Below are 57,671 nucleotides of genomic sequence, written 5' to 3'. Positions count from 1 at the left end.
AAAGGTGCTGAACGAGTCGCTATCAATGCTCCAATGCAGGGGACTGCTGCAGATATTATCAAACTAGCGATGATTGCCATTCATAATGAAATTAAAAATAACCATGATATTCAAATGATTATGCAAGTTCATGATGAATTGGTATTTGAAGTTAAGGAAGATAAAGTAGAGGAGTATTCCGTATTAATTAAGTCTTTAATGGAAAATGCCGCACAGTTATTAGTTCCATTGATTGTTGAAGCAGGGATAGGCAATAATTGGGACGAAGCACATTAATCATTGGTGTTTGGGTGATTGAGGCGATTGTCTGAATTTTAATCTCTCAATCGCCTTTTTATAGACTTTATTTCTATTATTCAATATAATTCACCGCCTATCCCCCCTTAGCTCAGTCGGTTAGAGCAGGCGACTCATAATCGCTTGGTCACTGGTTCAAGTCCGGTAGGGGGGACCATTCTCAATTTTTCATGCCTATTTTCTCTTATATTTTCTGAAATAAAATCTTGTAAATGCTGCTTTTGAAGTAGAGCATTTTGCTTGCTCTTAGGTTTTTTATGCTTGCTTATTTTTGAAAGTAGGGAAATTTTCAAAAGAGGTAATCACAATAGAATTAATCGATTAATTGTTTGATTTTATTGTAAATATTGTTTGATGAATTGTCTTTAGGGTACTAAAAAGGGTACTAAAAAACAAAATCAACATAACCCAGTATGATTTAAAATGCACTATATAAAAATTTTTCTCTACGCTTAAACAACTTAATACAATCTAATTTCATAAAATCCCGCATTATTACCCAATAACCCTAATAATAATGCGGTTTCTCTAAAAAATAAATTATAAACAGTCTTTAATGAGATAGCCCGCAGATTTTCCCAATAGATACGGCTTGAATATATCTGTGCATCTAACTACTTCAACTTTTCCGCCAACTTCAAAATAGGTATCAACCCATAAGCCCTTACCACCTCGGATTGTGTAACCGTAAGACGGATCAAATACACTACCTTTCTTCTCCGTTGCTTTTTCCGATACATAAGCAAGAATAATAGTATTGCTCCAGATTTTTTCTAATTGCCCGTTCTTGTTTTTATCTTGAACTGCCTCGCCTATTTTTACCGTTTTCACGTCAATAAGCTCCGCAAAGATAGCGGGCGTTAGAACGCCTGTTCTAGTGTATTTAATACGCTCTAAAATGGTTTCATTTTCTTTTAATGCTTTCCATACATCAGAAGAAATAACACAAACATTAGGGCGCATACCGATAGAAGAAGAAATTGTATAAATGCCTTGCTCTATAGTTTCTAAAGGATTAGATTTTTTATGACTAATCTTTTTATTGCCTTCAAGACTTACAACATTTTCGCTTACGTAATTGTCTGAGTTTTGCGCCAATTCCGCAACCTTAACTTCACGCCCTAGCGCAATAATATCTTGCGTAACTGATAAGGCGTATTGTTTTAAAGGGTAACTAGCCTCGTTTTCTTCTCGGTAGTCAATTGCATACTCAATATCATGCTCTTCTAGCGATACATCTATAACCTTAACACTCATTGGATCTAATCTATTTGAATTTCCCCTTAACTCACGAATAGTAGAAGGTAAATAAAAAGACTCTCGCCCAAATTGTGGGATTTTTCTGCCTTCTTTGCCTATATTTACGATTGGCATTAAAGTTTCACAAACTAATTCATTGTTGTAATAACCTTGCGCCAATTTTGTTAATACAGGGTCTTGAATGCGTAAGCTGGCTAATCTGTCTGTTGTCGCTGTCATTTTGCTAATTCCTCTCTAGTGATAACATTAAATGCTTGCTCATAAGTTAAATTATAAGCTCTCATAAAGTTTTGAATTTTTCTATCTAGTTCATCTTTGCTAAGTTTTTCTTCTTCTCTCCATTTTGTATTTTTTCTTGGTGTTTCTAGGGTCGCTGTTTGCATTGAAAGATTAATGATGTTTAGCTTATCTAATAGGGCTTTTACCTTGTCCGCTAACTTTTCGCCCTCGTTTAAATAAACTACTCCGCCCTCATCGTAATCTGTTGCAAGGCTAAGCAATGCTAGCGCATCATCTTTCTGACTCGGGAATAACTTCCCCTGTCCCATCAATTCATCAATAAATAAGTTATTCTGAATTCTGATGTTTTCTTTTTTGCTTTCTGAAAGCGCTTTATTCAAACGTTGATTTTCTTGCTTGATTTTCTCTAGTTCTTCATTGTTATCCATTTTTAGCCCTCTCTAATTAAATCTAGCGCATCGCTATAAGAAATATCTAAAACTCTTTCAAAATAACAAGCCTTCTCATGTAGCTGTAACAAATTAATATCAACCTTATCAGATTGCTCACTAAGAAAAACAAAACTCTGCTCATCTCCGCTTAGTGTAGCGACATCAATGTGCGCAACACTTGCTAAAGGGTGCATCATGCCACCAACTGCGGGTTTTATGCCTTTTTCTAAAAAACCTACATGTTTTAGATATTTCCCCAACCCTCTTACAGGGTTTTGAGAATGCGGAGCAAAATAAACGCCTGAAGAAATACTTTCAATTTCCCCGTTTTGAATTTTTTCTACTAACTCGTTGCTAATTTCAACTTCTGCGAATAAGTGCCCCTTATTAAGATAAACAGTTAAAACTTTGCCATATTCTGGTTTATCGTCTTCAGGGTGCCCTATAACAAGATTGGCGGGTTGAAGGTCTTTTGAATAAAAGTCTCTAATTTCTTTTAGGTCTTGTTCTGTAAAAGAACATAATCCGCTATTAGCTCTAAAAGTGCCCGTGCGCAATATTTCAAAAATTGCCTTTTTCATTTTTGCCCTCTTTGTCTGTTAAATCTCAAACAATTAAAAAATAAAAAGCCCTCTTGTTGTGTCTGAAACATCACAAACAAATAAAAAAATAACAAATAAATAAAAAAAGAAAGTTTTGAAAAAATAATCCACTTATCCACTTAAAACGGCTAAAGCCTTATTCTATAAGGGTTTAAGGCGAGTGAGTTCACTCACTTCTTGCCACTTTTTTAAGTGGTTTCATCACTTTTTTGAATTTTAGGTAAAAAATAGGGCGATTGCTCGCCCTGTAAATTGGTTTTATTGGTTTAGCCTTCCCATTGTCTAATAGATAATTCTCTATCTTTCCAGAATGCGTTTGTTGTCGGATAACCGTAATACATCTTTAAGCTATAAGGTGTTTTTTCTCCTACCTCTCTAAAGGCATCTGATAGCGCATTTTTAAAACTCAATAAATTAAGCGGGTTTATACCGTGACAATCACAATAAAACAAATAAGCAGAATATAAAGCATCATTTTCTACAATATTTGCACGATTTAAAACATTACTGCGATTGCTGCCCAATCTTAGCGCCCCTTTTCGCTCTTCTCTTAGCTCAAAGTTAGCAACAAAATCAATTAAATGATTTGACTCGCGTTTTATATCCTTGCCTTTGTTTTCTTCCTTGTAATCATCTAGGATTTTTCTTGCGCTCTCAGGGTTAGGGAATAAAGCTAATAATTTATTCACTATCCCATAAACTTCTAATTTTACTTTATCAAAAAAATAAACGTCTTTTTTCTCTTTTGGTATCGCTCTATCAAATGGAATAATAACCCGCCTTCTTCCTATTCCCCCTTTTTTCTCTGAAAATCCTATAGGGTGATTAGTTACAAGCATGAAAACGATGTCGAGTTTTACTTCAAAATTATCAACATAAAGCAACTTGACTGTTACAGGATCCCTACCTGTTATCGCTTTCAACTCCTCCGCACTTCCCTTGTATGGTTTTTGGTCGGGTGATATAGCTAAACTTTTGCCGATAAGCATCGCCCTTTTTCTGTCTATTTCTAACTCTTGCAAACTGATATAAGCTGTATTTCCGCTACCATTTATAATAGATGCTATCTGACTAAATACCGACTTACCCGCACCGCCTACGCCTGTTGCCTCTAAGAATAGTCCCCATTCATGGCGATTAGTGAGCACCATATAAAGCCCCGCTAAAATAGCGTTACGCTTGCTATCATCCCCATTACTTACAAATTCTACCCAATCATCAAAATAAGGCGTATTCTTTCTTTTGGTTGAACATTTAAAGTGTTCTATTGTGCGCAAGTAGTGATTGACATCATGCGCTAAAAATTCCCCCGTTTTCTTATTCAAAACACCATTTTCGAACCCTATCAAGTCTTGGTTTGATAGCGGTAACTCCCCCGATACAATGCTAACTAGATCCGCCATGCTTTTTAGGCTCCTAGCGGTATATTTTCGATAATTGTGCTTATTAAAAAATGTCATGATTTTTTGCATAAGCTCATACTCTGGCAATACTTGCCAATAAGTGCCGTTATATTGATAGGTTTTGCCTGTCCCCTTATCTAACCTAATTGGTTGTTCTTCCCGTGATAAAAAGGCTTCTGCAATTTCTGGCTGTGTGGGTTTTTCTGTTTCAAAATCTAGGGTTGCTTTTTCTTTTGGTGCGATTTTTTCCGCAAAATCTACCGCACTTTCATCTTCCCTTAGTCGTTTAATATATGCACTAACATCTTCTACAACTTCGGCTAGATTATTAATAAAGTGTACAGAACTCGCTTGTGTATGTTTCGCCAAGTTAAGACAAATGCTTATCTTCTCTTGTTCGCTAATATCGCCAAATTGAGCAATTTTTATATAGCGTTGCTCAGGCTCTGCAATTTTTAGCTTATTGATTATTTTGAGTTGATATTCATCTAAAATAATAGGCGCTTGTTTATAAGGGTGTTGCAAAATATCGCATAAAAATAGCTATTCTGTGCCATTACCCTTACTCCATGCGTTCCACGCTCTATTACCCGCTAATATAATCAAGTCATCAAAAGGGGCGTTAGGTTGCTTATTTAAGTTCGGTGCATTTTTTAACTTCATTCTGCGCCCCCTTTGTTTGCTAAAGAATATAAGCAGTCGCCTATTTTGTCTTTTGCGTATAGGCTTAAATCTAACATCTCAAGATTGTTTCTTAATAAAATACCAATGCTAATTAATGTGCTTGGTGTAATGTGTTGATATTCTTCGTTTTCAATATCTTCATTAATTCCGTGCCAATAAAGCAATTCTGCAAAATCTCGCAAGGCGTTAAGCGTTGAAAGTGCGCTTTCATCATAAAGGCTATAGAGTTCATCTAACTGCTCTTTATCGTTGCTAAACTCTTCGCCTTGATTGTGTAAATGTTGAATAAAAGCACTGTGCAATTGATTAAACATATAAGCCCCCTGTTCTTGCATTGTCGTTAATGCGTGCGATAAGTAAGGCGTTAGATTTGAGGGTTAACAAGTTGCGTGCTTGTTGCTCTGAATTAGCACGTATAGAAAGTTTTAGGCGGTTTTTGCCTAATAATAGGAATTTATAAAGCATTTTTGCGGTGTCCTTTGTAATGTTTAAAAGGCTTTCCGCTAGGCTTGTCACGGTCTGGCGGTAAAGCGTAAAGGGGTGACAAACTACGTACAAAGGAACATAGCCAACCGCAAGCGGTTGCCCTTTACGCTCTACCATTGAGAATAGATCTATTGCTAGATTTATTTTAGGTGTGCGTAAATTACGAATAAAAAAACACGCTTGAGGCGTGCGATTATTCGCCTTTGTATTTTTCAGCTTGTCACGGCTGACACTTGTTTTTTTCAAGTGCGTGAAAATAGTAGAAAATTGACCGCACTTTGTAAAGTCTTTTTTATGAAATTTTGTTAAAATGATTTTATTCATTGTTTTCGCTTGTCCGCTTAAATAGTGAAAAGGGGTGTTTTCAGTGTTGGCGCATTGAAAAGCCCCGCCTATATGTTTGTTGGTGCTCATTGGTTTATGCTCATTAAATAGCGTTGAACCTCTTGCGCACTAAATAGGGTACTACTTCCAAACTTCGTTTTTTTAATTTTCCCCTCTCTCGCTAGTCGGTCTAATTTACTGCGTGAAACGCCATAAAGCGCTTGCATCTCTTTCACTGTGTAATGTTTATCTGTGTTTTGTTGTTCGTTCATGGTCGGTTTTCCTCGTTTATGGTGGGTTATCTTGAGCGCTCACAAATAGCCTATAAAATCTTTGAAAACACGTCAATATGTCGCTAACTTCTGAGAATTCTTAGTTCTAATGGTTCAAATTCTTAGTTTTAATGGTTCAAATTCTTAGTTTTAATGGTTTGATTATTGTTTCGGTTTTAAGGAGGGGAAAATAATTAAAAATCTCGTTTAAGGGGCGTTTAAATGCGTTTAAGTGCGTTTAAATTTTAAAAAGATCCTTGTGTTCAATCTCAAAAAATTTAAAGCGAATTAAAGCGATTTAAACGGCATTTAAACAAGGGCTAAAAAATCATTTTTTACCTTCATTTTTTTGAATAAATTGCAAAAAAAGCCCCTTCAATAACAACAAATTTTCACGAAAAAAATTTATTTAAAAAGTTTGTTCGCCTAAAAAGTAAGCAGTTATTAGTGAAGTTTAGGGTTTTTATCATTGCGCTCTTTTTGTAGTTTGCGTTGCTCTCGCAAAATCGCATAAATATGACTTTCACTCAGATTAAATTCTTTTGTTAATTCCGCGATATTATTTCCGGCAAAGCGTTGGTAAATTTCTATGTCTCTTAATGCTACTTTCAATTTTGATCCAGTAGGTAAATAAATAGAACGCCCCCCCTAAATGTTGTGCAAGTGCAAAAGCTAGGGCTTTCGCTTGCATTGCTTTATCTTTTATATTTCCTTGTTTCTCTAATTCAAATTTCAACACATCGGCAAGTTCCGCTAGGGCTGATGGCCATTTGTGATTTATTTCATTTTGTTGCACTTTTCCTAATTGCTCAATGTTATTAGTTGTCATTTCTTGCTTTCCTCTTTTGTGTGTAATGTTTCAAACAAGAATAGCAAAAGAATGCGCTTTTATTATTTGTGGAGTTTCAAACATAAAAACAAGCTATCTTTTTCACTTATTCACTTGTATTTCACTTATATACCACTTATATCTTTCTTTATTTTTCAATATGTTAAGTAAAATAAGTGGATGAGTGGATTAAAAATATAAAAACTCCCATAAAAAAATAAAGTAAGGAATTGTAAGCAAAAAAATAGGGCGATTGCTCGCCCTGTTTTTTTTGTGAGGTGGTGGAATGTGAAGAAATTTATTTTTCAGAACAATTTTTTATAAAATCTCCCCATAATTGCATGATGTTCTTGCGCTGTTCTAAGTAAGTTGAATGATTATAAGAAAGGCTAGTATTATCCCCCGTCTTGTGTGCTAGACAAGCCTCCGCATGTTCATGCGTAATGCTTTGCTCTGCTAAATAAGTGCGGGCTAGGCCCCTTAAGCCGTGAGCGGTCTGTTTATCTTTAAATCCCATTCTTTTTAGTGCTGTGTTTGCTGTGCTTGAGTCTGCGGGGCTGTGGTTATCCCCTCTTTTAGGGAAAACATATTTAAATCTCCCCGTTATTGGCATAAGCTCTTTTAATATATCAATTGCTTGACTTGATAAAGGGACTTGATGCTCTGCTCTTGCTTTCATTTTTTGAGCGGGAATAGTCCATATTCTGTTATCAAAATCAAATTCTTCCCATTCCGCTCTGCTTGCCTCTGAGGGTCTTACCATGGTTAGAAGTTGGAATTTTATTAAAGCCCTTGTTTGCGGTTCTATTCTAGCGTTCTCAATAGTTGCCATTAATAGCGGGGTTTCTTCGCTCTTGAGGTGTGGATTATTGCGCTTTTTTATACTTTTGATGTTTTTGCGCATATTCTGGCAAGGATTGAAAGGAATAGCGCCCCCGTTAACTGCAAAATTTAGAATTTCATTGATGTAACTTGCTAGACGTTGCGCCATGTCAAAATTGTTTCTTGATTCAACCCTTTTTAGTGGTTCAAGGGCTAGTGTTGGGGTTATATCACTCACAGGAAAAGCCCCTATAAATGGGAATATATGCAACTCTAAACTACGCCAATATTTATCTAGGGTTTTTAGTTCTATCTCTCCCTCTTTTTTCGCCTTCCATTGCTCCGCAATTGCTAGAAATGTATTGCTTTTAGCGAGTTCTAGCTCTCTTTTTTGTTGTTGCTTGTGTATTTGTAAATCTATACCACGAGCTAGCAAGGCTCTATATTCTTCTCTTTTGTTGCGTGCTTGTGCTAAAGATAAAGCGGGGTATTCCCCTAGCGTTAATTTTGTGCGCTTGCCTGTGGAGGGTTGATTATATCTAAAGCGCCATATCTTAGAATTGACTGGAGTGAGCTGTAAAAATAGCCCCCCGCCGTCATTTAGTTCATTTTTTCCATTCTTTGAATATTTAGCTTTTTCTATTTGTGTGTTGGTTAGTGGTTGAATGATTTTTGCCATTTTAGTACCCTTTAAAAGTCCTCTTTTGTTCAAAGGGTACTAAAAAAGGTACTAAAAACAACATCAACATAAAGCATCATAAAGCAACATAAAGCATCAGATAATAAAAAAAGCCTTGTTTGACAAGGCTTTTTGAACTTTTATGCACCGCTATAAACTACAGTGATTTATTAATCTGGTGGAGATAATCGGGATCGAACCGACGACCTCTTGAATGCCATTCAAGCGCTCTCCCAACTGAGCTATATCCCCATAAAAGAAATGTGGTGGTTATGATAAATTCCGCCACATGAGCTGTCAATATGAAATAGTAAATATTCTGTTGCTAGGTTAAATATTAAGCATTTTGTGCTTGAATAAATGTGATTGCATTATTTATTCTAGCAAGAGTGCGATCTTTGCCTACCAATTTGGCTGTAATATCCATTGATGGCGACTGACCTGAACCTGTTACAGCTAATCTGAATGGCATTCCGATTTTGCCCATGCCAATTTCAAGTTCTTGTGCAGTTTGGTTCATTGCATCGTGAATATTTTCAACCGTCCAGTCTGAAAGTGCGGTCAATTTTTCAGCCAATTTCGTTAATGGCTCAACAGCTTCTGGTTTAAAGTTTTTAGCAGCTGCTTTTTCATCATAGTTTTCAACATCTTGATAGAAATAACGGCTTGAAACGGCTAATTCTTTCAATGTTTTACAGCGCTCACTTAAAACTGGAATGATTTCCGTTAAATCAGGGCCATTGCTATAATCTATGCCTTGGTTATTCATGTGCCATGCTAAATGAGTTGCAACCTGTTCTACTGGCAGACTACGCATATAATGTTGGTTTAACCATTGCAGTTTTTCCGTGTTAAATGCACTGGCAGATTTGCTAACAGAATGAATATCAAAAAGCGCGATCATTTCTTCTTGGCTGAAAATTTCTTGATCGCCATGTCCCCAGCCTAGACGAACAAGGTAATTGATTAGCGCCTCAGGTAAATAACCTTCATCACGATATTGCATAACACTTACTGCACCATGACGTTTAGATAATTTTTGTCCATCATCGCCATTGATCATAGATACATGAGCATAGGTTGGAATTGGTGCACCTAAGGCTTTGAGAATATTGATTTGGCGAGGCGTGTTATTAATATGATCTTCTCCGCGTACCACATGCGTTATCCCCATATCCCAGTCATCGACAACCACACAGAAATTATAAGTTGGAGAACCATCAGTACGGCGGATGATTAAGTCATCTAATTCTGAATTACTAATTTCAATTCGACCACGAACGGCATCATCAAAAACAACCGTACCTTCCGTTGGGTTTTTGAAACGCACTACATGTGGTGCATCTGCTGGCTGGTCATGGTGATGTAAACAATGACGATCGTAACGAGGTTTTTGTTTATTTTGTTCTTGGCTATGGCGTAATTCTTCGAGGCGCTCTTTCGTACAATAGCAACGGTAAGCCAAGCCTTGTTCAATCATTTGATCGATAACTTGATTATAACGATCAAAGCGTTTTGTTTGAAAATAGGGACCATGTTCCCAAGCTAAATTAAGCCATTCCATGCCTTCTAAAATAGCTGCTGTTGCTTCAGGAGTTGAACGCTCCAAGTCAGTATCTTCAATACGCAATACAAATTCGCCTTGGTTATGTTTGGCATATAACCAAGAGTAAAGAGCGGTCCTTGCGCCGCCAACATGTAAATAACCGGTCGGGCTTGGTGCAAAACGAGTACGAACTTTGACATTCGGGTCTAAATTAAAAAGAGCTTCTAATTTCATCTAAATTGCCTTTATTTTATCAGTCACAAAATAGTGCTTATTCTACTATGAGTTAGTTGATTTCATAAGGAAAAATTAAAATTATGTTTATTTTTAAGACATTTAAATAAAAATTCATAAAAAATCATTGACTGTTATCCGATTATTCTTATAATGCAGCTCCACAACGCAAGGGCGATTAGCTCAGTTGGGAGAGCACCTCCCTTACAAGGAGGGGGTCACTGGTTCGAGACCGGTATCGCCCACCACTCTTATTTTGAAGAGTTCTTGTGTTGTAGTTCTGGCTCAAGTGGGCGATTAGCTCAGTTGGGAGAGCACCTCCCTTACAAGGAGGGGGTCACTGGTTCGAGACCGGTATCGCCCACCACTTCAGCCAAATATCCCATTTGACTTTAAGTTAAATCCGATAGCCGAGAGGCAATTCTATCGGGCGATTAGCTCAGTTGGGAGAGCACCTCCCTTACAAGGAGGGGGTCACTGGTTCGAGACCGGTATCGCCCACCAATTCAAATTTTTTTCGTCAATATTGATTTAATTTACTTCCTTTTCGTTTTCTCCAATTCTGCTTTTAGTTATTTTTCGTAGTATTTCCAAGTAATTATTTTTCATTTTGCGATCTTGATCGTAAAACAACCATATCCATAAATAATCTTTCCCTCTGTATCGTTAAACTTATTTTTATTTAACGAAGTAAGGGAATATATGCAGAAATTGAAACTATTTTCATGGAAAGCCACTAATTTTTTACAGCAAAAACAAGCTGGAATGCTGGTCATTGAAACGGAGCAAGCGGCTAAAAATTATCTATTACAGCAAGGTTTGACTAATGTATCTTTACAACGACAGTGGCAACTGAGTTCAAAGCCTAAGAGTGCGGAAATTTGTGGTTTATTAACGCAGTTGGCTATGTTGCTACAATCCTCCATTCCGTTAAAAGATAGCTTGCAAATTTTACTCAGAAATTGTGTCAATATTGCTTTAAATCAGTGGTTGAGGGATATTTTAAAAGAGCTAGAGAGCGGATTATCTTTTTCCCAATCCCTAAACAAATTAGGTTTATACTTTTCTTATCAAGAACGCCAGCTTGTTTCTGTTGGGGAAATGACGGGAGACTTAGCAACCGTTTGCCAACAAATTGCGGAACATCGCCAGCAATCCCTAACATTACAACGCAAAATTCAAAAAATTCTCCTTTATCCTATGATAGTGCTAGGAATTTCGCTTATTTTGACCGCACTTTTATTGATTTTTATCGTGCCACAATTTGCTGAAATGTATGGCGCTAATCAATCTAACCTGCCTGTTTTTACTCAATTATTATTAAATATATCCTCGTTTTTGCAGTCGTATTTTGGGCATATGGTACTTATGTTGATTTTATTTTTTCAGCTAATAAAGTTACGTTTGCGTACTTCATATAGTTTTCAGCGCAAAAAAGATTGGTTGTTATCTCATACGCCAGTGCTGAATCAAATTCTTCGACTCTCGAGATCAATAAATTTTTGTCGTAGTCTAGGGTTAATGCTTAACGCTGGTATCCCCTTACAAAATAGTTTGCTCTCTTTTCTACCCCAAAAAGCTATTAATATTCAGAAAAAAATAGAAGGTGATCTTAGTTTAATCAATGAAGTTCGTTTGATCTTGCGTGGAATTGAGCAAGGCTATCCTTTTTCGCAATCTGTGGGCAGCAATCTTTTCTCTATTCAAGCACAACAAATGTTACAAGTAGGTGAACGTAGTGGACAATTGGCTTTGATTTTGCAACAGATTGCAGCAAATCAGCAACAGCAATTGGATCATCAAATTGATTTACTTTCACAAATGCTAGAGCCTTTAATGATGGTAATTATTGGTGGGCTTATCGGCTTAATCATGCTGGGAATGTATTTACCTATCTTTAATATGGGAAGTTTAATTCAATGATTTATCTTGCTTATACTTTATTTGGCGGGCTTTGTGGCTTATGGATTTACTTTTATGCTAGTCAATTTACTTTTCGACTGAAACAACAAATTTATGTGACTTTTTGTGAGGTTTTTCCTGAAAATGCACCGCACTTTATGCCTAAATCTCTTTTGCAACAGAAAAAGTGCGGTCATTTTTCCCTGTATTTTTTAGTTGGAGGTCTTTGGGCTAATTTGTGTTTACTTTCTCAACACAATATTTATGTAGGCTTGTGGTTGGCTATTTGTGGTTATCTGATTTTTTGCCTAGCTTTAGTGGATTGGTTATATCAATTGATCTCGCCAACCTTGTGCCAACTCTTGTTTATTTTAGGTCTATTGGGAAGTTATCAAGAATTTAGTGTATTGTCTTTAGAGCAATCGTTGCTCAGTGGACTGTGTGGCTTTTTAACTTTTTATCTTCTTTATTTATGCGCAAAATTATTCTATCGCTATGAGGCGCTGGGGCGTGGTGATTATTGGTTAATGTTAGGATTGGGTAGTTTTGTTTCTTGGACAACATTACCTTTACTCGTTTCTATTGCTTGCATCAGCGGATTAGCTTATGCCTTTTGGCAGAAATCATGTAAAAAAACAACCTATATCCCCTTTGCTCCATTTTTATGTTTGTCAGCGACCATCATATACTTGCTTAATTCTTTGCGAGGGGATATTCTTCTTTGATTTTTGCAGGGGGAAAAGATGGCTTACATTGTGGGATTAACAGGTGGTATTGGTAGTGGCAAAAGCATGATCGCGGATCTGTTTGCTGAACTTGGTGTGCCTATTGTTGATGCGGATGTTGTTGCTCGAGACATTGTGGCAAAGGGTTCGCCTCTTTTAGAAGAAATTGTTTTGCATTTTGGGGAAAAAGTGCGGTTAGAAAATGGCGAGTTAAATCGGGCGGAATTACGCAAATTAGTTTTCCAAAATGAACAAGAAAAATTGTGGTTAAATAATTTATTGCATCCAGCCATTAGGGAAAAAATGTTACAGCAATTACATTCCGTTGATTATTCCTATGTGCTTTGGGTTGTTCCTCTGTTAATTGAAAATAATTTAATGGAATTATGTGATCGCGTGTTAGTTATTGATGTAGAGCCTGAGATCCAAATTTTACGAGCAAGTCAACGGGATAAGAATTCTGTTGAGTTAATCAAGCAAATTATGCAAGCCCAAGTCAGCCGTGAATTGCGTTTAAGTGTTGCAGATGATGTGATTGAAAATAATTTATCTCTTGTAGAAAATTTGGCTAATTTAAAACAAAAAGTCGCAGAATTACACCGCACTTATTTACATCTAGCACAGCTAAAAGATTGAAATAATAAAGAATTTAAGGAGATAAAATGACTAATGAAATATTTACGGTGGCTTGTCCAAACTGTCAGAAAGAAGTGATTTGGTCGGTAGAAAATCAATTTCGTCCTTTTTGTAGTAAACGCTGTCAATTAATTGATTTAGGCGAATGGGCAGCGGAAGAAAAGGCTATTCCGGGACAAGAAACAGGATTTTTGATTGATGATGAATTTAACCAAATATGAGGACTAATCAATGAATATTCAGCATACGCAAAATGAAACAGAAGGGGAGTTTTTTCTTTTAGATGAGGGGCAAAATAAAATTGCTAAGTTGAGTTATTATTTTGTCGATGCACAAACTATTAATGCTAATCATACTTATGTGGCGGACAGTTTGCGTGGGCAAGGGGTTGCAGATAAGTTATATCGGGCGTTAGTTGATTTGGTCAACCAACAACATTTGAAATTAATTCCAAGTTGTAGCTATATTGCGAAGAAATGGGAGAGAGAACAAGGCTAGATGTTGAGATTTTAATTTTATCTTGTTAGAATTTGTTCCGCTTTCATTTTGATGAAAGTGTAGTTCGGATGAAGGTAGCTGGAGAGTGGGGAATTGACCCCAAACCGACGAGGTAAAATCTTTCAGGTGCGATGGCGAGGACTGTTACTGGACGAACCCTTGGAGAGATCCAATGTGCAAGGCACAAAATGGACGCCGAAGGCGCAAAAGAGCGGTGGTTTTTTCACGGCTTTTCAAACGCTCAGGCAAAAGGACAGGGGCAAGAGATTCTTTTCGGATATAAACGCTTATCATATAAGCGTTTCTTCTTTTTTTATCCAAAAAACTTTTCGCCTCCTTGTAAACAGACTTTATTTTACGAGGAATTCTTATGTCATTAGAGACAATTTTATCATCTATCAATTCATTTGTTTGGGGACCGCCCTTACTTCTTCTTTTATCGGGTACCGGTCTTTATTTAACTTTACGTTTAGGATTTATCCAAATTCGTCACTTGCCGCGAGCATTATATTATTTATTTAATCGAGAGCGTGGCGTGGGTAAAAAAGGCGATGTATCCGCTTTTGCTGCTCTTTGTACGGCGTTAGCTGCAACTATTGGTACAGGTAATATCGTGGGTGTGGCAACTGCTGTACAGGCTGGTGGACCAGGTGCTATTTTTTGGATGTGGCTAGTGGCTTTGCTTGGCATGGCAACTAAATATGCCGAATGTTTATTAGCAGTAAAATACCGTGTTCGTGATAAACAAGGCTTTATGGCTGGTGGCCCAATGTATTATATTGAACAAGGTTTAGGCATTAAATGGCTAGCAAAATTTTTTGCTGTTTGTGGTGTATTAGTGGCATTTTTTGGTATCGGAACTTTCCCACAAATCAATGCGATTACTCATGCAATGCAAGACACATTTAATGTATCTATTGAAATTACAGCCACAATTATTACCGCACTTGTTGCATTAATTATTTTGGGTGGAGTTAAACGTATTTCCACAGTTTCATCGATTATTGTTCCATTCATGGCAGTGTTATATGTAGTGACTTCTATTGTGATTATTGTATTGAATTGGCAACAAGTACCTGCGGCAATTAGCTTGATTGTACATAGTGCATTTAACCCGCAAGCAGCGTTAGGTGGTGCATTAGGATATACGGTTTTAAAAGCCATTCAATCTGGAGTTGCAAGAGGAATTTTTTCTAATGAGTCAGGGTTAGGGAGTGCACCAATTGCCACTGCAGCAGCACAAACAAAAGAACCTGTACGTCAGGGATTAATTTCTATGACTGGCACATTTTTAGATACCATTATTGTATGTACTATGACAGGTATCGTATTGGTTTTGACTGGGGCATGGCAATCACAAGAGTTGGCTGGTGCTGCTTTAACTAATTATGCTTTTTCTGAGGGCTTAGGAACTGGATTGGGTGCTACTATTGTTACGGTAGGGCTATTATTCTTTGCGTTTACCACGATTTTGGGATGGTGCTATTATGGTGAGCGTTGTTTTGTCTATCTTACCGGTGTTAAAGCAATTAAAGTTTATCGTTCGGTTTTTATCCTTCTTGTTGCATCGGGCACATTTATTAAACTAGATATAATTTGGATTTTAGCCGATATTGTGAATGGTTTAATGGCATTTCCAAACTTAATTGCTTTAGTTGCTTTGCGTCATATTGTGATTAATGAAACTAAAGATTATTTTATGCGTATAAAACAAACTCATGCAGATCAAGATGATGTAGCTTAAATCTATTATTAAAAAATAAAGGTTGAGTATTGCGAATACCCAACCTTTTTTCTTTCAAAACTGTGAAATAATAACAAGCTAAAATAAAAATAAAAGTACTTTTTTCTAAATATGCTAGGTAGATCATAGTTTTTTATTTTTCTTCCTAAAATGTGAAAAAACACCTTGAAAACTCTTATCAAGAGGACTATTTTGTCATTAAGGATTTTTTTCTGAGTAGAAATACTCATCAATAAGTAAGAGAGGTAAATGCTATGACTCTAAACATCACAAGTAAACAAATGGAAATCACCCCAGCAATCCGTTCACACATCGAGGAAAGACTTGCTAAATTAGGAAAATGGCAAACTCAATTAATTAATCCGCATTTCATTTTAAATAAAGTGCCACAAGGTTTTGCTGTTGAGGCTGCAATTGGCACACCTTATGGCGATTTGTTCGCAAGTAGCGAATCAGACGATATGTATAAAGCTATTAATGAAGTTGAAGAGAAATTAGAAAGACAGCTAAATAAATTACAACACAAAGGAGAAGCCCGTCGTGCGAATGAAAGATTAAAAGATTCATTCTAGTAAATTGGAGCTTTCAAAAAATAGAGCGGAAATCAACCGCTCTATTTTTTTGTGAGAATGTAAATCTTCAGCTTATCAATTTAGTAGAGTTTATTTTGGTTTATAAAAGCAGATGTTTTCAACCTAGCTTTTTTGTTAGAATGTGCCGACAGTAAATTTTATAAAAGGAATGAAAATGAAAAAACATCATGTTGATATTTTAATCTCTGAGGAGGATGTTCGTTCTCGTATTCAAGAATTAGGCAGAGAAATCACACAATTCTATCAACATAAACACATAAATAAATTAGTGGTTGTAGGTTTATTACGTGGTTCATTCATGTTTATGGCTGATTTAGTAAGAGAGATTAAACTGCCTGTTGAAATTGAATTTATGACAACTTCTAGTTATGGAAGTGGAATGACAACTAACCATGATGTGCGTATAACTAAAGATTTAGATGGTGATATTAAGAATGAAGATGTTTTGATTATCGAGGATATTATTGATACTGGATATACTCTAGAAAAAGTGCGGGAGATTTTATTATTACGTTCGCCTAATTCTTTAGCAATTTGTACTTTATTAGATAAACCATCTCGCCGAGAAGTAGAAGTTTCAGTTGAATGGGTTGGTTTTACAATTCCTGACGAATTTGTTGTGGGTTACGGTATTGACTATGCACAGCGTTATCGTAATTTAGGTTATATTGGCAAAGTAGTTTTGGAAGAATGAGTAGAAATGAAAAACCTGCTAAATGTTAGCAGGTTTTTCATTATTGTTGTTTTGTATGGAGCTTAGCTAAACCCACATCACAGCTTTTAATTTGAATGTCTCGTTCCATCGCAAGAATTTGTTGTTTGCTTTGGTTTAGTTTGCTTTTTATTTTGCTTAATTGAATATGGGTCCCTAGTTGTTTTTCTGCTTCAGTAATTAGGTTTTCTGTTTCTTTGAATAATTCTTGACATTGCTCAGGTAATGTATTGGCTTGCGCATTAATTGTTATCATACCTGCAAAGATGCCAGTTAAAATAATCATTCCTGACTTGAGGTTTAGCATCATCTTCATTGGTTGCCTCTGGAGTTTTCTGTATTTTTGGAAATCTCCAAGAAGTTATCAAAAAATGATTGATGTGTCTAGTTATTGCTTAATATTTTGGTTCTTTTGTGATCTTTATTTTATTTTTAACAAATGAATGTTAAAAATTTGTTAAAATATATATCGGTTTGATATTTGTCAATATTTAAATAAGTGTTAAAGAAATGTTGTTTTTGATTTAAATCTAAAAATGTGATCTTTATAACACTTTTATTGTTTTTTCTTATAACATTTTATAGTAGAATTGGTACCGTTTTTGAGTTATCTGCGTAATATTTAATTATTGGCTGTGAAATTTATGTAAATTTTATGTTGTATTAATAATTATGAAGATAATTCATTAAATTTGCTTAAGGTTTCAACTTGAGTATTTTAGGGGTGGTTACATAGTAATCATTATGAAGAACTTGTAGCATTGCACAAGGAGTTGGAGATGTTAGACGTTGTTGAACTCTCTAGATTGCAGTTTGCGTTAACTGCGTTATATCACTTTTTGTTTGTGCCACTAACATTAGGTTTATCATTTATCCTTGTGATTATGGAAACTTTATATGTGGCTACTGGCAAAGAAGTGTACAAGGATATGACTAAGTTCTGGGGTAAATTATTTGGTATTAATTTTGCTTTAGGGGTAACAACTGGTATCATAATGGAATTCCAGTTCGGTACTAACTGGTCATATTATTCTCATTATGTTGGTGATATCTTTGGGGCACCTCTTGCTATCGAAGCATTACTTGCATTTTTCTTAGAATCAACATTTGTTGGTTTATTCTTCTTTGGCTGGAATCGTTTATCAAAAGCTAAACATTTATTAGCAACTTACTGTGTTGCTTTCGGTTCAAATTTCTCAGCTATGTGGATTTTAGTTGCGAATGGTTGGATGCAAAATCCAGTTGCATCTGAATTTAATTTTGAAACAATGCGAATGGAAATGACCAGTTTCATGGATCTTTGGTTAAATCCAGTCGCTCAAAGTAAATTCTTACATACTTTATCAGCTGGATATGTTGCAAGTGCATTTTTTGTATTAGCGATTAGTTCTTACTATATTCTAAAAGGTCGTGATATTGGATTTGCAAAACGTTCTTTCTCTATTGCGTCAGTTTTCGGTATTATTGCGACTGTTTCAGTATTAATCATGGGTGATGAATCAGGTTATGAAATTGGTCAAACACAACCTGTAAAACTAGCAGCAATGGAAGGTGAATGGCATACACAACCAGCACCAGCTGCTTGGAATATGATCGTGGTTCCTAATCAAGCTGAACAGAAAAATGATTTTGCTTTACAAATTCCATATGCGGCAGGGATTATCGTAACTCGCTCATTAGATAAACAGTTTGAAGGGTTAGTTGATCTTCAAGCACGTAATGAGCAACGAGTACGTAACGGTATGGTTGCTTATGGTTTATTACAAGAGTTAAAAGCTGAGAAGAAGGCTAATGGTCAAGTTTCTGAAGAAACTAAAGCAAAATTTAATGCAGTTAAAAATGATTTAGGATTTGGCTTATTACTTAAACGTTATACAGATGCGGTTGTTGATGCTAATGAAGCACAAATCAAACAAGCAGCGGCAGATACTATTCCAAATGTAGCACCAACTTTCTGGTCATTCCGTGTAATGATGGCTGCTGGCGGTCTAATTTTAGTTCTAATAATTGCAGCATTTGTACAAAATATGCGTAAGACTGTAGGTCGTAGTCCATTGTTACTGAAAGCATTATTATGGGGTATTCCACTTCCTTGGATCGCAATAGAAAGTGGTTGGTTCCTTGCTGAATATGGACGTCAACCATGGGCTATTTATGATGTTTTACCTGTAGGCGTTGCTGCATCTAACTTGGCTACAAGTGATCTTTGGTTATCTATTGGCCTAATTTGTGCACTCTATACAATCTTCCTCGTAGTAGAAATGTATTTAATGTTCAAATATGGTCGCTTAGGTCCAAGCTCATTGAAAACTGGTCGCTATTATTTTGAACAATCATCTAAATAAGCAGGAGCCTAACTATGATTGATTATGAATTTCTACGTTTTATTTGGTGGATCTTAGTCGGTGTATTGCTTATCGGTTTTGCAGTAACAGACGGATTTGATATGGGCGTTCTTAACTTATTACCTTTCGCTGGTAAAAAAGAAGTTGAGAAACGTATTATGATCAACTCAATTGCACCGCATTGGGATGGAAATCAGGTTTGGTTATTAACAGCTGGTGGTGCTATGTTTGCAGCATGGCCTACTGTTTATGCAACCTCTTTCTCTGGTTTTTATATTGCGATGATTTTAGTTTTAGCTGCTTTATTCTTCCGCCCAGTAGGGTTTGAATATCGCGCTAAAATTGATAATCCGACTTGGCGTAAAGTTTGGGATTGGGGATTATTTGCTGGCGGTTTTGTTCCATCATTAGTATTTGGTGTAGCATTTGGTAATTTATTACAAGGTGTTCCATTTGAATTTAATGACTTAATGCAAGTAAATTACACAGGCTCGTTCTTTGAATTGTTAAATCCATTTGCCATCCTTTGTGGTTTGATTAGCGTATCAATGTTAACAACACAAGGTGCAGCATGGTTACAAATGAAAACAACTGCTGAATTACGTGAGAGATCTCGTGTTATTACGCAGGTTGGTGCATTCGCAACATTAGTAACTTTTATTCTTGCTGGCGTTTGGTTGTATTTCAAAGAAGGATTTGTACTAACAAGTATCATTGATCATAATGCACCTTCAGATCCTATTGGTAAAACAGTTGCAGTTGAAGTGGGTGCTTGGTTTAAGAATTATTTTGATGCGCCAGTATTATTTATTTTGCCAGCATTAGCTGTTATTGGTGCGTTATTAAATATCTTAGCATCAAAAGCAAATCATTCAGGTTTTGCCTTCTTCTTCTCATCAATTACGATGGCAGGAATTATCTTAACTTGTGGCGTTGCAATGTTCCCATTTGTTATGCCTTCTATTTCTAACCCAAATATGAGTTTATTGATGTGGGATTCAACATCAAGTGAATTAACATTAACATTAATGCTTGGTTTTGCTTTAGTCTTTGTCGTTATTCTACTAGCTTATACAATTTGGGCTTATGTGAAGATGTTTGGTCGTTTAGACGCTAACTTTATTGAAGAAAACAAAAACTCATTATACTAAGGAGATAAGATTATGTTTTATGTGTTATGGGTAGTGGGTGTTTTGTTCGCTGTAATGTTAAGTGCAATTGTTACTATTGGTCTTGAAAAGACTGGTAAGCTTGACGAGTAAGTAAATGATTAACTCACTGTATCAAATTACTAATAAGGGCTCATTTAGAGCCCTTTCATTTGGCTTAGCGCTATTTTTAAGTTTATGTTTTTTCTTTAATATAGCTGAATTTTCAACATCTTTGAGAATAGCTTCACCCTATTTTATAATCTTATTAATGTGGTCAAATGCCATTTTATGGATTCATGGAATAGGTTTTGAAATGCGCTCAATCCTAGGTAAATTAATTTTCCTTCCTTTATTTGCCCAAATTCTCTCAGTATTTGTTTTGGTTAAGTATTTCTTATTTTAAAAATAAGAAGGAATAATCATAATCCCATGAATGAATGGGATTTATTTTTTCACAAAATATTTTTTATTTGAACCGCACTTTAGCTCTTGCGAATAAATCAGAGTGGCTCTAGAATAGCCAGATTTTCTTGCTTATGCTTTGAGTGAGTAAAGAAATAAGCATATATAAAGAATATTAATTTTATGGTGAGATTGTAATGTCAATATTTCAATTTCCAGTCCGTGTTTATTATGAGGATACTGATGCTGGTGGCGTTGTGTATCATGCTCGCTATCTTCATTTTTTCGAGCGAGCTAGAACGGAATATTTACGGACACTGGGCTTTTCGCAACAAAACTTATTAAGTGAGAACCAGATTGCTTTTGTTGTAAAGTCAATGCAAATTGAATATTGCGTGCCAGCAAAATTAGATGATTTATTAGTTGTGGAAACCTGTGTTGATACGGTTAAAGGCGCATCCATAGTGTTTTCACAAATCTTAAAACGTGATAAAGAAATTCTTTCAGAGGCAATTGTGAAAGTTGCATCTGTGGATCTTATAAAAATGAAACCTGTGCCTATACCTAAGGAAGTCAAAGCAGGTTTTAAAATAAACAAATAAATTTTTCGGAGTTATGTTATGACCGCTGAATTAAATTTTTTAGAATTATTTCTAAAGGCGAGTGTTGTTGTTCAAATTGTCATTGTAATCTTGATGTCTTTTTCGATTATATCTTGGGCAATTATTATTCAACGTAGCCGTATTTTAACTCGTGCATTGAAAGACCGCGCACTTTTTGAAGAACGCTTTTGGTCTGGAGAAGACTTAAATAAGCTATATGAAGGTCTTTCCAATCGTAGAGATGGTTTAACTGGTAGCGAGCAAATTTTTTATGTTGGATTTAAAGAGTTTAGCCGTTTAAAACAGGCTAATCCAGATGCACCAGAAGCTATTCTACAAGGTAGTTCTAGGGCGATGAACTTAGCAATGAATCGAGAGGTTGAGGATTTGGAAACAAGAGTTCCGTTTTTAGCTACAGTTGCATCTATCAGCCCATACATTGGTTTATTCGGGACTGTATGGGGAATTATGCATGCGTTTATGGCATTAAGTGGTGCGAAGCAGGCAACATTGCAAATGGTTGCCCCAGGTATTGCGGAGGCGCTCATTGCTACTGCAATTGGTTTATTTGCGGCAATTCCTGCAGTTATGGCCTATAATCGTTTGAGTTTACGAGTAAATAAATTAGAGCAAAATTATGGCAATTTCATTGATGAATTTACGACAATTTTGCATCGCCAAGTATTTGGTAAAAATCATTAATTTTTCAAAATTCTTCCGCACTTATTGATGAAAGTGCGGTTCTTTTTTCATAAATTTTAGGGGCTATGTATGTCTTATCGCCGTAAACGTCGAGATATTAAGTCAGAAATTAACATTATTCCTTTTTTGGATGTGTTATTGGTTCTGTTGCTTATTTTTATGGCAACAGCTCCAATTATTAGTCAAAGTGTTCAGGTTGAGCTCCCTGATGCAGTAGAAAGTCAAAATGTATCTAATGAAGATAAAACACCTGTTATTTTAGAAGTATCTGGTATTGGTCAGTATGCGCTTTCTGTTGCTGGCGAGCGCTCAGAAGGATTGACTGAAGAAATGGTGACTCAGATTTCAAAACAAGAATTTGATAAAGATAACAATACGTTATTTTTAGTCGGAGGCGCTAAAGATGTTCCTTATGAAGAAGTGATCAAAGCATTGAATTTACTTCATCTTGCAGGGATAAAGTCTGTTGGATTGATGACTAATCCACTTTAAAAAATAAGTAGGTAATGCAGTGCGTAATCATAGAAAAAACAAAGGCATTGATGCCATTTTTATATCAGTTATTCTGCATGCTATTTTATTTGCTCTACTGATGCTTGGCTCTCTCTATCATAATGTTGAAATTATGGGAGGGGGTGAAGGTGATGGAGAGGTTATCTCTGCAGTTATGGTTGATACTGGCTCAGCAGCAAGAGAATGGGGTCGTTTGCAAGAACAAAAAAAAGGAAGTTCTAATAAACCACAAATGCCTATTGAATCTGAAAAAGAAGATATTCAAAAAGAGAAAATAGAGACACCTGAAGAAAAAATAAAAGAGCAACAAGAACAAAAAAAACTTGCTGAGCAGAAGTTGAAAGAAGAAAAAGTTCGTCAAGAACTGTTAGAAAAGCAAGCTTTAGAAAAACAAAAACAGCTAGAAGAGGCAACTGCTAAGAAAGCAGCAGAGGCTGCGAAATTGAAAGCTGAAGCAGAGGCTAAGCGTTTACAAGCATTAGCTAAACAAGCTGAGGAAGAAAAAAAGGCAAAAGCAGCTGCGGAAGCAAAACAAAAAGCGGAAAAATTAGAGAAAGAGAAGGCTGAAAAGCTAGCTAAAGAAAAGGCTGAGAAACTGGCCAAAGAAAAAGAGGCTAAGGAGAAAGCAATTAAAGAAGCTAAAATACAAGCTGAAAAAGAAGCGAAAGCCAAAGCGGATATGGCGAAACGTAAGGCTGAGCAGGCTGCTTTAGATAGTTTTCTCAATGGTGGCGATATAGGCGGTGGTAGTGCCAAAGTTGGTGGAAATGCTACAGTAAAAGGTTCCGAGGGAATTGGTGCTGGCTTAGGAACAGGAGAAGGTGGTAATACAGGGGATCAGTACGCCGCTCAAATCAAAAAGGAAATTCAGCGACGTTTTCTCAAAGAACCTGGATTTGCTAATAAAGTTTGTGTTGTTGAGGTAGAATTAGCGAGGGATGGAACTATCACTAGTTTTAGAAAATTATCTGGTCCAGATGATATTTGTACCGCAGGATTATCAGCTGTATCTAGAACGAAAAAAGTACCAGCTGCGCCAAGTGATGATATTTATAGAAAATATAAAAAATTCCCATTGGAATTTAAATTAAAATAATTCAAGGAACTAAAAAGGTAAAATTAATATGAAAGTTTTTACATATTTGACTGCATTATTCACTCTATTTTTGAGTGTACTCACGCAAAGCGCTCAAGCGGAAAGCGAAGTTAGAATTGTCATTGATGAAGGGGTTGATAGTGCTCGCCCTATTGCGATAGTGCCATTTAAATGGAATGATAGTGGCTCTATGCCTGCTGATGTGGCGGATATCATTTCAGCGGATTTACGTAATAGTGGTAAATTTAATCCTATTGCGGTAAGTAAAATGCCACAACAGCCAACTACAGCAAGCGAGGTTAATTCTGAAGCATGGTCTTCTTTAGGCATTGATGCCATCGTTGTGGGACAAGTGACACCAAGTAGTAATGGATATAGCATTGCATATCAATTAGTTGACACCATTGGTGCGTCTGGAAATGCTGGGACAGTTTTAAGTCAAAATCAATATGCAGTACCTGCAAATGCTATTCGCTTGGGTGCTCATACTGTAAGTGATGAGGTTTTTGAAAAACTAACGGCAATACCAGGGGCTTTTAGAACTAAAATTGCTTATGTTGTACAAAAAAATGGTGGTTCAAAGCCATATCAAGTTCGTGTAGCAGACTATGATGGACATAATCAATTTATTGTTTATAGTAGCTCACAGCCATTGATGTCACCAGCTTGGTCACCAGACGGTAGTAAATTAGCCTATGTATCTTTTGAAAATCGTAAATCTCAACTCGTTGTACATGATTTACGTTCTGGCGCTCGCCGAGTGGCAGCTGCATTCCCTGGGCATAATGGTGCACCAGCGTTTTCTCCAGATGGCTCAAGATTAGCATTTGCTTCCTCTAAAGATGGTGTATTAAATATTTATGTTATGAATTTAGGAAGTGGGGCAGTTTCTCAGTTAACGAGTGGTGCCGGCAATAATACCGAACCATCTTGGTCACCAGATAGTCAATCTATCATTTTTACTTCTGATAGAGCAGGTGGACCACAAGTTTATCGAATGAGCGCATCAGGTGGTGGTGCATCATTAGTTTCTAGTGGTCGCGGTTACAGTGGAAAAATATCTGCTGACGGCAATACATTAGTGATGATTGCTGGCGATAATATTATTAAAAAGGATTTAACAACGGGAGCAACAGAAATGTTAAGTTCCACGTTTTTAGATGAAAGCCCAAGTATTTCGCCTAATGGAATTATGATTATTTATAGTTCTACACAAGGTTTAGGAAAGGTGCTACAATTGGTTTCTGCTGACGGCCGTTTTAAAGCGCGTCTACCAGGAAGTGACGGGCAAATTAAATTTCCAGCTTGGTCACCATATTTAAATAAAAACTAGGAGAAGTTAATGAAAAACTTTGCAAAATTATTAGTAGTAGCGGGCTCAGCAGCAGTATTAGCAGCTTGTAGCTCATCTGGTAACACATCAACTACAGAAAATGCTCAAATGTTTGGCGGTTATTCTGTAACTGACTTACAACAACGTTATAACACAGTATATTTCAAATTTGATAGCTATGATGTACAAGGTGAATACGCTCAAATTTTAGATGCTCACTCAGCATACTTAAAAGCAACACCAGCATCTAAAGTTGTTGTTGAAGGTTATACTGATGAACGTGGTACTCCAGAGTACAACATGGCATTAGGTTTACGTCGTGCTGATGCGGTGAAAAACTTTTTATCAAACAATGGTGTTCAAGCTAGCCAGCTTTCAACACTTTCTTACGGTGAAGAAAAACCAGCTGAGTTAGGTCATAATGAAGCTGCTTACTCTAAAAACCGTCGTGCTGTATTAGCATACTAATTTTCTTGAACCGGGCATTATGCCTGGTTTTTTTATCACGTTCTCAACAACTCTTTCATTTAAATCGCCATATTTGTTTTAATTTTAATTTTTTTTGGCGAGTATTCATTCAAACAAACAAAAAATAAAAAAATTTTATTGATTATTAAAATAAAAACAGTATTATATGCGCTCGTTACGAACGACAAGGGTCGTTAGCTCAGTCGGTAGAGCAGCGGACTTTTAATCCGTTGGTCGAAGGTTCGAATCCTTCACGACCCACCACTTAATTCGTAATATCCCAAATTCTTGGGTCGTTAGCTCAGTCGGTAGAGCAGCGGACTTTTAATCCGTTGGTCGAAGGTTCGAATCCTTCACGACCCACCACTTAATTCATAATATCCCAAATTCTTGGGTCGTTAGCTCAGTCGGTAGAGCAGCGGACTTTTAATCCGTTGGTCGAAGGTTCGAATCCTTCACGACCCACCATTTACACCAAAATCACAAAAAATATAGATGCTTTTCATCTTTAATTGTATTTCCTACTTTTTTACTTAAAAATACTGAGCAAAAATTCCTTAATTTTACTTTGACTAAATTCTCTTTTTGCGATCTACATCGTAATTTCCACAACTTAATTTTTCATTCTTCGCCTAGCTAAGTTAAAGTGCGGTCAAAAATGGTAGAAAAATGAAAGTATTAAAAGGGTTCACGATTTTAGAAATATTGATTGTTTTGTTAATAATTAGCTTGACGGTAACATTTGCTTTACCTGCTTGGCAAAAAACAAATGCAAGAATGATTTTAGAAAAAGAGCGAAATAAACTTTACATATTCTTACGTGAGGTACAAGCGAGAGTAGAAAATTCTAATGATATTTGGCTATTAGTGGCTAACAGAGATTTATCTAAAAATCGTTGGTGTTTAGCTGCACAAAGAAAGATTGATGAGATTTGTGATTGTTTAAATCCAATGAAATGTTCGAAAGGTTCTTCAGCAAAATTTTACTATCCTTATTTTGCTGATAAAACGATGCTAATTAGTAAGTCTTATTATCCAAAAGAAATAACAAGATTAAATGGTACGAGAAATACCGTCAGCACAACTTGTTTTGTACTGCAATCTGATAAGAACCAAACATTATTCTCTTTTTTTAATGTCGGGAGTATAAAGATGAAGGATTTCCAATCTTTAAGTGCTTGTATAAATGGATAGTTAATGGATAGAGAAATGGTTTTTATATATAGAGGGCAAACTCTTTTAAGTCTAATGATCGCTTTGAGCATAGCAACAACGTTATTAGTTAGCATCAGTTCATTTTATAGTTATAGCCAGCGACAAAATAAGCAAATACTACAGAGTTTATATTTACAATCAGAACTACAAAGAACAATTCAATTGCTAAGTAAAGATCTTCGACGCAGTGGGTTCAGGGCCATTTCAGAAAAATTAGTGCAAAATAATCTAAAGCTATTCGAGCAAGATGAGAATGGTACCAGTTTAGTCATTGCGCAAGCTAATCACGAAACAGAAAATAGTTGTGCGCTATTTTTTTATGATCTAGATGCTACAGGATGTATAGGTACAACTTATAGAAATAATGTGTGCATGAGAGATAATCAAAATACCGCACGCAATATTGAGCGTGAATTATTTGGTTACCGCTTAAATAAGCAAATGATTGAAACACGCTTAACTTATCGGAATTCAGTGAATATAAATTGTGATAAAGAACAATGCAAAAGCTATTTACAGCCACCTGCTTGCAACAGTGGAGGTTGGGTTGACTTACTTGATGAAAGTGAAATATCTATTACTGCATTACAGTTTAATTGGATAGCTAATAAGCGAGGATTAGAGGTTTATTTAAAGGGGGAATTAAAACAACATAGGCATATTAAATACGAAACCTCTGCGATTATTCCCCTTATCAATCAGGATGAATTCAAATGAGAGTAAAGAAAGGTATAGTCACATTGACCTTATTGATGTTGCTCAGTTCTGTTTTATTAGTTCTACTCTTGTTTGATAATGATTTGTTATCTTTGCATTCGTCTATTGTTGCACAAAGAAAGCACTACTTAACACAGAGTTTAATTTTGCAGAAGAAAAGCCAAGAAAGTAAAGAGAGCATTTGTAAGCAACAATCTCTAGATAACGATTTAAAGAGTATCAATATTGTTTTTGAAAATGGTCAAAAAATTGACCGCACTTCTCAGTTTATTTGGTGTGAAAGAAAGAGTTTATTTAAGCGGCAGCCGAGAAAGTCTTTTCATGTCATGGGATTAAATGAATATTTAAATATGGATGAGTTCGAATTTTTCCAGAATAAGTTAACCCTTCCATCTAGCCCTTTACCTAAAGATAAATCTAACTACCTTTATTGGTTCGATGATGATATGGCAGAATGGGAGTTAAATGGCAATATTAATGCGATTATTCTTGCCAAAGGGCATTTGAAATTGAAAGGGAAAGGAAAAATTAGCGGTGCTGTGATTACAGGAGGAAAGTTGATGGTTGAGCCTTCGATTACTATTACTTATCGTTCAGTCACAGTGAGAGAGCTCGTGAGATCTTATAGCTATTGGCAGGTTGCGGAGAAAAGTTGGTATGATTTTAACCCTTTACAATAATCATCAAAAAGGTATGAGCTTAGTAAGCTTGTTAGTTACCATGGGTATTTTTTCCACATTATTTTTATGGATAAATCAATGGGCTAGCCAACAGAGAAAAAGTGCGGTGGGAATTTATTTAGATTATCAAGCTTTACAAATTGCTGAGAACCAACATCAGCGTTTATTTTTAGAGCCAACAAGACAATGCCAATCAGTAAAACAAAATGGCATGTATTTTAAGGTTAGTTGTTATGCTAACAGGATTGAGGTTAGCTATGCTAATCGCCAGATAAATTTATCCCTTGATTAATTATTTTGAAAAGTTATCCTAATCTGGTTTCAAAAAAATTATAGGAAAATCCCCAGTGCTTACTCTGTATTATTCAAACCAGTTAGAAACTCAGAAAGATATTCTATCGTATATAATCGATACTCAACCTTTATCTGATCCTTTTCAATCTGAAATTATTTTGGTACAAAGTCCTGGGATGGCCCAGTGGTTACAATGGCAACTTGCAGAAAAAAAAGGAATCTCTGCAAATATTCGTTTTCCAATGCCTGCAAGTTTTATTTGGCAACAATATGTGGATAATCTTTCTCATGTAAGTAGTCAGGCTCAATTTAATAAAGAGAGTATGACATGGCGATTAATGGATATTATTCCTCTACATTTAGAGCAACCAGAATTCAAGCCTCTTCAGCAGTATTTACAAGGACATCAATCGGAACAACAAAGGTATTATCATTTAGCTTACAAAATAGCGGACTTATTTGACCAATATTTAGTTTACCGTCCAGAATGGATTATTCATTGGGAGCAGGGGAAAGATATTGAGATCAAAGAACAAATTAAGTCTCAACAGAAAAAATTTGAGACATCAAATTCTTTATTCGAGCAAGTAGAACAGCATGTTACTTGGCAAGGTATTTTGTGGCGTGCATTAGTTCAGTCTGTTCAACAAGCTTATCAAGAAAAAATTTATCATCGTGCTCATCTACATTTACAATTTTTACAAAAACTAAGCAAAGAGAAGCCCAAAAATTTACCAAGTAGAATTTTTGTTTTTGGTATTTCAGCTTTGCCAAAAACTTATTTAGATGTGTTAAAAGCCTTAAGCCAATATTGTGATATACATTTGTTTTGCACTAATCCTTGTGGTGAATATTGGGGAGATATTATTGATCATCAGCATTGGCAAAGATTGCGCGTTAGAGAACGCATACTTTGGAATAGTACTTTACAACAAGATACCGTACGGACTTGGCTTTCAAATGAACAAGTTCAAGCATTGGAGCAAAATCATGTTGAGCATCTTCATGATGAAAAATTACAGGTAGGCAATCCTCTACTTTCCTCTTGGGGAAAATTAGGGAGAGATTACTTATATTTACTCACAGAACTCGAAGCAAATGAAATTAATGCTTATGTGGATTTATCTGAGCAAACATTGCTATCACAAGTGCAATCTCGCATTCTAAATTTAGTTCCTTCGAAAGCGAGCCCGCTAAATAAATTAGAAAATGACCGCTCTTTGACTTTCCATTCTTGTTATAGCCCAATGCGGGAAGTTCAGGCATTACAAGATTATTTGTTACATTTATTTAATCAAGATCCAAAGTTAACGCCGAAAGATATTGTAGTAATGGTGGCTGACATTGATAAATACACACCTTATATTCAAGCTGTCTTTAGCCAAGGGGAACATTATATCCCTTACGCTATTTCTGATAATAAGTTGTCAGAAAGCGATATTTTAGTGTCATCATTCCTAAAATTATTGAACCTAAAAGAAAGTGTATTTAGCGCCGAAGAGGTTTTAGCCTTTTTAGATGTGCCAGCAATTCGTCATAGTTTTAATATTGAGTTTGACGATTTATCTCAAATCCGTCATTGGGTAGAGAATTCAGGGATTCGTTTTGGTTTAGAAAAATATTTTCAACAAGCTCAACAAAATTATAATGCTTGGCAAGCTGGTTTAGAAAGAATGTTGTTAGGCTTTGCGATGAGAGAAGAAAACGGCATTTGGCAAGATAGCCTTGGCTTTGACAACAGTTATGGTTTAAAAGGACAAATTGTTGGTTATTTAAGTGAGTTCATTGATGCTTTATATCGTTGGCAACAAATACTACAGACAAATCACAATATTGAGCAATGGGAATTGCATCTATTTGAATTAGTTGATTTATTTTTTAACACACAAGGCTCAAATATTGATGCCAAAACTCAGACGACATTGGCTTATTTAAAAGAGAATATTCAGCAACTAAGTGAGCTACTACAAGGTATTCATTTCCAGCAAGATATAAGTGCGGAGGTTATTTATACTGTTTTTGCTGAGCGTTTACAGGATGCTCCACATAGCTTGAAATTTTTGGTTGGAAAAGTTAATTTTTGTACTCTTTTGCCAATGCGTTCGATTCCGTTCAAAGTAGTTTGTTTGTTGGGTATGAATGAGAGCGACTATCCTCGCCAGCAAACGCCAAATAGTTTCGATTTAATGCAATATCATCGTAAAAAAGGCGACCGTTTCCGCCGTGAAGACGATCGTTATCTCTTTTTAGAAGCATTGACTTCGGCACAAGATTACCTTTATATCAGCTATGTTGGACGTTCTATTATAGATGATAGCGAGCGAGAGCCTTCTGTATTAGTAAAACAATTCTTAGATTATTTAGTTGAAAATATTGAGCCAACGGCTGATTTAAAAAAACAGAAGGAACTAAAACAAGCGCTCATTCAGCAACATAGCATGACCGCATTTAGTCGAGAAAACTTTACCAAAAAAGACCGCACTTTTGCTAAACAATGGTTAGCCTTGGCGAATAATCAGATTGATAAAGAACTCACTAATTTTCTTCAACCTTTAAATGAGCAAGAGGTCGAGAAGACGATTTTCTTAAATGATCTTATCTCTTTTATTCAGGATCCTGTGCAATATTTTTTCGAGCAAAAATTGCGTGTATTCTTACGTTCCAATGAGGATAGTATTGCTGAAACTGAAAATTTTGCTTTGGATAATCTGGATTTATACAAAATCAAAGATGAGCTAATCTATTTTTCTGAGCAAGAATGGGATACTTTTTTTGAGCAACTGAAAATTAAAGGGGTTATGCCAAGAGGTGCTTTTGCAGAAATTTATCAACAACAAGTAAAAAATGACATCAGTGCACTTAAACTATCGATTTCGCCCTATTTAACACAACAAGCACAGCAGCAGCTTGCAGATTTAACAGTAGAAACAAAATATGGGAAAGTTCGTTTAGTTGGAAATATTAGTAATTTATTTACCAATGAAATGTCTCGTGTGACTTGGCGAGTTGCAACAGTCAAAATAAAAGACATCATTCAAAGCTGGTTACATTATTTAATGCAAGCTACAACACAAGATAATTTTGCACAACCGCTACATTATGGATTAGATAAGCAAATTACTTTTGAAAAAATTGAAAAGGAAAAGGCTTATCAACAATTACAAAGTTATGTTGAAGCTTATTTACAAGGACAAAGTCAATTGTTACTCATGCCAATGAAATCTTTTAATGACTATCTTGCTTTACTGAATAAAAATAAATCTTGGAAATCAGAAGAGGAAATTGATTTATCTGCTTGCTCAACATTGTTATCAGGACTTGTATTGGGTAAAAAACAATGGGATCGCAATATTCCTCCCGATCCTTATTGGCAAAGAGTATTCTCACAAACAACATTGGATAAATCACATATCACCGAAATAAATCAACGTTTTATCGAATGGTTTGATTTAATGTTGCAGCTACAGAAATAGATTTTAAATAAAACTGGATATTTATCCAGTTTTATTTTATGCTTATGACTTTGTTTTTGAGGTGGAGATATTAGTTATGATTGGGCGTTTAAAGGGCATATTAGTTGAAAAACAGCCACCAGAAATTTTACTTGATGTGCAAGGGGTCGGATATGAATTACTGCTCCCTATGACAAGCTTTTATAATTTGCCTGAAGTCGAGCAAGAAATCACTTTATTTACTCATCTTGTAGTGCGTGAAGATGCACATCTATTATTTGGATTTAGCCACAAACAAGACCGCACTTTATTTCGTGAACTGATCAAAACTAATGGTGTTGGGCCTAAATTAGCGTTAGCTATTTTGTCAGCTATGTCAGTGAATGAATTTGCATACGCAATTGAACAAGAAGAATTATCTAAATTAGTAAAAATTCCGGGCGTAGGGAAAAAGACTGCCGAACGTTTGTTAGTAGAGTTAAAAGGTAAATTTAAAGGATTACAACAAACAGATTTCTTTATTGAAAGTTCTCATTTGCCGGCACCTGAACGCCCGAAATTAGAACAAAATTTACAATTAGAGGACGCTATTTCTGCTTTAGTTGCTTTGGGATATAAACCTACAGAAGCAGAAAAAATGGTCAAAAAAGTTTTAAAACCAGAACTAACCAGTGAGCAACTTATTCGTGAAGCCTTGAAAGCCGCATTATAAGAGATAGAGAATGATTGAAGTAGATCGCATTGTAAGTGCCAATGCAAAATTAGACGATGAATATATTGATCGTGCAATTCGCCCTAAATTATTGAGCGATTATGTTGGTCAACCACAAGTCAGAGAGCAAATGGAGATTTTTATTCAAGCAGCAAAATTACGCCAAGATGCCCTTGATCATTTGCTTATTTTTGGACCTCCAGGCTTAGGAAAAACCACATTAGCCAATATTGTTGCCAATGAAATGGGCGTAAATATTCGTACTACTTCAGGACCTGTTTTAGAAAAAGCGGGTGACTTGGCAGCGATGCTTACTAATCTTGAACCTCATGATGTGCTATTTATTGATGAAATTCATCGCTTATCTCCTGCGATTGAAGAAGTACTTTATCCAGCTATGGAAGATTATCAATTAGATATTATGATTGGCGAAGGCCCAGCAGCACGCTCCATAAAACTTGATTTACCACCCTTTACGTTGATTGGGGCAACTACGAGAGCTGGATCACTAACTTCTCCACTACGAGATCGTTTTGGTATTGTGCAACGTTTAGAGTTCTATTCAGTGCAAGATTTAACCTCTATAGTCACTAGAAGTGCGGTCTGTTTACAGCTTGAAATTGATCCTGATGCAGCACAAGAAATTGCGTGTCGATCAAGAGGAACGCCACGTATTGCCAATCGTTTATTGCGTCGTGTTCGAGATTATGCTGACGTCAAAAATGGCGGGAAAATTACCGCACTTATTGCACAAGAAGCCTTGAAAATGCTTGATGTTGATCATGCTGGATTTGATTTTATGGATCGCAAACTATTACAAGCAATTATTGATCGTTTTGATGGTGGTCCTGTTGGTTTGGATAATCTCGCTGCAGCAATTGGCGAAGAGCGGGATACAATTGAAGATGTGCTGGAACCTTATTTAATTCAACAAGGTTTTTTACAGCGTACTCCAAGAGGCAGAATTGCTACATCAAGAACTTATCGGCATTTTGGTTTAGAGTTAGTGGATAATTCATGAAGGCTCATAATGATGAGTGATTGTTTTAAGAAGAAAAACTAAAAGAGCTGATTGATTTAATATCAATCAGCTCTTTAAATATTTATGTCATTTAAGCGCGATTACTTCTGTTTCATCGCAGGGAATAAAATTACATCACGAATTGATGCCGCATTCGCAAATAACATGGCTAAACGGTCAATACCTAAACCTTCACCAGCTGTTGGTGGTAAACCATGTTCAAGAGCGGTAACAAAATCTTCATCTTTGAACATAGCTTCATCATCGCCAGCTTCTTTTGCTGCAACTTGTGCATCAAAACGTTCATTTTGATCTTCTGCATCGTTTAATTCTGAGAAACCGTTACCGATTTCACGTCCGCCGATAAATAATTCAAAACGGTCAGTAACTTCAGGATTTTCATCATTGCGGCGTGCTAATGGTGAAATTTCTGCTGGATGTGCCATTAAGAAGGTTGGTTGGATTAAATGATGTTCAGCTACTTCTTCAAAAATCACGTTCACTAAGCTGCCTAATCCCCATGATTTTTGTACTTCAATACCTAATTTTTGTGCGACAGCAACTGCACGATCAAAGTCATATAAATCTTCTTTGACAATGCCTTTATCTGCACCATATTTTAAGATCGCATCATGCATCGTAATGCGTTCAAATGGTTTGCCAAAATCAAATTCTAAATCGCCATAAGGAACAATAGTGGTGCCTAAAATATCGAGAGCTAATTTGCGTAAAAGTTCTTCGGTATTGTCCATTAAATCATGGTAGTCCGCATAGGCTTGGTAGTATTCAAGCATAGTGAACTCTGGATTGTGGCGAATGGAAACCCCTTCATTGCGGAAGTTGCGGTTTAATTCAAATACACGCTCAAAACCACCAACAACTAAACGTTTTAAATAAAGTTCTGGTGCGATACGTAGATACATATCCACATCTAAGGCATTGTGATGAGTAATAAATGGACGAGCAGAAGCACCACCTGGGATAATTTGTAGCATTGGTGTTTCAACTTCCATAAAGCCTTTAGAAATGAAATATTCACGAATTCCAGCAATGACTTTGGAACGAATAATAAAATTGCGGCGTGAATCTTCGTTAGAAATTAAATCTAAGTAGCGTTGACGATAACGAGTTTCTTGATCGCTCAATCCATGGAATTTATCAGGCAGTGGACGTAATGCTTTGGTTAATAATTGGACTTCTGTGGCACGAACAGTTAATTCATTGGTTTTGGTTTTAAATAAAGTCCCTTTAATGCCAATAATATCGCCTAAGTCCCAGTTACCAACATCATCAGCATAAACCCCTTCAGCCAAGTTATCACGAGCCACATAAAGTTGAATACGGCCGCTCATATCTTGTAAGGTGATAAAAGTAGCTTTACCCATAATGCGGCGAGTCATAATACGACCAGCTACTTTTACTTCAACTTCTTGTGCTTTTAGGTTTTCGCCATCAGCTTCATCATATTTGGTATGTAAGTCATGCGCTAAAGCATCGCGGCGGAATGTATTTGGGAAGGCATTACCTTTCGCTCTTAATGCGGCTAATTTTTCACGGCGTACTAGCATTTCGCCATTTAAGTCTAGTTCTTGAACTTGTTCTGTCATTGTTTACCCCTTGTAGAAAGTAACTTATAAAGTAGTTATTTGAATAAAAAATATTGTAATTTCGACCGCTCTTTATAGCCCAGCTTTTAAGCTAGCCTCAATAAAACGATCTAAATCACCATCTAATACAGCTTGCGTATTACGATTTTCAACGCCGGTACGTAAATCTTTGATACGAGAATCATCTAATACATAAGAACGGATTTGGCTACCCCAACCAATATCAGATTTACTGTCTTCCATTGCTTGTTTGTCGGCATTTTTCTTCATCATTTCCATTTCATACAGTTTTGCTTTTAACTGTTTCATGGCCTGATCCTTATTTTGATGTTGTGAGCGTTCATTTTGGCACTGTACGACAATACCGCTAGGAATATGAGTAATTCGCACCGCACTTTCGGTTTTGTTCACGTGCTGTCCACCAGCGCCTGAGGCACGATAAACATCAATCCGCAAATCTGCGGGATTAATTTCTATCTCAATATCATCATCAATTTCAGGATAAACGAAGGCGGCGGCAAACGAGGTGTGGCGGCGATTGTTGGAGTCAAAAGGACTTTTACGCACTAAGCGGTGAATGCCCGTTTCTGTTCTTAACCAGCCAAAAGCATATTCGCCAGAAACACGCACGGTAGCCGATTTTAGCCCTGCTACATCACCATCAGACACTTCCACTAATTCGGTTTTAAAGCCTTTGCTTTCTGCCCAACGTAAATACATACGCAGTAACATTTCAGTCCAATCTTGTGCTTCTGTGCCACCTGAGCCTGCTTGTAAATCTACATAGCAATCGCAGCTATCATGTTGTCCGCTAAACATGCGACGGAATTCAAGTGAGGCAAGTTTTTGTTCTAGTTCTTCAGCTTCTGCAATAGCTTCGTTGAAGGTGGTTTCATCTTCGGCTTCAATTGCCAATTCTAATAAGCCTTCAACATCTTCAACCCCTTGCTCAAGGGTCTTTATCGTATTCACAACAATTTCTAAATTCGACCGCTCTTTTCCTAAAGCTTGTGCTTTTTCAGGTTCATTCCAAACATCAGGTTGTTCAAGCTCGGCATTGACCTCTTCTAAACGCTCAACTTTAGCACCAAAGTCAAAGATACCCCCTAAGCATATTTGTACGCTCAGTGAGATCGATTAATTTATTTTTTATCGGATTAATTTCAAACATAGCTTATTCCTAATGATAACAAGCGCTGGATTATAAGCTATTTTGACTATTTTGGGTAGTTGTTGGGTTAGATTGTACAAAGGATTTATGTTAGAATTTCGCCCGTTTTTTTAGCAAAAATTAGGAACTCGAAATGAAAAAATTTTTAATCACAAGTTTAGCTATAGCAATATCAACTTTTGCCACAGCAGATAACGCTGCTATTAGTAACAATTTACAAAAATTAGGTGTTTCTGATGTAAAAATTACAGATTCTCCTATCCAAAACATAAAAACTGTTTTAAGCGACAAAGGTGTTTTCTATATTTCGGAAGATGGTAAATATCTTTTACAAGGTTCGTTATATGAAATTACTGATAAAGGAGTAACGGATTTAACGAGCAAAGCTTTACTAGATAAATTAAATAATTTAGAAAATGAAATGATTGTTTATCCAGCTAAGAACGAGAAACATGTGGTAACGGTATTTATGGATATTACTTGCCATTACTGTCATCTGCTACATAAACAAATGAAAGAATACAATGATTTAGGTATTACTGTTCGTTATTTAGCATTTCCACGCTCAGGTTTAAATAATAATACAGCGAAACAAATGGAAGCGATTTGGACTTCGCAAGATCCTGTTTTTGCCTTAGATGAAGCGGAAAAAGGTCATTTACCGAAAGAATTAAAAACGCCAAATATGATCAAAAAGCATTATGAACTTGGTGTTCAATTTGGTGTCCGTGGCACACCAAGTATTGTCACTGAAAGTGGTGAATTAATTGGTGGATATTTAGAACCTACAAAATTATTACAAGCATTAGAAACTCGTGAATAAGCTTATTCAGCAGCGCGATATTGTTAAAGGGGAGCCGGTTTGTGAACACCCCTTATTAGATCGCATTTATCGTGCTCGTCAAATTCAAAACTCACAACAATTAGACCGCACTTTGCAATCCATGTTAGCCCCTCATTTGCTACATGGCATTGAAAGTGCGGTGGATTTATTGCTACAAGCTCGAGAAAAACAACAGAAGATTGTCATTGTCGGCGATTTTGATGCAGATGGTGCAACAAGCACCGCTCTTACCGTGCTTGCGCTACGTCAACTAGGGTTTACTGATGTTGATTATTTAGTGCCTAATCGCTTTGAACAGGGTTATGGCTTAAGTGTTGATGTGGCTAAATTAGCCTTAGAAAAAAATGTTGAGTTGTTAATTACTGTCGACAATGGCGTATCTTCTTTTGAAGGGGTAGAGTTCTTAAAAAATTTAGGGGTGAAAGTATTGATCACAGATCATCATTTACCGCCAGAAACGCTACCTTGCGCAGATGCCATTGTTAATCCAAACCTTGCACAATGTGAATTTCCTTCCAAATCGCTTGCTGGTGTGGGCGTTGCTTTTTATGTCATGTTGGCATTACGGGCAAAATTGCGTGGGTTAGGTGTTTTTACTGCACAAACTCAACCAAATTTTACCGATTTATTAGATTTAGTAGCACTTGGTACTATTTCTGATGTAGTTCCTCTTGACCAAAACAATCGAATTTTAGCTTATCAAGGTTTAGCGAGAATTCGCGCTGAACATTGCCGACCGGGGATTCGTGCTTTAGCTGAAATTGCTAATCGTAATATTAGCCAGTTTACGGCTTCTGATTTAGGTTTTTCTATTGGACCAAGATTAAATGCCGCTGGACGTTTGGATAATATGTCTGTTGGTGTTGAGTTGTTATTAGCTGATGATATGCAAAGTGCTCGCTCTTTGGCCTTTGAATTGGATAGCTTAAACCAAACACGAAAAGAAATTGAACAAGGCATGAAATTAGAAGCCTTAGAAATTTGCCGAAATTTGACCGCACTTTCTCATCAACCTCCACTTGGCATCGTATTATATCAGGCTGATTGGCATCAAGGTGTGCTGGGGATTTTGGCATCTCGTATTAAAGATAAATTCCATCGCCCAACTATCGCATTTGCACAAGATCAAGCTGGGATTTTAAAGGGCTCTGCCCGTTCTATCGAAGGCTTGCATATGCGTGATGTGTTAGAGCGTATTCATTCACGCTATCCTGATATGATTTTAAAATTTGGTGGTCATGTCATGGCGGCTGGTTTGAGTATTCGTGAGGAATTATTTACACAATTTCAGCAAGCCTTTGTGCAAACTGTGGAAGAATGGCTAAAAGAAGATCAATTACAAGGCATTATTTGGACTGATGGTCAGCTAGGAACGGAATTTTTTAATTTAGAAACTGCAGAATTACTTCGTCAAGCTGGTCCTTGGGGACAGGGATTTCCTGAGCCAAGTTTTGATGGTGAATTTACTATTTTGCAGCAGCGTCTTGTGGGCGAAAAACATTTAAAAATGATGGTTGAACCTAAACGGGGTGGACCTTTACTTGATGCCATTGCATTTAATATTGATACAGCGTACTATCCGGACTTTTCCATAAAACAGGCAAAATTAGCCTATAAATTAGATGTGAATGAGTTTCGCGGAAATCGTAACATTCAATTGTTGGTAGATTATATTGAGCCTTTAGATCATTAAAGTTATATGCGCTATTCTTTTTATTTGTTGTTCTCTTTATTGATAAGCTCATTTGCTTTTGCTCACAATGAGCGAGACTTTCCTACGCTAAATGCAACAGAGGAATGGGAACAACCAGAGTTTCAAGATGGCAAAGACTATTTTTCTTATCAATCGCCACTTTATTTGCCAGCTTTAAAAAATGGCAAAGTGCTTATTCAATTTTTCTTTGATTATGATTGTCGAGTTTGTTCAGCGGCACAAGACATATTGAATTTATACAGTCAACTCAATCAAGAAAAAGTTATTTTAAGAGAATATCCAGTTGCCACAGCAGAGTCGAATGTATCAGCTAACATTTTTTATACGCTACAAAGTATGCAAGCAGAGGATGTATCAAATAAATTGCTATTTGAAAGTGCGGAGAAAAAACGTTATACAGAATTATCCCAATTTAGTCATTTGCTAGCTTGGTTAGCTGAACAAGAAATTGATATACAACAATTTCAGAAAATTTATTCTTCAGTTCCTGTGCGTGAAAGTGTTTTAGGTGCAATCAAAATGACCGAAGAATATGGTGTATTTACTTATCCTTATGTGATTATTAATGGTAAATATGTCTTAACTGCAAGTACTTTATATAACGATGATTATAGTTTTGCGGTACTTGATTTTTTAATTCATAAAATTCAATTAGAGAGTGTGAAATGAAAGTGGGTATTGTCGGCGCCATGGCGCAAGAAGTCGAGATTTTAGCCAGTTTAATAGAAAATAAAACAGTGCTTGAGATTGCGGGTTGCACTATTTATCAAGGACAAATTCAAGGGAAAGAGGTCGCTTTATTGCAATCTGGTATTGGTAAAGTCGCTGCTGCAATGGGCGCAACTTTATTATTGCAAATCGCTAAACCAGATGTGCTCATCAATACGGGTTCTGCAGGTGGCGTTTCTTCGGGTTTAAAAGTGGGCGATATAGTAGTTTCTACTCAGACTATTTATCATGATGCGGATGTGACCGCTTTTGGTTATGAGAAAGGTCAATTGCCCGCTTGCCCTCCAGCCTTTATTTCTGATTCAAAACTGACCACACTTGTGACAAATGTGGCTGAACAACAGGGGATTAATGTGACTTCTGGGTTGATTTGTTCTGGTGATAGTTTTATTAATAGTGCAGAAAAATTAACTCAAATTAAAGCAGATTTCCCAGAGGTTGTCGCGATTGAAATGGAAGCAACAGCAATTGCACAAGTATGCCATAAATTCAACATTCCTTTTGTCGTTGTGCGAGCTATTTCTGATGCAGGAGATGGCGAGGCAAGTATGTCTTTTGAAGAGTTTTTACCTTTGGCAGCTAAACAATCTTCAGAGATGGTTTTGAATATTTTGCAAAGTTTGTCATAACAATTTTGTTTGCAACCTTAGGTAGTAAAAAAGAGTGGAGAATTATCAGGTTCTCCACTCTTTTTACTTTTTGATTATTTTGTACTTGGAATGTTGAAGCGTTTGTTGAAACGTTCTACACGACCACCAGTATCAACAACACGTTGTTTACCAGTATAGAATGGGTGGCAGTTGCCACATACGTCCAAGTTTAAGTCTTTACCCACAGTTGAGCGAGTTTTGATTACATTACCGCAAGAGCAAGTTGCAGTAATTTCTTTATATTCAGGATGAATACCTTGTTTCATAGGAAAACCTCTATTTGAAGCCACTCCGCTCTCCAAAACTGAATTTGGCACCGAGTGTTGTTAATATTACGCCCGAGGGCAATTTAGTAAGGTGGCAAATTATACCGAAAAAATATGCTTTTTCAAGCTGTCACCTTAAAACTTTACAAAAACAAACCGCACTTTATTTATCCTCTTTAAAGTGCGGTTTATGCTGTAATAATTTCTTACATTGCAGTCCAAAGTAGGATTGCAAGCAGTTGTGGCGACATGATCCGTAGGAACATAGAAAGTGGGTAAACTGTTGCATAAGATAAAGCCGCAATACCGCTATCCTCTTTAATTGCATTAGCAAAAGCAAGTGCTGGAGGATCTGTCATCGAACCTGCAAGTAAACCACATAAACTGAGGTAGTTTAGTTTCATGTATAAGCGAGCTATGATGCCTGTAATCATAAGTGGAATGAAGGTAATAAACATACCATATCCCATCCATTCTAATCCGGGACCATTGACTAAAGTATCCACAAATCCGCCGCCAGATTTTAATCCCACAACCGCTAAGAATAAAACAATACCGATTTCACGTAAGGCTAGGTTTGCACTCGGTGGCAGAAACCAATAGAGCTTACCGATGCTACCAATACGCGCAAGAATGAGCGAAACCACTAATGGACCTCCTGCTAGACCTAATTTTAAGGCTACAGGGAATCCTGGAACATAGAATGGGATTGAACCTAATAGGACACCTAATCCAATTCCAATAAAGACAGGCAACATTTGAACCTGTTGTAGTTTTTGTTGAGCATTGCCGATAATTGAGGTTACATTCCCGATTGTATCGCCTGCCCCTACAATATGTAGCACATCACCAAATTGTAATACGGTATTGGCTGTTGGAACTAACTCTACACCAGAACGATTTAGGCGTGAAATCACGACCCCATATTTTTTATGGATTCCCAAGTGTTTAATACGTTTGCCAAGCACTTTTTCGTTAGTCACAACAATGCGTTCAGAACGAAGATCTCCAGCTAGGTGATCCATTGGCATGTCAATTTCTTCACCTATCACTAATTTCATCTTTTTCAACGCATTAATTTCACCGACTAAATGTAATACATCATCGAGTACGATTACCGTATCAGCACTAGGGACACTAATATTTTCTTGGCGTTTTAAGCGAGAGCAGACGACATCTTTATTATCAAAACTAGGAATCTCGATTAAGCGTAATCCATTCAAATTTGGGTTAGTGACTCTGACATTAATCGCCATCAAGCTTTCTTTATCTTGCCCACTCGCTTTTTGGAATTGTTTATCTTCTTCTTCAACTTTGATTTTAAAGAATAAACGAATAAGCCACATGCTAAGTAAGATACCGCAAATCCCGAAAGGATAGGCCATGGCATATGCCATACCCATAGTGCTATTAGCATTTTCTACGCCTAATTCAGTAAGAATTTGTTGACCAGCACCTAAAGATGGGGTGTTTGTTACCGCACCTGAATAGATCCCGAGAATAATATCAAGATCCACATCGGCAACTTTATATAGAACAAATACACTGACGGCTCCAAGCGCAACGATTAATGCGGCTAAACCATTAAGTTTTAGGCCTGCAGAGCGTAGGGATGCGAAAAAACCTGGGCCCACTTGAATACCAATAGTGTAGACAAATAGGATCAAACCAAACTCTTGAATAAAATGTAGGGTATGCGCGTCCAATTTTATTCCATTTTGGTTCATAAAATGAGCAACAATAATCCCTCCAAATAATACCCCCCCCGATGCCTAAACCGACACCTCGTATTTTCCAATGCCCTATCCACAGACCAACAACTGCAACCAGGGCTAAGATACAAATTGTGATAGCAATATCACCCATATTAACCTCTTTAAATATCAAAAAATAACTAATTGGAATTATATCAATCTCTATTTTAAAAAAACGATAAAAATCTAAAAAATGCCATATTTATCACATTTTTCTTGATTAAGTTATGGTTTTTATTAACAATATTTGAACAAAATTGAATTTTATTTAATCCTTTTATAAGAGGTTTTGAAAACAAAAATGAATTGGTCAGAAGAACTTTTTACCTCATTGCTTTGGATCGCAAAAAGTTTGGCGATAACTAGCTTAGTTTTCTCTTTAATTTTATATTTCTTAACAAAAACAACGAGATGGGGACATCAGTTCTGGTTATTGGCACAAAGTTATTTATCACCAAGCCGCAGCCTTATACCTCTTAGCTATTTTTGGGTCATTGTCTTTTTTAATTTGTTGTCAGTGCGGTTAGATATTTTATTTTCTCATTGGTATAAATCTATGTATGACGCACTACAAGAAATGAATGTGGCAGGATTTTGGCAGCAAATGATAGTTTTCTCGCTTTTAGCAGCGGTGCATGTGTTTAATGTTTTATTGACTTACTATATTTCTCAACATTTTAAAATTAAATGGCGGATTTGGCTCAATAATGAAATGTTAGATAAATGGTCTGGCAACCAGTCCTATTATAAAACGCAGTACTTAGAAAATCAGTTGGATAACCCTGACCAACGTATTCAGCAAGATATTGATGCCTATATTTCTAATTCTTTGACCTTTGCCACTGGTGTGATTTCTTCAACTGTTTCTTTAGTTGCTTTTACCATTATTCTATGGGATTTATCCGGGCCTATGGAAATCATGGGCTATGAAATCCCACATATGATGGTATTTTTAGTCTTTATCTATGTATTAGTAAGTAGTGTGATTGCCTTTAGAATTGGGCGACCATTAATTCAATTAAACTTTGCTAATGAGCGCTTAAATGCGAATTACCGTTATTCCTTAATTCGTTTAAAAGAATATGCGGAAAGTATTGCCTTTTATCGTGGCGAAAATATGGAAAAATCAATGCTACTACGCCAATTTGACAAAGTTATTGGTAATTTATGGCAAATAATTTACCGCACTTTGAAACTATCTGGTTTTAACTTAGTGGTATCGCAAGTCTCTGTTATTTTTCCATTTATTATTCAAGCCGCTCGTTATTTTGCTGGACAAATTAAGCTAGGTGATTTAATTCAAACTTCACAAGCTTTTGGTAAAGTTCAATCTGCATTATCTTTTTATCGAAATTCCTATGATGATTTTGCTGCTTATCGTGCAGTACTAGATCGTCTTACAGGATTTCATAGCGCAGTTCAGGCCGCTAACCAGCCATCTAAAACCTATATTGAGAGCCATGTTTCTTCGGTTATATTTGAGCATTTAGATATTAATACACCTGATGGAAATACCTTGATTAAAAATTTGAATTTAACTCTTGAACAAGGTTCATCTTTGCTTATTCAAGGTAAATCTGGTGCTGGGAAGACGACTTTATTACGTACCGCAGCAGATTATGGCCTTACTCAGAAGGAAAAATTTATCGTCCACAACAAGAAACATTATTTTTAGCACAAAAAGCTTATTTACCGCAGGGGCGTTTGATTGATGCGCTTTATTACCCTGAACTAGCTCCGGTTGATGTTGAGATTGATAAAGTAAACTATATTTTACAACAAGTTCATTTGGCACATCTTATTGATAAACTTGAAATAGAAAATGACTGGACTAGAGTGTTATCTCTGGGCGAGCAGCAACGTTTAGCCTTTGCTCGAGTTTTATTGCATAAACCTAAGGTTGTTTTTCTTGATGAGGCGACATCAAGTATGGATGAAGGGCTTGAAGATGCAATGTACCGCTTGTTGTTGGCAAAATTGCCTTGTACAACATTAATTAGTGTGGGACATCGTTCTACTTTGCATAAGCATCATCAACAATATTTACATATTAACAGCGATAAAAGTTGGCAACTGATAAACCGCACTTAGTTGGTTTAATCAAAAGTATTTTGCTTATTGAGCAATGAATAACATTTATCCGTCAGCCTTGAGTTGATGGATTTTTTTATGTTTTTAATTTGATTTAAATCAAATAATATTACTTTTATTTGATAATTATTCTCAATAATGAAGTGTGATTTTTATTAATAAAATTAAACTTTTATAGTTTTTTTATGGGGAATAATCTGACAAATATCACAATATATAGTGGTTGAAATATATAAAATATCTATATATAGTGTCGCTCGGTTTTATCAAACACAACATATAGGTTATTCAAAATGGGGTCATTCTTCGTCATTAAGCGTGATGGTTCACGAGTTTCTTTTGAACTACAGCGCATCATCAACGCTATCAAAAAAGCTGCAAGTGCGGTCAATATTCAAGATGAAATGTTTTGTCATAAAATGGGGCAACTTGTTTGTGATGATATTTTTGCACATCATCAGCAAGAAATTGACATTAGTCGTATTCAACAAATTGTCGAAAATCATTTGATGAGTAGCCAATATCCACAGGTGGCACGAGCTTATATTGAGTATCGTCATGATCGTGATTTAGCCAGAGAAAAACGTAGCAATTTAACTCAGGAAATCGAAGGCTTAATTGAGCAAAGTAATGTGGAATTATTAAATGAGAACGCCAATAAAGATGCTAAGGTCATTCCAACTCAGCGTGATTTGTTAGCTGGTATTGTGGCTAAGCATTATGCTAAACGCTACATTCTGCCAAAAGATGTAGTTGAAGCACATGAAAAAGGTGAAATTCATTATCATGATTTAGATTACGCTCCATTTTTCCCCATGTTTAACTGTATGTTGGTGGACTTAAAGGGAATGTTAAGCCAAGGCTTTAAAATGGGGAATGCAGAAATTGAGCCACCGAAATCTATTGGCACCGCAACTGCCGTTACAGCACAAATTATTGCTCAAGTAGCAAGTCATATTTATGGTGGCACAACCATTAATCGTATTGATGAAGTACTTGCCCCTTATGTTCAGTTGAGTTACGAAAAACTACTTAAAACCGCACAACAATGGCATATTAAAAACGCCGAAAATTACGCCCGCACTTTAATTGAAAAAGAATGTTTTGATGCCTTTCAATCTTTGGAATATGAAGTAAATACCTTGCATACATCAAATGGACAAACGCCTTTTGTGACCTTTGGTTTTGGCTTAGGCACAAGTTGGCAAGAGCGGTTAATTCAGCAGTCAATTTTGCGTAATCGTATTCGTGGGTTAGGTAAAAATCACAAAACTCCTGTTTTCCCGAAATTAGTCTTTACGATTAAAAAAGGGGTCAATCAACATTCCGCAGATCCAAATTATGATATTAAGCAACTGGCTTTAGAATGTGCATCAAAACGTATGTATCCAGATATTCTTAATTATGAACGAGTGGTTGAAGTGACAGGTTCTTTTAAAGCACCAATGGGTTGTCGCAGTTTTTTAGGGGCTTACGAAGAAAATAACCAATTAATTCATGATGGACGCAATAATTTAGGTGTAGTCAGCCTTAATTTACCTCGCATTGCATTAGAAGCTAAAGGCGATGAGCAACAATTTTATGCTCTTTTAAAAGAGCGGTTAGAAATTGCTAAGAAAGCATTAATGACCAGAATTGCTCGTTTGGAAAATACCAAAGCAAGAGTAGCGCCTATTTTATATATGGAAGGGGCTTGTGGTGTTCGCTTGAAAGCTGATGATAATGTGGCACAAATCTTTAAAAACGGCAGAGCCTCTATTTCATTGGGTTATATTGGTATTCATGAAACCATTAATGCTTTATTTGGTGGTAAGCATATTTATGATGATGTACAACTACGTGAAAAAGGTATTGAAATTGTACGCTTCTTGAGTGAGAAAGTAGCACAATGGAAAGAAGAAACTGGCTATGCCTTTAGTTTATATTCAACGCCAAGCGAAAACTTATGTGATCGTTTTTGTCGTTTAGATACTAAGCAATTTGGCGTAGTTGAAGGCGTTACAGATAAAGGCTATTACACCAACAGCTATCATTTAGATGTGGAGAAGAAAGTCAATCCTTACGATAAATTGGATTTTGAAATGCCTTATCCGCCTTTAGCGAGCGGCGGATTTATTTGTTACGGCGAATATCCAAATATTCAGCATAATTTGAAAGCTCTAGAAGATGTCTGGGATTATGCTTATGAACGAGTGCCTTATTATGGGACGAATACGCCGATTGATGAATGTTATGAATGTGGCTTTACCGGTGAATTTAGTTGCACAAGTAAGGGCTTTACTTGTCCTAAGTGCGGTAATCATGATAGCGAAAAAGTTTCTGTAACACGCCGTGTTTGTGGTTATTTAGGCAGCCCAGATGCACGTCCATTTAATGCTGGAAAGCAAGAAGAAGTTAAACGCCGAGTAAAACATTTATAGAAGGGAGAAAAGTGCGGTATAAAATCCTATCATTTTTGACCGCACTTTATCTGACAATGAATTATCTGCAATATTATCCTGTTGATATCGTAAATGGCGAAGGTACTCGCTGTACTTTATTTGTCAGCGGTTGCTCTCATGCTTGTAAAGGTTGCTATAACCAAAAAAGTTGGTCATTTAAGGCTGGCGTGTTATTTGATCAAGCAATGGAAGATCAAATTATTCGAGATTTAAAAGATACTCGAATTTGCCGCCAAGGCTTGAGCCTAACGGGCGGAGATCCTTTACATCCGCAAAATGTCACCGCACTTTTACCCTTCGTTCAGCGAGTAAAGAGAGAATGTCCTGATAAAGATATTTGGTTATGGACGGGTTATTTATTGTCCGAACTTGATGAATTGCAACAGAAAATGTTGCCTTATATTGATGTTTTAATTGATGGCAAGTTTGAGCAAGAAAAAGTCGATCCAAGCTTAATTTGGCGAGGATCGGCTAATCAGGTTATTTATAAGTTTAAATAGGATAGCCTAGTTACTCCATTAATGTTTCAAAATTATCATAGGGTAAACCTATTAAAATAGGCGCAATGATTAATTTAAGATTATCAATTCATTCTGAGTATTCTAGCTTAAACTTTCGCTTTATCTTTATACATTGCCTCAATTTGTTTTTTATAACGTTCTAAAATCACTTTACGGCGCAATTTTAAAGTGGGCGTAATTTCATTCATTGCGGTAGTGAATGCTTGTGGTAATAGGGTAAATTTTTTCACTTGCTCAAAACTTGGTAGTTCTTTTTGCAATTTATGAATACGTTTCTCAAACATCTGAATGATTTCAGAATTTTTAACTAATTCTATGCGATCTTGATATTTAATATTTAATTGTTTTGCGTATTCTTCCAAGCTTTCAAAGCAAGGCACAATTAAAGCAGACACGTATTTTTTCGCATCAGCAATGATTGCAATTTGTTCAATAAATTTATCTTTACCAATTTTTCCTTCAATATATTGAGGTGCAATATATTTTCCGTTTGAAGTTTTCATTAGCTCTTTAATTCGATCGGTAATATATAAATGTCCCTGAGCATCAAATTCTCCAGCATCTCCTGTTTTGAGGAAACCATCTGAGGTAAAGGCATTTGCAGTTTCTTCTGGTTTTTTATAATAACCTCGCATAACCATGCCACCGCGCACTAAGATTTCATTATTTTCACCAATTTTTACTTCAGTACCGGGCATCAGTTCACCAATAGAATTTGGCTCAAAATGATCGTCTTTCCAACAAGAAACCGTTGCGGTGGTTTCAGTCATGCCATAACCTAATTTGATGTTGATACCGATGCTGTGGAAGAATAATCCAATAGCTGGTTCCAGTTTTGCTCCACCACAAGGCATCATACGAATACGACCACCAAGTAAATGACGTAATTTAGATAAGACTAGTTTGTTAGCTAAAGCATATTTTTTCTTGAGTAACCAATTAATTGGTTTCTTCTCTGTTTTCAGATCAAAATATTGCTGTCCAATTTTCATTGCCCAGTTAAATATCTCTTGGTGGAAAAATGGTGCTTTTTGAACTTTGTCATGAATTGCGGTATAGATTTTTTCGTAAAATCTTGGTACCGCGCACATTAAGGTTGGGCGAATTTCACCTAATGCCATTCTCACTTGATTTGTATCTTCAATGTAACAATTTGTTGCGCCACGATGTAGCACATAGGCTACCCAAGCTCGCTCAAAAATATGTGAAAATGGTAAGAAAGAAAGAGAAATATCATTATGATCAATAGGTTTTAGAGCTTGATCATGAGCTTTAAGTTGATGAGCAAGATTATTGTAATCTAGCATTACCCCTTTCGGTTCTCCCGTTGTACCAGAGGTATAAATAATGGTAAATAAGTCATCAAGTTGTTTTGTATTTAGACGATTTTCTAATTCTGTTTGCTGTGTATTTTGTGCAGATTGAATAAACTCTTGCCAAGTTAATGCCAATGGATGATTTTTCAGATCAATGGTTTCTTTCATCGCAACAATTTTTTGTAGTTGCGGGCAATTTTCAATAATACTTATACTTTGATCAAATTGTTCTTGGTCGCCCACAAATAGAATTTTCATATCCGCATTGTTGATAATAAATTCTGCTTGTTGAGCGGTATTTGTTGCGTAAATGGGAACCGTAATGGCACGAATTTGTAAGGTTGCAATGTCCGCAATTGTCCAGCGTGGCATATTGTGCGCAAAAATCCCAATTTTGTCTTGGATTTGGATATTATGAGTGAGGAGTGCTAATGACAGTTGATCAACTTTTTGTTGTAATTTACCCCAAGAAATATCAAACCATTTGTCTTGTTTAAGATAGCGAAGTGCGGTGTGATTTTCGAGTTTTTTGCATTGTTGGCGAACTCGATTAATAAAATGAAAATCTAGTTGAGTATTCATTTTTATATTTCCTTTATTTATCGGTGTTCCTTTTAGAACAAAACTTATTTTAGCTAACACTTGTGCGCTAATATAATGTTTTAGGAAATAAAATGCTAGTGGGAAGATGAAAAAATCTTGTGTTATTAATGGTGGGTGTATTTAAAATTGAGTAAACAAGTGTGAGTTAAACAGATAAGAAAGGGAACTTTGTTGGGGAATAAAAAACCGCTCATAAAGAGCGGTCTTTTGCGTAAGGATTTTAATTAGCCTTTGTAGTTATATACGTGAGCAACTAAATCTAATACTTTGTTTGAGTAACCAGTTTCGTTATCGTACCAAGATACTAATTTAACGAAAGTATCTGTTAATGCGATACCTGCTGCAGCATCGAATACAGAAGTTAATGTGCAACCGTTGAAGTCTGTAGAAACTACTGCGTCCTCAGTGTAGCCTAAAACGCCTTTCATTTCATTTTCAGATGCACGTTTGATTTCTGCACAGATTTCAGCATAAGTTGCTGGTTTTTCTAAGTTTACAGTTAAGTCAACAACAGAAACGTTTGGAGTTGGCACGCGGAATGCCATACCAGTTAATTTGCCGTTTAATGCAGGGATAACTTTACCAACTGCTTTAGCTGCACCAGTTGAAGAAGGGATAATGTTTTGAGCAGCACCACGACCACCACGCCAGTCTTTCGCAGAAGGACCATCAACAGTTTTTTGAGTTGCTGTTGTTGCGTGAACTGTTGTCATTAAACCGTCTTTGATACCGAATTTGTCATTGATTACTTTAGCTAATGGCGCTAAGCAGTTTGTTGTACAAGATGCGTTAGAAACGATGTCTTGACCTGCATAAGTATCGAAGTTAACACCCTTAACAAACATTGGAGTTGCATCTTTAGATGGACCTGTTAAAACAACTTTTTTCGCTCCAGCAGTGATGTGCTTACGAGCGCTTGTATCATCTAAGAATAAACCAGTTGCCTCAACAGCAATATCAACACCAATTTCATTCCATTTTAAGTTAGCTGGATCACGCTCAGAAGTTACACGAATAGCCTTGCCGTTAACTACTAAGTTACCATCTTTAACTTCTACAGTACCATCGAAATGACCGTGAGTTGAATCATATTTTAACATGTAAGCCATGTATTCAACATCGATTAAGTCATTGATACCTACAACTTCAATATCATCACGATGTTGTGCTGCGCGGAATACGATACGACCAATACGACCGAAACCATTGATACCAATTTTAATTGCCATAAGATTTTCACCTTTAATTTAAGTTAAACAAAACTGTTACACATGAAAGCTGAATGGATTAACTCTCATTTTGTGTCCGCGGTGGATTATAGCACGGTTTCTTTTTTTGATGAAACTAGAGGATAAAAAATAAAATCGTCACAGAAGACTTTTTGTGATCTACATCAAATTTATAGCTAAGGGCTAAAATAGGGCAAATCTGTTTGTGTTTAAGATAAATTTTTTACAAAAAAGACCGCACTTTTGCTGATTTTTTATCGATTTATCGGCATAATGAAGAGCGTTTTTCTTATTGGAGAATTAGCTATGTCACAAGGAAATCTTTATATTATCTCAGCGCCAAGTGGAGCAGGAAAATCTTCACTTATTTCTGCATTGTTAGCTCAGGATAATAACAATAAAATGATGGTGTCTGTTTCACATACTACGCGCCAACCTCGCCCTAGTGAGCAAGAAGGTGTTCATTATTATTTTGTTTCTGTTGAGCAATTTGAAGATTTGATTGCACAAGGTGCATTTTTGGAATATGCCAAGGTATTTGGTGGTAATTATTATGGTACTTCGTTGCCAGCAATTGAGAAAAATTTAGCTGAAGGAATTGATGTCTTTTTAGATATTGATTGGCAAGGAGCTCAACAAATTCGCCAAAAAGTACCAAGCGTAAAAAGTATCTTTATTCTTCCTCCGTCATTAGCTGAATTAGAACGCCGTTTAATCGGTCGAGGACAAGACAGCGAAGAGGTGATTGCAGAAAGAATGTCAAAAGCGATAAGTGAAATCTCTCATTATGATGAATATGATTATGTTATTGTGAATGATAATTTTGAACAAGCATTGGCGGATTTAAACAGTATTTTGCGTACGGAACGCCTAACTTTAGATTATCAACAGAAACAAAGTGCGGTTTTAATAGCGCAACTGCTGGAAAAATAAAAGAGAGTTTAGTATTATATTTCCCCTTTTTGTATTTGAAAATTTTTAATAAGCACAAAACTTTAGTGGAGTAAATTATGGCTCGTGTTACTGTACAAGACGCAGTTGAACAAATTGGTAATCGTTTTGATTTAATTTTGACTGCGGCACGTCGTGCAAGACAATTGCAATTACATGTGCGTGAACCTTTGGTTCCTGAAGAAAATGATAAGCCAACAGTGATTGCATTACGTGAGATTGAAAAAGGTCTAATCAATAACGATATTTTAAATGCTCAAGAACGTCACGAATCTTTACAGCAAGAAAATACGGAATTAAGTGCAATTTCATTATTTGCAGAGTAATTGATGAGTAAAACAGAAAGTGCGGTCGCTTTCTGTTTTGTTTTTATAAGGTAGTAATTTAGGTTGGTATCTCATGTATTTGTTTGAAAGTTTACATCGAATTATTCAAGGTTATTTGCCAGCTGAACAAATTGAGTTAGTTAAACGTGCATTTGTTATTGCAAGAGATGGGCATGAAGGACAGTTTCGTTCTAGTGGCGAACCTTATATTACTCACCCTGTTGCTGTGGCTTCTATTATCGCCGAAATGCGTTTGGATCATGAGGCGGTAATGGCTGCATTATTACATGATGTTATCGAAGATACGCCTTATACCGAAGAACAATTAAAAGAAGAATTTGGCGCAAGTGTAGCGGAAATTGTGGAAGGGGTTTCAAAATTAGATAAGTTGAAATTCCGTACTCGCAAAGAGGCTGAAGTGGAAAACTTCCGCAAAATGATTTTAGCCATGACCAAAGATATTCGCGTGGTGTTAATCAAACTTGCAGACCGCACTCACAATATGCGGACATTGGGAGCATTACGACCAGATAAACGCAGAAGAATTGCGAAAGAAACATTAGAGATTTATGCACCTTTGGCTCATCGCTTAGGGATTGATCATATTCGAACCGAATTAGAAGATCTTGGCTTTGAGGCAATGCATCCGCAACGCTATGCAGTGCTGAAAAAAGTCATTCAAATTGCTCGTGGTAATCGTAAAGACATGATCCAGCGTATTTCTGATGAAATTAAAGGGCGTTTGGAAGAAGTTGGCATAAAAGCGCGAGTATTTGGGCGCGAAAAACATTTATATGCTATTTATCAAAAAATGAAACTGAAAGATCAGCAGTTTCATTCCATTATGGATATTTATGCGTTCCGTGCGGTCGTAAATGATGTTGATACTTGCTATCGTGTTTTAGGGCAAATGCACAGCTTGTATAAGCCTCGTCCTGCTCGTGTAAAAGATTATATTGCAGTGCCTAAAGCCAATGGCTATCAATCTCTACACAGTTCCATGATTGGACCGCATGGTGTGCCAGTGGAAGTACAAATCCGTACTGAAGAAATGGATCAAATGGCGGAAATGGGGGTAGCAGCCCATTGGGCATATAAGCAAGCTGGAAGAAATGACAGTACCACTGCGCAAATTCGTGCTCAACGTTGGTTACAAAGCCTCGTTGAATTACAACAAAGCGTGGGGAATTCCTTTGAGTTTATTGAAAGCGTGAAATCGGAGTTCTTCCCTAAAGAGATCTACGTATTTACCCCGAAAGGTCGCATTATTGAGTTACCAAAAGGCGCAACAGCGGTAGATTTTGCTTACGCCGTTCATACTGATGTTGGACATCATTGTGTAGCTGCAACAGTCGATCGTAAACCTTATCCGCTTTCTTTTGCATTGCACTCAGGGCAAACCATTGATATTAGTGTTGATGAAAATTCAAAACCGAATTCTGGCTGGCTAAATTTTGTAGTTACAGCCAAAGCGCGTACAAGTATTCGCCAAGCATTGAAATCTCTCGGTGCAGATGAAGCCATTAATCTCGGTAAGCGTCAGTTATTACATGCGCTTTTACCAAAAAAACTCAGTGATATTCCACCGCACATTGTGCAAGAAGTTTTAGATGAACTGAAATTAACAAGTTTCAATGATTTACTCATGGAAATTGGTTTCGGTAATCAAATTAGTGGCGCAATTGCTTATCGTTTAGTGGGTGAGCCATTGAAAATTGATACTGATGGAAATCCTGAGAATAATACAGAATTATTGCAAATTAAAAGTTCGGATGGCTTATCTACTACTTTTGCACAGTGTTGCCATCCTATTCCTAGGGATCCAATCGTAGCTTATAGCAGTTCTGGTAAAGGACTTGTTATTCATCATAAAGATTGCGCAAACCTGAAAAAACGTAAAGATAATCCAGAATATTATATGCAGGTGCAATGGGAAGATGAGGATACTGCCATTGAGTTTGAAACAGAATTGCGTATTGAATTACTAAATCAACAAGGCGCATTACCTCATTTAATGTCAATGATTTCTTCTTTAGATAGCCGAATTCATAGCATCTGGACTGAAGAACAAGACGGCCGCCTATATCAAATTGTGATTTTATTAACAGTGAAAAATACCGAGCATTTAGAGCAAATTATGCGCAAGATCAAAACTGTGCCGGGATTTTTATCTGTCGAACGCAACATTAATAACTAATGAGCGCACAATTCTTAGATGCCATTCCTGTCAACTCGCTATCTGGTGTTGGTGCCGCAATAGCAGAAAAGTTAGGCAGAATTGGCATTTTTAATTTACAAGATCTTTTATTCCATTTACCAACAGGTTATGAAGATCGTACTCGCATTACGCCGATTATGGATCTTCGTGTTGATCAATATGCGACTATTGAAGGAATGGTGCAAACTTGTGATGTTCAATTTGGTCGCCGCCCTATTCTGATGGTGACACTTTCTGACGGTACTTCCAAAATTGCGTTACGCTTTTTTAATTTTAATGCAGGTATGAAAAATAGTTTTCAAGTAGGCGTTAGAGTTAAAGCTTTTGGCGAGATAAAGCGCGGGCGATTTATGGCGGAAATTCATCACCCAGAATATAAAATTATTCGTGATAATGAGCCTATTCAGTTAGAAGAAACATTGACGCCTATTTATTCAACAACGGAAGGGTTAAAGCAAAATTCCTTACGAAAGCTCACAGAACAAGCTTTGGCGTTATTGGAAAAAATACCATTAGCAGAAATATTGCCAAGTGAATTTTATCCTCATCAGGTTAGTTTGAAACAAGCTATCCAAATTTTACATCGCCCACCCCCAGATATTTCTTTGGAGCTATTAGAACAAGGAAAACATCCTGCACAATTGCGTTTAATTTTTGAAGAGCTACTGGCACATAACCTTGCTATGCAAAAAGTGCGGTATGGAACTCAACAGTTTTCAGCCTTACCTTTACATTACCAAACTGCACTGAAACAAGAGTTTCTTGCACTATTGCCATATCAACCAACAAATGCTCAACAAAGAGTTGTGGCTGAAATAGAGCATGATTTAGGGCGTTCTTTTCCAATGATGCGTTTGGTGCAAGGCGATGTGGGATCGGGTAAAACGCTCGTTGCTGCATTAGCTGCGCTTATTGCCATTGACAACGGCAAGCAAGTGGCATTAATGGCACCAACGGAAATTTTAGCTGAGCAACATGCCGCTAATTTTCAACGCTGGTTTGAGCCATTAGGGATAAAAGTAGGTTGGTTAGCTGGTAAGGTAAAAGGTAAATCTCGACAAGCGATCTTAGAAGATATGGCACAAGGCAATGTGCAAATGGTTGTCGGAACCCATGCTTTGTTCCAAGAGGATGTAGAATTTGCCGATTTAGCTTTAGTTATTGTCGATGAACAACATCGTTTTGGTGTACATCAACGTCTTATGTTGCGTGAGAAAGGAAATCGAGCAGGGAATTATCCTCATCAATTAATTATGACAGCAACACCAATTCCTCGTACGTTGGCGATGACAGTATATGCCGATTTAGATACTTCAATTATTGATGAATTACCGCCAGGACGAACACCGATTCAAACCATTGCCATATCAGAGGAGCGTAGGGCTGAAATTGTGGCAAGAGTATATAATGCTTGTGCAAATGAAAAACGTCAGGCGTATTGGGTTTGTACTTTGATTGATGAAAGTGAAGTATTAGAGGCCCAAGCCGCAGAAAGCACCGCAGAAGATCTACAAAAAGCCTTGCCTATGCTGAAGATTGGTTTAGTGCATGGCAGAATGAAAGCCAGCGAAAAGCAAGATGTGATGATGCAATTTAAAAATGCGGAATTAGATTTATTAGTGGCAACAACAGTGATTGAAGTTGGTGTTGATGTGCCTAATGCCAGTTTGATGATCATTGAAAATGCTGAGCGTTTAGGACTGGCACAATTACATCAGTTACGAGGTCGAGTAGGACGAGGTAGCACGGCATCTTATTGTGTTTTAATGTATAAATCACCTTTAAGTAAAGTATCAAGAAAGCGCTTAGAAGTGATGCGTTCAAGTCAAGATGGTTTTTTTATTTCCGAACAAGATTTAGAAATTCGTGGACCAGGCGAGGTTTTAGGCACTAAGCAAACGGGCGTTGCAGAATTTAAAGTGGCGAATTTAATGCGAGATCGCAAAATGTTACCAACAGTTCAACATTATGCTCGCCGATTAATTGCACAATCGCCTGCGCTTGCAGATGAGCTTATTCAGCGCTGGCTTAAGAATAAAGAAATTTATACTAATGCTTAGCTAGGATTTTACGGATCTTCATCAGTTAGGGATCGTATAAAAAGAGCAGTCAAATTTAGGAAAATTTTAATGAACTCTTCCATACAACCAACAATTTTATTCTTTGATTCTGGGGTAGGTGGATTTAGTGTTTATAAAGAAACTAAGCAACTTTTACCAGACTGTCATTACTTATATTGTTTTGATAACGCATTTTTTCCTTATTCAGAAAAGGAAGAGCAAGACATTATTGACCGCACTTTGAAGATTTGTCAGCAGATTAATCAAGATTATCCGCTGGATTTAATAGTGATTGCTTGTAATACAGCAAGTACGGTTGTTTTACCTTCATTACGTCAACATTTTTCTATTCCTGTTGTAGGGACTGTGCCAGCTATTAAGCCTGCAGCGGAAAGATCCGAGACAAAACATATTGGCTTACTTGCCACAAAAGGTACTGTAAAAAGAGCTTATGTGAACAATTTAATTGAAACCTATGCTCATCATTGCAACGTTGAAAAAATCGGTAGCACGAAATTAGTTGAAATCGCAGAGCAAAAATTACGAGGCGGTGCAGTTGATCTTAATGCATTAAAACAAGAGCTTAATCCATGGCAAGAGATGAAATCTCTGGATTCTGTTGTGCTAGGCTGTACTCACTTTCCTTTAATCAAAGAGGAAATAGAATGGTGTTTACCGCAAGTGAAGTTTTTCGTGGATTCAGGCAAAGCAATTGCAAAACGGGTGCAATCTTTATTGGCTAATGTGGAAGTGCGGTCAAAAATTCAGAAAAAAAATTTGATTTTTTGTACCCAACCTTTTGAACATGTACAATCTTTTCAACAAGTATTAGATTTTTGGGGATTTGAACGTTTGCTAATATTAGCAGAAGCATAATAAAACTTGAGAATTGTTTTTTTTTTGCTCTAATATAGCTCTTTTTGTAAACAATAAGGAGCTTATAATGAGTTATATCCAAAACAATTTATTAAAAGATGAAACTGTTATTTATCAAGCACAAGTTTCTTGGTGGTCACAATTAACGAGAATTATTTTAGGAATAATTTTATTACCTGTTGGTATAGGGCTTTTATTCCTAATTATTTCTTTTATTAATGTTAAAACAACAGAATTAGCATTAACCAATAAAAGGATTATAGCTAAATTTGGGTTTATTCGTCGTAGTACAGTTGAACTGCGTTTGGAAAAAATCGAAAGTATTGGTGTGCATCAAGGAGTGTTAGGACGAATGTTAGGATTTGGATCTGTTATTGTTCGTGGAACAGGTGGGACAGGAGCACCAATCCCATTTATTTCAAATCCGCTTGAATTTCGTAATCGAGTAGATTTTCACTTAGATGAAGTAGGAAAATTAAGCAAATAGTTTTCTTTTTAGTCAAAAGTTGCTACATAAATCGTCAATGAGCAAAAATCTTAAAATTTTTTGCAAAAAGTGCTTGCAAAGATTTTCGAAATGCCTATAATGCGCACCACACAACGACACGCTGTTGTGAAGTTTTGAAAAATACAGTGTGTCGTTGTTTTTTGTTCTTTAACAACTTATCAGACAATCTGTGGG

At 36.5% G+C, this 57,671-nt stretch carries 55 protein-coding genes, 8 tRNA genes, 2 pseudogenes and 1 riboswitch (1 of these 66 running past the window's edge); of the genes and pseudogenes, 46 read left to right on the top strand and 19 right to left on the bottom strand.

The window, feature by feature from the left end; translation table 11 throughout:
- Window positions 1-276, top strand: partial view of a DNA polymerase I gene (polA, locus tag B0186_RS05335; RefSeq protein WP_078218347.1) — the 3' portion only. It extends 2,583 nt beyond the left edge of the window; only the last 276 of its 2,859 coding nucleotides appear in the window; its start codon lies beyond the left edge, outside the window; its stop codon occupies window positions 274-276.
- Window positions 277-377: 101 nt separating this feature from the next.
- Window positions 378-454 (top strand) — tRNA-Ile (locus tag B0186_RS05330).
- A gap of 383 nt (window positions 455-837) precedes the next feature.
- Here the strand turns inward: B0186_RS05330 and B0186_RS05325 are convergent.
- From B0186_RS05325 to gltX, 12 genes are all read right to left on the bottom strand, one after another.
- Entirely contained in the window at window positions 838-1,776 is a 939-nt protein-coding gene (locus tag B0186_RS05325; protein ID WP_078218346.1) for a major capsid protein, read from the bottom strand.
- The gene (locus tag B0186_RS05320; protein ID WP_078218345.1) at window positions 1,773-2,225 is read right to left on the bottom strand and encodes a hypothetical protein; all 453 of its coding nucleotides are present in this window, start codon (window positions 2,223-2,225) and stop codon (window positions 1,773-1,775) included. The genes B0186_RS05325 and B0186_RS05320 overlap by 4 nt, the downstream gene beginning before the upstream one ends.
- 2 nt (window positions 2,226-2,227) lie before the next feature.
- On the bottom strand, window positions 2,228-2,809 hold the full coding sequence (locus B0186_RS05315; RefSeq protein ID WP_078218344.1) for a hypothetical protein: 582 nt from the start codon (window positions 2,807-2,809) through the stop codon (window positions 2,228-2,230).
- 287 nt (window positions 2,810-3,096) lie between these two features.
- Entirely contained in the window at window positions 3,097-4,758 is a 1,662-nt protein-coding gene (locus tag B0186_RS05310; protein ID WP_235817183.1) for a DNA primase family protein, read from the bottom strand.
- Window positions 4,759-4,892: 134 nt separating this feature from the next.
- Window positions 4,893-5,231, bottom strand: a complete 339-nt coding sequence (locus B0186_RS05305; protein WP_078218343.1) for a hypothetical protein — start codon at window positions 5,229-5,231, stop codon at window positions 4,893-4,895.
- Window positions 5,224-5,727, bottom strand: coding sequence for an ash family protein (locus B0186_RS05300; RefSeq protein WP_158077963.1), 504 nt, complete (start codon window positions 5,725-5,727; stop codon window positions 5,224-5,226). Before B0186_RS05300 ends, B0186_RS05305 begins: the two co-directional genes overlap by 8 nt.
- A gap of 86 nt (window positions 5,728-5,813) precedes the next feature.
- On the bottom strand, window positions 5,814-5,999 hold the full coding sequence (locus tag B0186_RS05295) for a helix-turn-helix domain-containing protein (RefSeq protein ID WP_078218341.1): 186 nt from the start codon (window positions 5,997-5,999) through the stop codon (window positions 5,814-5,816).
- Window positions 6,000-6,443: 444 nt separating this feature from the next.
- Window positions 6,444-6,611, bottom strand: a complete 168-nt coding sequence (locus B0186_RS12220; RefSeq protein WP_158077962.1) for a Mor transcription activator family protein — start codon at window positions 6,609-6,611, stop codon at window positions 6,444-6,446.
- Window positions 6,559-6,828, bottom strand: a complete 270-nt coding sequence (locus B0186_RS05285; protein WP_078218339.1) for a hypothetical protein — start codon at window positions 6,826-6,828, stop codon at window positions 6,559-6,561. Before B0186_RS05285 ends, B0186_RS12220 begins: the two co-directional genes overlap by 53 nt.
- A 298-nt stretch (window positions 6,829-7,126) precedes the next feature.
- Window positions 7,127-8,329 (bottom strand): tyrosine-type recombinase/integrase, encoded by a 1,203-nt coding sequence (locus B0186_RS05280; protein ID WP_078218338.1) that lies wholly within the window; start codon window positions 8,327-8,329, stop codon window positions 7,127-7,129.
- A 176-nt stretch (window positions 8,330-8,505) separates the two neighbouring features.
- Window positions 8,506-8,581 (bottom strand) — tRNA-Ala (locus tag B0186_RS05275).
- An 85-nt stretch (window positions 8,582-8,666) separates the two neighbouring features.
- Complete coding sequence (gene gltX / locus B0186_RS05270; RefSeq protein WP_078218337.1) at window positions 8,667-10,109, bottom strand: glutamate--tRNA ligase; 1,443 nt, start codon at window positions 10,107-10,109, stop codon at window positions 8,667-8,669.
- 172 nt (window positions 10,110-10,281) lie between these two features.
- Between gltX and B0186_RS05265 the strand changes: the two genes are divergently transcribed.
- The 11 genes from B0186_RS05265 to hpt all read left to right on the top strand — a co-directional run bounded on the left by B0186_RS05265 (window position 10,282) and on the right by hpt (window position 16,901).
- A tRNA-Val gene (locus B0186_RS05265) sits at window positions 10,282-10,357 on the top strand.
- A 43-nt stretch (window positions 10,358-10,400) separates the two neighbouring features.
- Window positions 10,401-10,476 (top strand) — tRNA-Val (locus tag B0186_RS05260).
- 61 nt (window positions 10,477-10,537) lie between these two features.
- Window positions 10,538-10,613 (top strand) — tRNA-Val (locus B0186_RS05255).
- 198 nt (window positions 10,614-10,811) lie between these two features.
- Window positions 10,812-12,032 carry a type II secretion system F family protein gene (locus B0186_RS05250; RefSeq protein WP_078218336.1) on the top strand — a complete coding sequence of 407 codons (1,221 nt, stop codon included), beginning with the start codon at window positions 10,812-10,814 and terminating at the stop codon, window positions 12,030-12,032.
- Window positions 12,029-12,736, top strand: a complete 708-nt coding sequence (locus B0186_RS05245; RefSeq protein WP_078218335.1) for a prepilin peptidase — start codon at window positions 12,029-12,031, stop codon at window positions 12,734-12,736. The genes B0186_RS05250 and B0186_RS05245 overlap by 4 nt, the downstream gene beginning before the upstream one ends.
- 18 nt (window positions 12,737-12,754) lie before the next feature.
- Window positions 12,755-13,372: a dephospho-CoA kinase gene (gene coaE, locus B0186_RS05240; RefSeq protein ID WP_078218334.1), complete on the top strand. Its 618-nt coding sequence runs from the start codon at window positions 12,755-12,757 to the stop codon at window positions 13,370-13,372.
- A 26-nt stretch (window positions 13,373-13,398) separates the two neighbouring features.
- Window positions 13,399-13,593 (top strand): DNA gyrase inhibitor YacG, encoded by a 195-nt coding sequence (yacG, locus tag B0186_RS05235; protein ID WP_078218333.1) that lies wholly within the window; start codon window positions 13,399-13,401, stop codon window positions 13,591-13,593.
- A gap of 10 nt (window positions 13,594-13,603) precedes the next feature.
- On the top strand, window positions 13,604-13,870 hold the full coding sequence (locus B0186_RS05230; RefSeq protein ID WP_078218332.1) for a GNAT family N-acetyltransferase: 267 nt from the start codon (window positions 13,604-13,606) through the stop codon (window positions 13,868-13,870).
- 149 nt (window positions 13,871-14,019) lie between these two features.
- Window positions 14,020-14,137, top strand: a riboswitch (glycine riboswitch).
- A gap of 103 nt (window positions 14,138-14,240) precedes the next feature.
- Window positions 14,241-15,614 carry an alanine/glycine:cation symporter family protein gene (locus tag B0186_RS05225; protein ID WP_078218331.1) on the top strand — a complete coding sequence of 458 codons (1,374 nt, stop codon included), beginning with the start codon at window positions 14,241-14,243 and terminating at the stop codon, window positions 15,612-15,614.
- A gap of 254 nt (window positions 15,615-15,868) precedes the next feature.
- Window positions 15,869-16,186: a ribosome-associated translation inhibitor RaiA gene (raiA, locus tag B0186_RS05220; RefSeq protein ID WP_078218330.1), complete on the top strand. Its 318-nt coding sequence runs from the start codon at window positions 15,869-15,871 to the stop codon at window positions 16,184-16,186.
- A 175-nt stretch (window positions 16,187-16,361) separates the two neighbouring features.
- Window positions 16,362-16,901 (top strand): hypoxanthine phosphoribosyltransferase, encoded by a 540-nt coding sequence (gene hpt / locus B0186_RS05215; RefSeq protein ID WP_078218329.1) that lies wholly within the window; start codon window positions 16,362-16,364, stop codon window positions 16,899-16,901.
- A 40-nt stretch (window positions 16,902-16,941) separates the two neighbouring features.
- On the opposite strand, the gene B0186_RS05210 is transcribed toward hpt, so the two are convergent.
- Window positions 16,942-17,205, bottom strand: a complete 264-nt coding sequence (locus tag B0186_RS05210) for a DUF5339 domain-containing protein (RefSeq protein WP_235817184.1) — start codon at window positions 17,203-17,205, stop codon at window positions 16,942-16,944.
- Window positions 17,206-17,698: 493 nt separating this feature from the next.
- Between B0186_RS05210 and B0186_RS05205 the strand changes: the two genes are divergently transcribed.
- From B0186_RS05205 to ruvB, 20 genes are all read left to right on the top strand, one after another.
- Window positions 17,699-19,264 (top strand): cytochrome ubiquinol oxidase subunit I, encoded by a 1,566-nt coding sequence (locus B0186_RS05205; protein ID WP_078218327.1) that lies wholly within the window; start codon window positions 17,699-17,701, stop codon window positions 19,262-19,264.
- A gap of 14 nt (window positions 19,265-19,278) precedes the next feature.
- Window positions 19,279-20,415, top strand: a complete 1,137-nt coding sequence (gene cydB / locus B0186_RS05200; protein WP_078218326.1) for a cytochrome d ubiquinol oxidase subunit II — start codon at window positions 19,279-19,281, stop codon at window positions 20,413-20,415.
- A 12-nt stretch (window positions 20,416-20,427) separates the two neighbouring features.
- Window positions 20,428-20,526 carry a cytochrome bd oxidase small subunit, CydX/CbdX family gene (locus tag B0186_RS05195; protein ID WP_078218325.1) on the top strand — a complete coding sequence of 33 codons (99 nt, stop codon included), beginning with the start codon at window positions 20,428-20,430 and terminating at the stop codon, window positions 20,524-20,526.
- 4 nt (window positions 20,527-20,530) lie between these two features.
- Entirely contained in the window at window positions 20,531-20,818 is a 288-nt protein-coding gene (locus tag B0186_RS05190) for a cyd operon YbgE family protein (RefSeq protein ID WP_078218324.1), read from the top strand.
- Between the two features lie 196 nt (window positions 20,819-21,014).
- Window positions 21,015-21,419, top strand: coding sequence for a tol-pal system-associated acyl-CoA thioesterase (gene ybgC / locus B0186_RS05185; RefSeq protein WP_078218323.1), 405 nt, complete (start codon window positions 21,015-21,017; stop codon window positions 21,417-21,419).
- Between the two features lie 18 nt (window positions 21,420-21,437).
- Window positions 21,438-22,121, top strand: coding sequence for a protein TolQ (tolQ, locus tag B0186_RS05180; RefSeq protein ID WP_078218322.1), 684 nt, complete (start codon window positions 21,438-21,440; stop codon window positions 22,119-22,121).
- Window positions 22,122-22,190: 69 nt separating this feature from the next.
- On the top strand, window positions 22,191-22,613 hold the full coding sequence (gene tolR, locus B0186_RS05175) for a colicin uptake protein TolR (RefSeq protein ID WP_078218321.1): 423 nt from the start codon (window positions 22,191-22,193) through the stop codon (window positions 22,611-22,613).
- A 19-nt stretch (window positions 22,614-22,632) separates the two neighbouring features.
- Window positions 22,633-23,730 (top strand): cell envelope integrity protein TolA, encoded by a 1,098-nt coding sequence (tolA, locus tag B0186_RS05170; protein ID WP_078218320.1) that lies wholly within the window; start codon window positions 22,633-22,635, stop codon window positions 23,728-23,730.
- 28 nt (window positions 23,731-23,758) lie between these two features.
- Window positions 23,759-25,063 carry a Tol-Pal system beta propeller repeat protein TolB gene (gene tolB, locus B0186_RS05165; RefSeq protein WP_078218319.1) on the top strand — a complete coding sequence of 435 codons (1,305 nt, stop codon included), beginning with the start codon at window positions 23,759-23,761 and terminating at the stop codon, window positions 25,061-25,063.
- Window positions 25,064-25,072: 9 nt separating this feature from the next.
- Entirely contained in the window at window positions 25,073-25,531 is a 459-nt protein-coding gene (gene pal, locus B0186_RS05160) for a peptidoglycan-associated lipoprotein Pal (protein ID WP_078218318.1), read from the top strand.
- Window positions 25,532-25,719: 188 nt separating this feature from the next.
- Window positions 25,720-25,795, top strand: a tRNA-Lys gene (locus B0186_RS05155).
- A 26-nt stretch (window positions 25,796-25,821) separates the two neighbouring features.
- Window positions 25,822-25,897 (top strand) — tRNA-Lys (locus B0186_RS05150).
- A 26-nt stretch (window positions 25,898-25,923) separates the two neighbouring features.
- Window positions 25,924-25,999 (top strand) — tRNA-Lys (locus B0186_RS05145).
- Window positions 26,000-26,200: 201 nt separating this feature from the next.
- A complete protein-coding gene (locus B0186_RS05140) occupies window positions 26,201-26,725 on the top strand; it encodes a prepilin-type N-terminal cleavage/methylation domain-containing protein (RefSeq protein ID WP_078218317.1) in 525 nt (174 codons plus the stop codon).
- A gap of 3 nt (window positions 26,726-26,728) precedes the next feature.
- Window positions 26,729-27,463, top strand: coding sequence for a PulJ/GspJ family protein (locus tag B0186_RS05135; protein WP_078218316.1), 735 nt, complete (start codon window positions 26,729-26,731; stop codon window positions 27,461-27,463).
- On the top strand, window positions 27,460-28,143 hold the full coding sequence (locus tag B0186_RS05130) for a DUF2572 family protein (RefSeq protein WP_078218315.1): 684 nt from the start codon (window positions 27,460-27,462) through the stop codon (window positions 28,141-28,143). The genes B0186_RS05135 and B0186_RS05130 overlap by 4 nt, the downstream gene beginning before the upstream one ends.
- On the top strand, window positions 28,121-28,435 hold the full coding sequence (locus tag B0186_RS05125; protein WP_078218314.1) for a DUF5374 domain-containing protein: 315 nt from the start codon (window positions 28,121-28,123) through the stop codon (window positions 28,433-28,435). Before B0186_RS05130 ends, B0186_RS05125 begins: the two co-directional genes overlap by 23 nt.
- A gap of 55 nt (window positions 28,436-28,490) precedes the next feature.
- On the top strand, window positions 28,491-31,910 hold the full coding sequence (gene recC / locus B0186_RS05120) for an exodeoxyribonuclease V subunit gamma (protein WP_078218313.1): 3,420 nt from the start codon (window positions 28,491-28,493) through the stop codon (window positions 31,908-31,910).
- A 76-nt stretch (window positions 31,911-31,986) separates the two neighbouring features.
- Window positions 31,987-32,601: a Holliday junction branch migration protein RuvA gene (gene ruvA, locus B0186_RS05115; protein WP_078218312.1), complete on the top strand. Its 615-nt coding sequence runs from the start codon at window positions 31,987-31,989 to the stop codon at window positions 32,599-32,601.
- 10 nt (window positions 32,602-32,611) lie between these two features.
- Window positions 32,612-33,622: a Holliday junction branch migration DNA helicase RuvB gene (ruvB, locus tag B0186_RS05110; RefSeq protein ID WP_078218311.1), complete on the top strand. Its 1,011-nt coding sequence runs from the start codon at window positions 32,612-32,614 to the stop codon at window positions 33,620-33,622.
- 101 nt (window positions 33,623-33,723) lie between these two features.
- Here ruvB and lysS read toward each other — a convergent pair whose 3' ends face one another.
- Together lysS and prfB are read right to left on the bottom strand one after the other, a co-directional pair.
- Window positions 33,724-35,229: a lysine--tRNA ligase gene (gene lysS, locus B0186_RS05105; RefSeq protein ID WP_078218310.1), complete on the bottom strand. Its 1,506-nt coding sequence runs from the start codon at window positions 35,227-35,229 to the stop codon at window positions 33,724-33,726.
- Between the two features lie 72 nt (window positions 35,230-35,301).
- Window positions 35,302-36,400, bottom strand: a protein-coding gene (gene prfB, locus B0186_RS05100; protein WP_115252372.1) for a peptide chain release factor 2 whose coding sequence is annotated in 2 segments (ribosomal slippage) — window positions 35,302-36,324 and window positions 36,326-36,400 — 1,098 coding nt in all. Because the reading frame shifts where the segments join, the coding sequence is not laid out codon by codon here.
- 133 nt (window positions 36,401-36,533) lie between these two features.
- Between prfB and dsbC the strand changes: the two genes are divergently transcribed.
- Genes dsbC through mtnN form a run of 4 tightly spaced genes read left to right on the top strand, consistent with a single transcriptional unit; the run spans window position 36,534 to window position 40,316 of the window.
- The gene (gene dsbC, locus B0186_RS05095; RefSeq protein WP_078218309.1) at window positions 36,534-37,223 is read left to right on the top strand and encodes a bifunctional protein-disulfide isomerase/oxidoreductase DsbC; all 690 of its coding nucleotides are present in this window, start codon (window positions 36,534-36,536) and stop codon (window positions 37,221-37,223) included.
- Window positions 37,216-38,937 carry a single-stranded-DNA-specific exonuclease RecJ gene (gene recJ / locus B0186_RS05090; protein WP_078218308.1) on the top strand — a complete coding sequence of 574 codons (1,722 nt, stop codon included), beginning with the start codon at window positions 37,216-37,218 and terminating at the stop codon, window positions 38,935-38,937. The genes dsbC and recJ overlap by 8 nt, the downstream gene beginning before the upstream one ends.
- 6 nt (window positions 38,938-38,943) lie before the next feature.
- Window positions 38,944-39,627, top strand: coding sequence for a thiol:disulfide interchange protein DsbA/DsbL (locus B0186_RS05085; RefSeq protein WP_078218307.1), 684 nt, complete (start codon window positions 38,944-38,946; stop codon window positions 39,625-39,627).
- The gene (gene mtnN, locus B0186_RS05080) at window positions 39,624-40,316 is read left to right on the top strand and encodes a 5'-methylthioadenosine/S-adenosylhomocysteine nucleosidase (RefSeq protein ID WP_078218306.1); all 693 of its coding nucleotides are present in this window, start codon (window positions 39,624-39,626) and stop codon (window positions 40,314-40,316) included. The genes B0186_RS05085 and mtnN overlap by 4 nt, the downstream gene beginning before the upstream one ends.
- A 74-nt stretch (window positions 40,317-40,390) precedes the next feature.
- Here the strand turns inward: mtnN and rpmE are convergent, their stop codons facing one another.
- Together rpmE and B0186_RS05070 are read right to left on the bottom strand one after the other, a co-directional pair.
- On the bottom strand, window positions 40,391-40,603 hold the full coding sequence (rpmE, locus tag B0186_RS05075) for a 50S ribosomal protein L31 (RefSeq protein WP_078218351.1): 213 nt from the start codon (window positions 40,601-40,603) through the stop codon (window positions 40,391-40,393).
- 206 nt (window positions 40,604-40,809) lie between these two features.
- Window positions 40,810-42,469, bottom strand: a pseudogene (locus tag B0186_RS05070) (putative transporter).
- 189 nt (window positions 42,470-42,658) lie between these two features.
- Between B0186_RS05070 and B0186_RS05065 the strand changes: the two are divergent.
- From B0186_RS05065 to nrdG, 3 genes and pseudogenes are all read left to right on the top strand, one after another.
- Window positions 42,659-44,448, top strand: a pseudogene (locus tag B0186_RS05065) (ABC transporter ATP-binding protein/permease).
- Between the two features lie 293 nt (window positions 44,449-44,741).
- Complete coding sequence (gene nrdD, locus B0186_RS05060; RefSeq protein WP_078218305.1) at window positions 44,742-46,868, top strand: anaerobic ribonucleoside-triphosphate reductase; 2,127 nt, start codon at window positions 44,742-44,744, stop codon at window positions 46,866-46,868.
- A gap of 56 nt (window positions 46,869-46,924) precedes the next feature.
- Complete coding sequence (gene nrdG / locus B0186_RS05055) at window positions 46,925-47,389, top strand: anaerobic ribonucleoside-triphosphate reductase-activating protein (RefSeq protein WP_078218350.1); 465 nt, start codon at window positions 46,925-46,927, stop codon at window positions 47,387-47,389.
- Between the two features lie 107 nt (window positions 47,390-47,496).
- On the opposite strand, the gene B0186_RS05050 is transcribed toward nrdG, so the two are convergent.
- Together B0186_RS05050 and gap are read right to left on the bottom strand one after the other, a co-directional pair.
- A complete protein-coding gene (locus tag B0186_RS05050) occupies window positions 47,497-49,308 on the bottom strand; it encodes an AMP-dependent synthetase/ligase (protein WP_078218304.1) in 1,812 nt (603 codons plus the stop codon).
- Between the two features lie 245 nt (window positions 49,309-49,553).
- Window positions 49,554-50,558 (bottom strand): type I glyceraldehyde-3-phosphate dehydrogenase, encoded by a 1,005-nt coding sequence (gap, locus tag B0186_RS05045; RefSeq protein ID WP_078218303.1) that lies wholly within the window; start codon window positions 50,556-50,558, stop codon window positions 49,554-49,556.
- A 306-nt stretch (window positions 50,559-50,864) separates the two neighbouring features.
- On the opposite strand from gap, the gene gmk reads away from it, so the two are divergent.
- From gmk to B0186_RS05015, 6 genes are all read left to right on the top strand, one after another.
- Entirely contained in the window at window positions 50,865-51,491 is a 627-nt protein-coding gene (gmk, locus tag B0186_RS05040; protein ID WP_078218302.1) for a guanylate kinase, read from the top strand.
- A 77-nt stretch (window positions 51,492-51,568) separates the two neighbouring features.
- Window positions 51,569-51,835 (top strand): DNA-directed RNA polymerase subunit omega, encoded by a 267-nt coding sequence (gene rpoZ / locus B0186_RS05035; protein ID WP_078218301.1) that lies wholly within the window; start codon window positions 51,569-51,571, stop codon window positions 51,833-51,835.
- Window positions 51,836-51,908: 73 nt separating this feature from the next.
- Complete coding sequence (gene spoT / locus B0186_RS05030) at window positions 51,909-54,032, top strand: bifunctional GTP diphosphokinase/guanosine-3',5'-bis pyrophosphate 3'-pyrophosphohydrolase (protein ID WP_078218300.1); 2,124 nt, start codon at window positions 51,909-51,911, stop codon at window positions 54,030-54,032.
- Window positions 54,032-56,113: an ATP-dependent DNA helicase RecG gene (recG, locus tag B0186_RS05025; protein WP_078218299.1), complete on the top strand. Its 2,082-nt coding sequence runs from the start codon at window positions 54,032-54,034 to the stop codon at window positions 56,111-56,113. The genes spoT and recG overlap by 1 nt, the downstream gene beginning before the upstream one ends.
- Window positions 56,114-56,182: 69 nt before the next feature.
- Window positions 56,183-56,989 carry a glutamate racemase gene (gene murI / locus B0186_RS05020; protein ID WP_078218298.1) on the top strand — a complete coding sequence of 269 codons (807 nt, stop codon included), beginning with the start codon at window positions 56,183-56,185 and terminating at the stop codon, window positions 56,987-56,989.
- 67 nt (window positions 56,990-57,056) lie between these two features.
- Complete coding sequence (locus tag B0186_RS05015) at window positions 57,057-57,476, top strand: PH domain-containing protein (protein WP_235817182.1); 420 nt, start codon at window positions 57,057-57,059, stop codon at window positions 57,474-57,476.
- Window positions 57,477-57,671: the final 195 nt, after the last annotated feature.

Origin of the sequence: Canicola haemoglobinophilus, assembly GCF_002015075.1 — a bacterium.
In the GTDB taxonomy this organism is placed as follows: domain Bacteria; phylum Pseudomonadota; class Gammaproteobacteria; order Enterobacterales; family Pasteurellaceae; genus Canicola; species Canicola haemoglobinophilus.
The sequence above is the reverse complement of the archived record's forward strand: the minus strand, read 5'-3'. Positions and strand labels throughout refer to the sequence as shown.

Excerpts from the sequence above, each read along its gene's own strand:
- B0186_RS05325 (WP_078218346.1), bottom strand. The coding sequence starts at position 1,776 with ATGACAGCGACAACAGACAGATTAGCCAGCTTACGCATTCAAGACCCT.
- B0186_RS05320 (WP_078218345.1), bottom strand. The coding sequence starts at position 2,225 with ATGGATAACAATGAAGAACTAGAGAAAATCAAGCAAGAAAATCAACGT.
- B0186_RS05315 (WP_078218344.1), bottom strand. The coding sequence starts at position 2,809 with ATGAAAAAGGCAATTTTTGAAATATTGCGCACGGGCACTTTTAGAGCT.
- B0186_RS05305 (WP_078218343.1), bottom strand. The coding sequence starts at position 5,231 with ATGTTTAATCAATTGCACAGTGCTTTTATTCAACATTTACACAATCAA.
- B0186_RS05300 (WP_158077963.1), bottom strand. The coding sequence starts at position 5,727 with ATGAATAAAATCATTTTAACAAAATTTCATAAAAAAGACTTTACAAAG.
- B0186_RS05295 (WP_078218341.1), bottom strand. The coding sequence starts at position 5,999 with ATGAACGAACAACAAAACACAGATAAACATTACACAGTGAAAGAGATG.
- B0186_RS05285 (WP_078218339.1), bottom strand. The coding sequence starts at position 6,828 with ATGACAACTAATAACATTGAGCAATTAGGAAAAGTGCAACAAAATGAA.
- B0186_RS05280 (WP_078218338.1), bottom strand. The coding sequence starts at position 8,329 with ATGGCAAAAATCATTCAACCACTAACCAACACACAAATAGAAAAAGCT.
- gltX (WP_078218337.1), bottom strand. The coding sequence starts at position 10,109 with ATGAAATTAGAAGCTCTTTTTAATTTAGACCCGAATGTCAAAGTTCGT.
- B0186_RS05250 (WP_078218336.1), top strand. The coding sequence starts at position 10,812 with ATGCAGAAATTGAAACTATTTTCATGGAAAGCCACTAATTTTTTACAG.
- B0186_RS05245 (WP_078218335.1), top strand. The coding sequence starts at position 12,029 with ATGATTTATCTTGCTTATACTTTATTTGGCGGGCTTTGTGGCTTATGG.
- coaE (WP_078218334.1), top strand. The coding sequence starts at position 12,755 with ATGGCTTACATTGTGGGATTAACAGGTGGTATTGGTAGTGGCAAAAGC.
- yacG (WP_078218333.1), top strand. The coding sequence starts at position 13,399 with ATGACTAATGAAATATTTACGGTGGCTTGTCCAAACTGTCAGAAAGAA.
- B0186_RS05230 (WP_078218332.1), top strand. The coding sequence starts at position 13,604 with ATGAATATTCAGCATACGCAAAATGAAACAGAAGGGGAGTTTTTTCTT.
- B0186_RS05225 (WP_078218331.1), top strand. The coding sequence starts at position 14,241 with ATGTCATTAGAGACAATTTTATCATCTATCAATTCATTTGTTTGGGGA.
- raiA (WP_078218330.1), top strand. The coding sequence starts at position 15,869 with ATGACTCTAAACATCACAAGTAAACAAATGGAAATCACCCCAGCAATC.
- hpt (WP_078218329.1), top strand. The coding sequence starts at position 16,362 with ATGAAAAAACATCATGTTGATATTTTAATCTCTGAGGAGGATGTTCGT.
- B0186_RS05210 (WP_235817184.1), bottom strand. The coding sequence starts at position 17,205 with ATGATTATTTTAACTGGCATCTTTGCAGGTATGATAACAATTAATGCG.
- B0186_RS05205 (WP_078218327.1), top strand. The coding sequence starts at position 17,699 with ATGTTAGACGTTGTTGAACTCTCTAGATTGCAGTTTGCGTTAACTGCG.
- cydB (WP_078218326.1), top strand. The coding sequence starts at position 19,279 with ATGATTGATTATGAATTTCTACGTTTTATTTGGTGGATCTTAGTCGGT.
- B0186_RS05195 (WP_078218325.1), top strand. The coding sequence starts at position 20,428 with ATGTTTTATGTGTTATGGGTAGTGGGTGTTTTGTTCGCTGTAATGTTA.
- B0186_RS05190 (WP_078218324.1), top strand. The coding sequence starts at position 20,531 with ATGATTAACTCACTGTATCAAATTACTAATAAGGGCTCATTTAGAGCC.
- ybgC (WP_078218323.1), top strand. The coding sequence starts at position 21,015 with ATGTCAATATTTCAATTTCCAGTCCGTGTTTATTATGAGGATACTGAT.
- tolQ (WP_078218322.1), top strand. The coding sequence starts at position 21,438 with ATGACCGCTGAATTAAATTTTTTAGAATTATTTCTAAAGGCGAGTGTT.
- tolR (WP_078218321.1), top strand. The coding sequence starts at position 22,191 with ATGTCTTATCGCCGTAAACGTCGAGATATTAAGTCAGAAATTAACATT.
- tolB (WP_078218319.1), top strand. The coding sequence starts at position 23,759 with ATGAAAGTTTTTACATATTTGACTGCATTATTCACTCTATTTTTGAGT.
- pal (WP_078218318.1), top strand. The coding sequence starts at position 25,073 with ATGAAAAACTTTGCAAAATTATTAGTAGTAGCGGGCTCAGCAGCAGTA.
- B0186_RS05140 (WP_078218317.1), top strand. The coding sequence starts at position 26,201 with ATGAAAGTATTAAAAGGGTTCACGATTTTAGAAATATTGATTGTTTTG.
- B0186_RS05135 (WP_078218316.1), top strand. The coding sequence starts at position 26,729 with ATGGATAGAGAAATGGTTTTTATATATAGAGGGCAAACTCTTTTAAGT.
- B0186_RS05130 (WP_078218315.1), top strand. The coding sequence starts at position 27,460 with ATGAGAGTAAAGAAAGGTATAGTCACATTGACCTTATTGATGTTGCTC.
- B0186_RS05125 (WP_078218314.1), top strand. The coding sequence starts at position 28,121 with ATGATTTTAACCCTTTACAATAATCATCAAAAAGGTATGAGCTTAGTA.
- ruvA (WP_078218312.1), top strand. The coding sequence starts at position 31,987 with ATGATTGGGCGTTTAAAGGGCATATTAGTTGAAAAACAGCCACCAGAA.
- ruvB (WP_078218311.1), top strand. The coding sequence starts at position 32,612 with ATGATTGAAGTAGATCGCATTGTAAGTGCCAATGCAAAATTAGACGAT.
- lysS (WP_078218310.1), bottom strand. The coding sequence starts at position 35,229 with ATGACAGAACAAGTTCAAGAACTAGACTTAAATGGCGAAATGCTAGTA.
- dsbC (WP_078218309.1), top strand. The coding sequence starts at position 36,534 with ATGAAAAAATTTTTAATCACAAGTTTAGCTATAGCAATATCAACTTTT.
- B0186_RS05085 (WP_078218307.1), top strand. The coding sequence starts at position 38,944 with ATGCGCTATTCTTTTTATTTGTTGTTCTCTTTATTGATAAGCTCATTT.
- mtnN (WP_078218306.1), top strand. The coding sequence starts at position 39,624 with ATGAAAGTGGGTATTGTCGGCGCCATGGCGCAAGAAGTCGAGATTTTA.
- rpmE (WP_078218351.1), bottom strand. The coding sequence starts at position 40,603 with ATGAAACAAGGTATTCATCCTGAATATAAAGAAATTACTGCAACTTGC.
- nrdD (WP_078218305.1), top strand. The coding sequence starts at position 44,742 with ATGGGGTCATTCTTCGTCATTAAGCGTGATGGTTCACGAGTTTCTTTT.
- nrdG (WP_078218350.1), top strand. The coding sequence starts at position 46,925 with ATGAATTATCTGCAATATTATCCTGTTGATATCGTAAATGGCGAAGGT.
- B0186_RS05050 (WP_078218304.1), bottom strand. The coding sequence starts at position 49,308 with ATGAATACTCAACTAGATTTTCATTTTATTAATCGAGTTCGCCAACAA.
- gap (WP_078218303.1), bottom strand. The coding sequence starts at position 50,558 with ATGGCAATTAAAATTGGTATCAATGGTTTCGGTCGTATTGGTCGTATC.
- gmk (WP_078218302.1), top strand. The coding sequence starts at position 50,865 with ATGTCACAAGGAAATCTTTATATTATCTCAGCGCCAAGTGGAGCAGGA.
- rpoZ (WP_078218301.1), top strand. The coding sequence starts at position 51,569 with ATGGCTCGTGTTACTGTACAAGACGCAGTTGAACAAATTGGTAATCGT.
- spoT (WP_078218300.1), top strand. The coding sequence starts at position 51,909 with ATGTATTTGTTTGAAAGTTTACATCGAATTATTCAAGGTTATTTGCCA.
- recG (WP_078218299.1), top strand. The coding sequence starts at position 54,032 with ATGAGCGCACAATTCTTAGATGCCATTCCTGTCAACTCGCTATCTGGT.
- murI (WP_078218298.1), top strand. The coding sequence starts at position 56,183 with ATGAACTCTTCCATACAACCAACAATTTTATTCTTTGATTCTGGGGTA.
- B0186_RS05015 (WP_235817182.1), top strand. The coding sequence starts at position 57,057 with ATGAGTTATATCCAAAACAATTTATTAAAAGATGAAACTGTTATTTAT.